Genomic DNA, 52,300 nt, shown 5'->3' on the forward strand with positions numbered 1-52,300 from the left:
GGCGCTGATCGAGCATCATGACGCACTCCGCATGGTTTACCGTGAGGAAAACGGGGACATCATTCAGGCGTATAAACCGATCGGTGAGAGCAAGGTCAGCTTCGAAATCGTGGATCTGTACGGCTCCGATGAAGACATGCTGAAAAGCCAGATCAGGATTCTCGCGAACAGGCTGCAGAGCAGTCTCGATCTGCAAAACGGGCCGCTTCTGAAGGCGGAGCAATACCGTACGGAAGCTGGGGATCACCTGCTCATCGCAGTACACCATCTCGTGGTCGACGGTGTATCTTGGCGGATTTTGCTTGAAGATTTTGCTTCAGGCTACATGCAGGCTGAGAAAGAAGAGAACGTGGTCTTCCCGCAAAAAACAAACTCCTTTAAGGACTGGGCGGAAGAACTTGAGAAATTCAGCCAATCAGCACATCTATTACAGCAGGCTGAATACTGGGCGCAAATTGATGCCGAACAGGTTTCTCCTGTGCCGAAGGATTATGAAACAGTGCAGCGGATGGTCAAACATACATCATCTGTCCTCTATGAATTAACGGAAGAAGACACCAAACATCTCTTAACGGATGTCCATCAGCCATACGGAACTGAAATGAACGATATTCTTCTCTGCGCACTCGGTTTGACAATGAAGGAATGGACAGACGGTGCCAAAATCGGCATAAACCTTGAGGGACACGGACGGGAGGACATCATCCCGAATGTCAATATCTCCAGAACGGTCGGCTGGTTTACAGCGCAATATCCTGTTGTGCTTGACATGTCTGAAGCAGATGCCTCAGCCGTGATCAAGTCAGTCAAAGAAAACCTGCGCCGCATTCCGGACAAAGGTGTTGGCTACGGCATTCTCCGTTATTTCACAGAAAAAACGGAAACAAAGGGCTTCACGCCAGAGATCAGCTTCAACTATTTGGGCCAATTCGACAGTGAGGTAAAAACCGATTTCTTTGAGCCATCCGCTTTCGATATGGGGCGCCAAGTAAGCGAGGAATCAGAAGCACTGTACGCTTTAAGCTTTAGCGGCATGATCAGAAACGGCCGATTTGTGCTTTCCTGCTCCTACAATGAGAAGGAGTTTGAAAGAGCTACGATCGAGGAGCAAATGGAACGGTTTAAAGAAAACCTCCTGATGCTGATCCGCCATTGCACGGAAAAAGAGGACAAGGAGTTTACCCCAAGCGACTTTAGTGCCGAAGACCTTGGAATGGACGAGATGGGCGATATCTTTGACATGCTTGAGGAGAATTTAAAATAAAACGCAAGGGAATTACAGAAGGCGGGAGCGAAACATATGAGTCAATTTAGCAAGGACCAGGTTCAAGATATGTATTACCTATCGCCGATGCAGGAAGGGATGCTGTTTCATACCATCCTGAATCCCGGCCAGAGCTTTTACCTTGAACAAATCACGATGAAAGTAAAAGGCAGCTTGAATATCAAATGCCTTGAAGAGAGCATGAATGTGATTATGGACCGGTACGATGTATTTCGTACCGTGTTCATTCACGAAAAAGTAAAAAGACCTGTCCAAGTCGTATTGAAAAAACGGCAGTTTCATATAGAAGAAATTGATCTGACACATGTAACGGGCAGCGAGCAAACAGCCAAAATCAATGAATATAAAGAACAGGATAAGATCAAGGGCTTTGACTTGACGCGGGATATTCCCATGCGGGCAGCCATTTTCAAAAAAGCCGAAGAAAGCTTTGAATGGGTGTGGAGCTACCATCACATTATTTTGGACGGATGGTGCTTCGGCATCGTCGTGCAGGATCTGTTTACGGTATACAACGCCCTGCGTGAACAAAAGCCGTACAGCCTGCCGCCTGTCAAACCGTATAAAGACTACATCAAGTGGCTTGAAAAGCAGGATAAACAAGCATCACTGCGTTACTGGCGCGAGTACCTGGAGGATGTTGAAGCACAGACGACGTTTGCAGAGCAAAGAAAGAAACAGAAGGACGGCTACGAGCCGAAAGAGCTGCTATTCTCACTGCCTGAGGCGGAAACAAAGGCCTTTACCGAGCTCGCAAAATCGCAGCATACCACTTTAAGTACGGCGCTGCAGGCAGCCTGGAGCGTATTGATCAGCCGCTATCAGCAGTCTGACGATTTGACCTTCGGAACAGTCGTTTCCGGTCGCCCCGCGGAAATCAAAGGCGTTGAACATATGGTTGGGCTGTTTATCAACGTTGTTCCGCGACGTGTGAAACTGTCTGAGGATATGACATTTAACGGTTTGCTTAAGCAGCTTCAAGAGCAATCGCTTCAGTCTGAGCCGCATCAATATGTGCCGCTTTATGACATCCAAAGCCAGGCCGATCAGCCAAAACTGATTGACCACATCATTGTCTTTGAGAATTATCCGCTTCAGGATGCGAAAAATGAAGAAAACAGTGAAAATGGCTTTGATATGGAGGACGTACATGTTTTTGAGAAGTCAAATTATGATCTCAACCTGATGGCTTCCCCGGGGGATGAGCTGCTGATTAAGCTTGCCTATAATGAGAATGTGTTTGATGAGGCGTTTATTCTGCGTTTGAAATCTCAGCTTCTCACAGCAATTCAGCAGCTCATTGAGACGCCGGATCAGCCTGTAAACACAATCAACCTCATTGACGACAAGGAGAGAGCGTTTCTGCTTGCCGGCTTAAACCCGCCGGCTCAAACTCATGAGGCAAAGCCTCTGACGCATTGGTTCAAGGAAGCGTTGGACGTTAATCCTGATGCGCCGGCGCTTACGTATTCCGGCCAGACGCTTTCCTATCGCGAATTAGATGAGGAAGCGAACCGTCTTGCACGCCGTTTGCAAAAGCAAGGTGCGGGCAAAGGCTCCGTAGTAGCGTTGTACACGAAGCGCTCGCTTGAACTGGTGATCGGCATTATCGGTGTGTTAAAAGCGGGAGCGGCCTATCTGCCGGTTGATCCGAAGCTGCCGGAGGACCGAATCTCGTACATGCTGAGTGACAGCGGGGCGGTTTGTCTGCTGACACATCAGGAGATGAAAGAAAAAGCGGCTCAGCTGCCGTATACAGGCACAACGCTCTTCATCGATGACCAAATAAGGTTTGAAGAACAGGCAAGCGATCCTGTGACAGCAATTGATCCCGATGACCCGGCATATATCATGTATACGTCCGGCACAACTGGTAAGCCGAAGGGCAATATTACCACTCATGCCAATATTCAAGGATTGGTCAAGCATGTAGATTACATGGCATTTTCTGAAAAAGATACGTTCTTATCTGTTTCGAATTACGCCTTTGACGCATTTACCTTTGATCTCTACGCTTCCATGCTGAATGCGGCACGGCTCATTATCGCGGATGAACATACGCTGCTTGATACAGAGCGGCTCACAGATCTGATCCGGCAAGAGAACGTCAATGTCATGTTTGCGACAACTGCACTATTTAATCTTCTGACTGATGCGGGAGAGGATTGGATGAAGGGGCTTCGCTGCGTGTTATTCGGCGGAGAGCGCGCGTCAGTGCCTCACGTCAGAAAAGCGCTGCGTGTCATGGGACCGGGCAAGCTGATTAACTGCTACGGACCGACTGAGGGAACGGTGTTTGCGACAGCTCACGTCGTACATGATATTCCGGATTCCATCTCCTCATTGCCGATTGGAAAGCCGATCAGCAACGCCAGCGTTTATATTCTCAACGAGCAAAACCAGCTTCAGCCATTTGGAGCGATCGGTGAACTGTGCATCAGCGGAATGGGCGTGTCAAAAGGATATGTAAACCGCCACGACCTGACGAAGAAAAAGTTTATCACCAACCCGTTCAAACCGGGAGAAACGCTTTACCGCACAGGGGATTTGGCACGCTGGCTGCCGGACGGAACGCTTGAATACGCTGGCCGTATTGACGACCAGGTCAAAATACGCGGGCACCGGATTGAGCTTGAAGAAATCGAAAAGCAGCTGCAGGAATACCCGGGCGTGAATGATGCGGTCGTTGTGGCAGACCGCCATGAGTCTGGCGATGCATCAATCAATGCCTACCTCGTGAACCGGACGCAGCTATCAGTTAAAGACGTGAAGGCGCACCTGAAAAAACAGCTTCCTGCTTATATGGTGCCGCAAACCTTTACGTTCTTGGAGGAGCTTCCTTTAACGACAAATGGAAAAGTCAATAAACGGCTGCTGCCAAAACCTGATCAGGATCAGCTGGCGGAGGAATGGATCGGGCCACGCGACGAGACGGAAGAAACGATCGCAAAAATCTGGTCTGAGATTCTCGGCAGACAGCAGGTCGGCATTCATGACGATTTCTTTGCGCTTGGCGGGCACTCCTTAAAGGCAATGACCGCCGCTTCTCGCATCAAGAAAGAGCTTGCGATTGATCTCCCGGTAAAACTTTTGTTTGAAGCACCGACGATCGCCGGCATTTCAGCGTATCTGAAAAACGGGGGCTCATATGGATTGCAGGATGTAACGATAATGAATCCCGATCAGGAGCAGATCATTTTTGCATTCCCGCCAGTCTTAGGCTATGGCATCATGTACCAAAACCTGGCCAGCCGCCTATCGTCATACAAGCTGTGCGCCTTTGATTTCATTGAGGAGGAAAGCCGGCTTGACCGCTATGCGGATTTGATCCAGGAGCTTCAGCCGGAAGGGCCTTTGACACTGTTCGGGTATTCGGCGGGTTGCAGTCTGGCGTTTGAAGCAGCCAAAAAGCTTGAGGAACAAGGACGTACTGTTCAGCGGATCATCATGGTGGATTCCTATAAAAAACAAGGTGTCAGTGATCTCGACGGACGCACGGTTGAGAATGATGTCGAAGCGTTGATGAATGTCAATCGGGACAATGAAGCGCTCAACAGCGAAGCCGTCAAACAAGGCCTCAAGCAAAAAACACACGCCTTTTACTCTTACTATGTCAACCTGATCAGCACAGGACAGGTGAAAGCTGATATTGATCTGCTGACATCTGGCGCTGATTTTGACATGCCGGAATGGCTTGCGACGTGGGAAGAGGCAACAACAGGTGCTTACCGTGTGAAAAGAGGCTTCGGAACACACGCTGAAATGCTGCAGGGCGAAACACTAGATAGGAATGCAGGGATTTTACTCGAATTTCTTAATACACAAACCGAAACGGTTTCTTAAATGAAGTGTGAAAGGAGGAGACAGCCAATGAGCCAACTCTTCAAATCCTTTGATGCGTCGGAAAAAACGCAGCTCATCTGTTTTCCATTTGCCGGCGGCTACTCAGCATCGTTTCGCCCTCTCCATGCTTTTTTGCAGGGAGAGTGTGAGATGCTCGCTGCCGAGCCTCCAGGACACGGCACGAACCAAACGTCAGCCATTGAGGATCTCGAAGAGCTGACCGATTTGTACAAACAAGATTTGAACCTTCGTCCTGATCGGCCGTTTGTGCTGTTCGGACACAGTATGGGCGGCATGATCACCTTCAGGCTGGCGCAAAAGCTGGAGCGTGAAGGCATATTTCCGCAGGCGGTTATCATTTCTGCGATACAGCCGCCGCATATTCAGCGGAAGAAAGTATCCCATCTGCCTGATGATCAGTTTCTTGATCATATTATTCAATTAGGCGGGATGCCCGCTGAGCTCGTTGAAAATAAGGAGGTCATGTCCTTTTTCCTGCCTTCCTTCCGATCAGATTACCGGGCTCTTGAACAATTTGAGCTTCACGATATGGCCTCGATCCAATCGCCTGTTCATGTCTTTAACGGGCTTGATGATGAGAAATGTATACGGGATGCGGAAGGCTGGAAGAAGTGGGCGCAAGACATTACATTCCATGAATTTGCTGGTGGGCACATGTTTCTGCTGTCACATACGGAAGAAGTGGCAGAACGGATTTTTGCGATATTGAACCAGCATCCAATCATTCAGTCGTGATCAAAAGCGGACAGCGCCTGCTGTTCCGCTTTTTTTGTGGAGTGGCAATTTTCACATGATATAATAGTCGAAATACTCAAAAAAGGAAGGTCGAAACATGCGCACGTCCTCTAAGATGAAATGGTTTGTATTGCTGTTTACGTTTGTTTTCGCCATCGGAATGAACTCATTCAGAAATTCCTTTCAATTTTTTATGCTGCCAATGGCGGATACCTTTCATGCCGACAGGTCATTGATCTCTGTTTCTGTCAGCGTTTTTATGGTCACAACTGGCATTGTTCAGTTTTTTGTCGGGTTTTTTATCGACCGGTTCAGCGTGAGAAAGATTATGGCGCTTGGCGCTGTTTGTATCAGCGCAAGCTTTTTGGTGCTTCCGTATTCGCCGAGCGTTCATGTGTTTTCCGCCATTTACGGTGTGCTCGGCGGAATCGGCTATTCCTGCGCGGTCGGCGTGACGACCCAGTATTTCATCAGCCGCTGGTTTGACACCCACAAAGGTCTGGCGCTCGCTATTTTGACCAATGCCAACTCTGCGGGCCTGCTGCTGCTTTCGCCCATTTGGGCCGCGGCTCCGTATCATGCCGGCTGGCAAAACACCTATACGATATTAGGCATCGTCATGGCGGCTGTTCTGCTGCCGCTTCTCGCCTTCGGGATGAAGCACCCTCCGCATGCACAAGCGCACCCTGTGAAAAAATCTTATGACTGGCGGGGATTTTGGAACGTGATGAAGCAGTCCCGGCTTATTCATATCCTGTACTTCGGCGTGTTTACATGCGGATTTTCAATGGGGATCATTGATGCTCATCTCGTTCCGATGCTCAATGATGCGCATGTCTCTCACGTCAATGGAATGATGGCCGCGTTCGGGGCGTTTATCATCATGGGCGGATTATTGGCGGGCTGGCTGTCAGATTTCTTCGGCAGCAGAAGCGTGATGCTATCCATCTTATTTTTCATTCGGCTGCTTAGCCTGATTTGCCTGCTCATTCCCATTCTCGGAATCCATCATAACGAACTTTGGTACTTCGGTTTTATCCTCCTGTTCGGGCTCAGTTATACAGGCGTGATCCCGCTGACCGCCGCGTCTATTTCAGAAAGCTATCAAACAGGATTGATCGGTTCGCTTCTAGGCATCAATTTTTTTATCCATCAAATTGCCGGTGCGCTCAGTGTGTACGCGGGCGGTTTGTTTTTTGACATGACTCATGGTTATTTGCTGATTATTGTTGTGTGCATCGTGTTTGTGGGTTTATCGGCTGTAATAGAGCTGGTGCCGTTTTTAGATAAACAGAAGGCAAAAGAAACCCACCATTCCATATAAAAGGATCAGCACTGTCAATGCTGATCCTTTTTAAATTTGAGTTTTTTTGTTCCGATATTTCTAAGGATAATCTCCTTGAATCTGTTCATTTCCTCTTTGGAATGAAAAAAACGTTTTGGGATCGCAATATATTGGCCACTTGATGTATTGACCCTGAAGATATTTTTATATTCGAAAACAGCTGTGATTTCATTCCAATTGAAAATGAGGTCATATTTTTTAGAACATATACGAATTCCTTCTTGGTTCAGAGTATATGTTCTTTTAGATTTCATCCGTTCGTTCTTCTTGTATGCTCTGGAAAACTTCACATATAGAAGAAGGAGGAGCAGCAGTGTAAACAGAACTGACATCACGATAATCAAAATACTGTTCATAAACAAGTTAAGCGCGTCACTGCCATAAACGATACGGGGCCATCCGTTAATGAAGTTAACTGCAGCAAATATGGCGCAAAACAACAGAAAGTAAAAGCATGATATTTTTGCGATTTGATAAAAAAAGATTTCTCTTACATCCTTAAAAGCGATTTCTCCTGGAAGATTGATACTTTCACTAGCATATTGAACCATACAGTACATTCACACCTCAAACCAAGTATTTCCTATCAGTCTAGCACGGTTTCTCATTTTTTTACAGAGGTGCGATGGCGGCTTGTTTTTTTCTCCAGGTTGATATTGCTCCCCAGCACGCCAATAATTATACAAACGGCGCCGGCGAGATGATACCACGCTAGGCTTTCGTTGAGAATCATGACTCCCGCAATCATCGTCACGATGGTGGACACATGATTAAAAGCGCTCATTTTAAACGCCTCAATCCGTGACAGCGTATAGTTAGACAAAAACGAAGTGACGAGTGAAGATAGCACACCCAAATACACAATCGCGAGAACAAAGCCGGGCTCCCGGAATGTCTGAAAATAAGTGCCGACAGTCCCAGCCGCTCCGTGGCGCACAAGGGCGATCGCGTTAAAAACGACAAAACCGATCGCTGACATAATGTAGGTGAGCTCGGTCAGCTTGAAGCGCTGCGTCATTTTTCTGGCAGCGGTATTGTACATCGCGGAGGACAAAGCGGACAGCAGGATCAGCAAAGAGCCTTTTAAGCTGGCTGATTCCACGTCAACGCCTTTCATCACAAAAATAAACATGACGCCGGCAACGGATAAAACGGTGAACCCCTTCTGCGCCCACGTCGAGCGTTCCTTTAAAACATAAGCGGCAAAGATCATCGTGAAAATCGGAATGGCTGCCTGAATAATTCCCGCTTCAGAAGAGGTCGAGTACACAAGGCCAAATGCCTGAAAGCTGAAAAACAACGCCGGATACAGCAGGGCGAGCGGCAAAATGGCAATGACGTCCTTTACACGGATTGATAGTTTTACCCAGCCGAATAAGACCGGTACAGTGGCCGCAGCAAACGCAATGGTGAACCGATGCGCCAGAATATCAAACGGTTCGGCTGTTTGCAGTGCGATTTTTACGAATAGAAAGGATAAACCGATAATGAATGAATATAAGATAGCCGCCATATAAGCGGAGGCTAGCTGATGTTTAACCATAATGGGAGGTGCTCCTTTACCTGAATTGCAGCGCCGGTCGCTCTATTATATTGTATGGCTGTGACCAGAACGGTACAATGAGAAAAACGATGAACTGTACCGGTACAAAACAGGGGGTGTACGCATGGAGAAGTATATGAGTCTTTTGACGAGAATAGAGGAGATGATCCAAAGCAGCGCCTATCAAGAAGGAGACAGGCTTCCGTCCATCCGCCAGATGTCCGCCCGCTATCACGTCAGCAAAAGCACAGTCATCCGCGCATTGCATGAGCTGGAAAAGCGCCACCTCATCTACTCCGTTCCGAAAAGCGGCTATTATATAGTGAAAAAAACGGGGAAATCAAAAAGCGGGCAGCCTGGCCCCATCGACTTTGCCACATCTGCGCCGGACCCCGATGTATTTCCGTATCTAGATTTTCAGCACTGCCTCAACAAAGCGATTGATACATACAAAAACGATTTATTTATATATGGAACGCCAAAGGGGCTTCCATCGCTGATCCGCGTACTCCGAAAGCTGCTGGCCAATCAGCAGGTATTTGCGGATGAAGGGCATATTTTTATTACATCGGGTGTCCAGCAGGCGTTATCCCTGCTTTGTGCCATGCCATTCCCAAATGGGAAAGAAAAGATCGCCATTGAACAGCCGGGCTATCATTTGATGGTTGAACAGCTTGAGACGCTGGGGATACCCGCCGTCGGAGTGAGACGAACGGAAGAGGGGCTCGATTTGGCCGCGGTTGAGCGGCTGTTTCGGACAGAACCGATCAAATTTTTCTATACGATGCCGCGTTTCCATAACCCGCTTGGCTGCTCCTTGTCAGAGCGTGATAAACAAGAGCTTGTGAGACTGGCACAAACGTATGATGTCTATCTCGTTGAGGATGATTATCTCGGTGATCTGGAGGAAAATAAAAAGGCAGATCCGATGTACGCATATGATCTGTCCTCGCATGTCATCTATCTGAAAAGCTTTTCAAAAATGATGTTTCCCGGCCTTCGCGTGGGGGCCGCTGTTTTGCCGGATGCGCTGACTGACACGTTTCACTCGTACAAAAAGCTGAACGACATCGACTGCTCGATGATTTCTCAAGCTGCGTTAGAAATTTATCTGAAAAGCGGTATGTATAGCAGGCATAAGGAGAAAATCCGCGCCTCCTATAAGGAACGGTCACTGAAGCTTCATCAAGCCATCCACACACATAGTCAGCTGGGAAGGGGGCGCTTCACGTTTTCCAGTGAACAAGCACCCTGCATGCACACCCACCTGATGCTTCATCGGGATCTGCCAGCCTCAAGGGTGATTCAAAGGCTGAAAAAACAAGGGGTACTCCTTGAGGCGATAGACCGTCATTATTTATCAGATTATCCGAAAGATAATCTATTAAAAATCAATATTTCCAATGTGAAGACGGAAGATATTGAGCGCGGCGTCAAGCTGCTGATGAGCCATTTATAAAAGCGCTTCGCACGAAACCATTATGATATCCTCGGGGAAATCAGGGTGCGCGGCGCATACAGCCATTTTGTAGCTGGGATCCACGTCATAGGTTTTGATATAGCAAGGTGTATGGCTGTCCGGAAGCTCAATGGATACTTGTCCGTCCTGATGCAGACGCACCGAAAAAGAATCAAGCGGAAGCGATAAGCCTTTGCCTTCCTGTTTGATAAAGCTTTCTTTCATTGACCATAGATGATAAAAATAGTCTGTCTGTTCGTCCTTGTCCTTTGCTATAAGGTCGCTGTACTCTGTTTTTGAAAAGAAACGTTTGGCGATCTCAAGGCTGATCGGTTTCGTTTTTTCGATATCTATGCCGATCGGCTGTGAATCAAACGCGCAAATGACCCAGCGGCCAGAGTGAGAAATATTGAAATGGGCGTCGGGAAGATCGGGGATGCAGGGCTTTCCGTATTCCTGTGCGCTGAAGCGGATATCAGCTTTGTCCAGCTGATACTGCTTGCTGATGACTGAGCGAACGAGCACATCTCCCAGCAGGGTGCGGTGAGCATCTTCTTTATGATAAAACCTCCGGCATTTCTCCCGTTTTTCAGGCGATATGAAAGACATGAACCGTTCAGTCTCTTCCTGCGTAAGCGGGCGGTCCATATAAATTCCGTAAATCTTCATTCTAGATCCTCCGTCTGCAAAAGTTTGTCAAAACCATCCTATCATACTTCAATTAGACTCATATAGAGGAGAAAATAAAAAAACAAAGCCAGGGGCTTTGTTTTTAATGTAAGGGCGGAGTTGCTTTCACAGCGGCGGTCCGCCTTGCTACAGCATAGTTCAGCAGCTGGATTGACTGCGGCAATGAAAAACGCAAAATGAGTCCGGTAAAGATGGCGGTCAAAATGGTGCCAAAACCAATCGGGCCGCCCATGCCCCATGCCGCAAACAAAATGGTTATTTCCATGCCGTTCCGCACCCATTGCACATTCCAGCCTGTTTTTTCTGTAATCAGCATCATCAGTGAATCACGCGGCCCCGCGCCAAGGCCTGCTGATACATAAACACCGACGCCGTAACCGATCAGCACTACGCCGAGAGAGAAGACGATGACGGAGCCCGTATAGGTCGAGGGGGCGGGCAGAATGAAATTGAAAAAATCTATAAATACACCTATGAGCACCATATTCAGTATGGCGCCAATTTTCGGCCAAGCCCTCGTGAACAATGACGTTAATCCGACGATGAGCGCTCCAATAATGATGGACCACTGGCCGACGGTGAGCCCGAAGTGCTGAAACAGGCTGTAATGAAATGCATCCCACGGACTAATGCCGAGTGCTTTTGCTTCTATCGTCAGGGATACACCAAAAGCCAAAATGATCAAACCGGCAAAATAAAATGTCCAGCGCAGAACAAGTTCTTGCTTCACGTGAGGTCCCTTCTTTCGTAAAAATCAGTCGATTGTCATTGTAGCATATCTGACAGAAGGGCGGAATAGGCGAAAGGGGCTCAACAAAAAAACAGGGCGCCTGCGAACGCCCTGTTTTTCTGATTATAGCGGGTTTAAAATCCGGTTCAAGAACCGCTGTGTCCGTTCTTCTTTTGGTGCGGAAAAAATTTGCTCCGGCGGTCCCTGTTCCACGATGACACCGCCGTCTATGAAGACGACTTCGTCCGCCACATCCTGTGCGAATTTGATTTCATGCGTCACGACGACCATGGTCCAGCCTTCATTGGCCAAATCCTTGATTACCTTCAGCACCTCTCCGACAAGCTCGGGATCAAGCGCTGAGGTCGGTTCGTCAAACAGCATGAGCTCTGGCTGAATCGCCAGGGCGCGGGCAATGCCGACGCGCTGCTGCTGGCCGCCGGAAAGCTGGAACGGATATAAATCCATTTTGTCCTTCAATCCGACTTTATCAAGAAGCTGGATCGCTTCTTTTCTGACTTCCTCTTTGTTCCGTTTTTGCACCTGAACAGGGCCCTCCATCACGTTTTCGAGGGCTGTGCGGTGCGGAAACAGGTGATACGCCTGAAATACCATTCCGGATTTTCGGCGAAGCTTTAGGATATCCGCCTGTTTCACCTTTTTGGAAAAATCGATGGAGAAATCATCAAATGCAAGCTCTCCGCGATTCGGGATCTCCAGTGCATTCAGGCAGCGGAGCAGCGTCGTTTTCCCTGAACCTGAAGGCCCAAGTATGGCGATGACTTTTCCTTTTTCAATCTTCATATCTATCTTTTTTAAAATTTCATTTTCACCGAATGATTTGTTTAATCCTTTAACGGTAAGCATACCCGGAACCTCCTTATTTGGCCACGTAGCGGTCAAGACGCCGTTCGATGACATGCTGGACGAGTGAAAGCAGGAAGCAGATTATCCAATAAATAAAGGCTGCTTCAATATAGATCACTAAAATCTGATCAAGATTCCGCGCGCCGATTTCCTGGGCTTTTCTGAATAGCTCAGCGACCAGAATTTGAGAGGCGAGGGATGTATCTTTTATCAGGCTGATAAAGGTATTGGATAATGGCGGGATCGACACACGAAACGCCTGCGGCAAAATCACGCGGAACAGCGTTTTCTGATGTGTCATGCCGATTGTGTAGCCGGCTTCCCATTGCCCTTTCGGCACGGATAAAATAGATGCCCGTATGATTTCAGATGCATAGGCGCCGACGTTTAATGAAAAGGCGATAACTGCGCTTGGAAATGGATCTAATGTAACATTAAAGGTCGGGAACAGATAGAAAATGATGAACAATTGAACGAGAAGAGGAGTGCCGCGTATCGCGGATACATATACGCTGAACACCCATCTCAAAGGTCTCACTTTCGACATTCTGGCAAGCGCCGTAATCAGCGCCAGGATCATTCCAAATATAAAGGAAAGAATGGTAAGGGGAATCGTATAGTAGATTCCCCCTGAAAGTATCGGCCAGAATGACTGCTGCACCAGATCCCACGGGATCGCCGTGCCAAGCGTCAATGCCGGCAGATTATTTAGAAACATCTTCGCCGAACCATTTTTTAGAAATTTTAGAAAGAGTCCCGTCCTCTTTCATTTCTTTTAATGCTTTGTTGACTTGGTCAACGACCTCGCCGCTTCCTTTGCGGAACGTGAAATATGTTGATTGCGGATCGCCTGTTTCAAACGCGATTTTTACATTTTTGTTGCCTGATGTTTTTAAGTAGTTCAACACGGCAAGCTTATCGTTGTACGTCATATCGACGCGGCCCTGCTGGATCAATTGAAGGGATTGTGCCAAGCCTTCAACGCCTTCCACTTTCGCACCCGCATCTGTAGCTAATTTGTTGTAATTGCTTGTCAGTGATTGAGCTGACGTTTTTCCTTTTACATCTGCTTCAGACTTAATATCGTTGTTGTCTTTTTTCGTCACGACAACCGCTCTTGATGTTGTGTATTTATCTGAGAAATCGTATTTGTCTTCGCGATCTGTTTTTCCGACTTGGTTGGCAATGACGTCAAACCGTTTAGAATTCAGGCCGGCAAACATACTGTCCCATTGCGTTTCCTTAAAATCGACTTTCAGCCCAAGGCGTTTTGCGACTTCTGTGATGACTTCCACATCATAGCCAGTCAGCTTATCAGTGTCTTTGTCGTGGTAAGTGAACGGTTCGTATGTACCTTCCGTACCGACTGTCAGGACACCTTTTTTCTTAATTGAAGCCCAAAGATCGCCGTCTTTTGCGTTATCTTTTGACTGATTGCCATTTCCTGCTCCGCAAGCTGCAAGAGCTGCAATGCTTACGACCATGAATAAAGCCAATAATGCTTTTTTCATCTTATTCCCCACTTTTCTGGTTGATTTTATTGAAATAAAAAAATAGCTTACAAATCTAAAGGATAACTTTTTTTTAGTATGAGTCAAGTAATTGGTTTTCATAAGGCCATTCTTTTAAAATAAATTCAAAAATTGCTGTACCGGTTTTGGCAAATAACTGTCCGTTCTCCACATGACAGCCGGTGTCATGATGAAGGGATTGTTTTCAATATGGACGGTGTGAACGTGGTTTCTCATATGAATGGGAATCATCGTGACGGGCAGAATGGACGCGCCGAATCCGGATGAGACGAGACTGAGCAAAGTTGCGGAATCGTGGCATTCGCAAACAATGCGCGGCTCAAGATTCAAACGATGAAATTCATTCATCACCTGATTATAGACGCCCTTTCCGTTGACAGGCCGCAGCAGAATCAGCGGAAATGAAGGAATGTCCTCCATTTTAATGGTGTCTCCGCACGGATATCCGGATTCTTCTGAAAGCACGAGCACACATGGAATATCATCAAGCTGTTTGAATTGGACGGTGTCGCTTTTGATTAGCGTTGTCGTGACCGCGGCATCGATTTGACGGCTTTCCAGCAGCTCTAACAGCGTCGCGGGCTCATTTTCCCAAATATTAAAGGTGAGGTGCGGGTATCTCTCTTTGATTTGTGTTACTTTTTCGAGCATCAAAGCGGCGCAATAAATCGTTGAACCTACGGCCAGCGTGCCGGCTACCTCCTCCTTCAGCTCTTGTACCTCAATGACGGCATCCTCAAACCTGTGCAGAATCTCCTTGGCTCTTTTCAAAAAAACAGTTCCTTCATATGTAAGGGTCATTTGCTTTTTTTTATTTCGGTCAAACAAAACGACACCAAGCTCGTCCTCCAGCTGTTTGAGCTGCCTGCTTAAAGGCGGCTGCGCCATGTGAAGCTTTTTGGCAGCGGACGTGATCTTCTGTTCTTGGGCGATGGTAATGAAATATCGAAGCTGTCGAATATCCAAAAGAAAGGCCTCCTTTATATACCTTTTAGGTATTAAATATAGATTTAACAGATATTTTTCATATGGATATATCAGGAGTATGATGGAAATGAAAGCAGAATTCAAGCGTAAAGGAGGGGACAAAGTGAAACTCGTTGTCGGAATGACAGGGGCAACAGGGGCCATTTTTGGGGTCAGGATGCTGGAGTGGCTGAAGGCCGCCGAAGTGGAAACCCATCTCGTTGTGTCTCCTTGGGCGAACGTCACGATCAAACACGAAACAGGCTATACCTTAAAAGAAGTAGAACAACTGGCCACATACACATATTCGCATAAGGACCAGGCGGCAGCCATTTCAAGCGGTTCGTTTGATACCGATGGAATGATTGTGGCGCCGTGCAGCATGAAATCTCTCGCGAGCATTCGCACCGGGATGGCGGATAATCTGCTGACACGTGCGGCGGATGTCATGCTCAAGGAAAGAAAAAAACTCGTCCTCTTAACGAGAGAGACGCCTTTGAACCAGATTCATCTCGAAAATATGCTAGCGCTTACGAAGATGGGCACCATCATTCTTCCACCGATGCCGGCATTTTATAATCAGCCGCGCAGCTTAGAGGAAATGGTTGACCATATTGTATTCAGAACGTTGGACCAATTCGGCATTCGCCTTCCTGAAGCGAAACGCTGGAATGGGATTGAGAAATAAAAAGGAGGAGCTTGATTATGGCTTATCAAGATTTCAGAGAATTTCTCGCTGCCCTTGAAAAAGAAGGACAGCTGCTAACAGTGAATGAAGAGGTAAAGCCCGAGCCGGATTTAGGAGCCGCAGCGCGCGCAGCCAGCAATCTTGGCGATAAAAGCCCCGCGCTCTTATTTAACAACATTTACGGCTATACCAACGCACAAATTGCGTTGAATGTGATCGGCTCTTGGCCGAACCATGCGATGATGCTGGGCATGCCAAAAGACACGCCGGTTAAAGAACAGTTCTTTGAATTTGCGAAGCGTTATGACCAGTTTCCAATGCCAGTGAAACGTGAGGAAACAGCACCGTTTCATGAAAATGAAATCACAGAAGACATCAACTTGTTCGATATACTACCTCTTTTCAGAATTAACCAAGGAGATGGCGGCTACTATTTAGACAAAGCGTGCGTCATTTCACGTGATCTTGAAGATCCTGACAACTTCGGCAAACAAAACGTCGGCATTTACAGAATGCAGGTGAAAGGAAAAGACCGCCTCGGCATTCAGCCTGTGCCGCAACACGATATTGCGATCCATCTGCGTCAAGCTGAAGAACGCGGCATCAATCTTCCGGTCACGATTGCGCTTGGCTGTGAGCCGGTCATTACAACGGCGGCATCGACTCCGCTTCTATACGATCAATCAGAATACGAAATGGCAGGCGCCATTCAAGGCGAACCATATCGCATCGTCAAATCAAAGCTGTCCGATCTTGATGTTCCGTGGGGCGCTGAGGTGGTGCTTGAAGGTGAGATCATCGCCGGAGAGCGTGAATATGAAGGACCGTTTGGTGAATTCACAGGCCATTATTCCGGCGGACGCAGCATGCCGATCATCAAAATTAAACGCGTGTATCACAGAAACAATCCGATTTTTGAACATCTATACTTAGGCATGCCTTGGACAGAATGTGATTACATGATCGGCATTAACACTTGTGTGCCGCTTTATCAGCAGTTAAAAGAAGCGTATCCGAATGAAATTGTCGCTGTGAACGCCATGTATACTCACGGGTTAATCGCAATTGTATCAACAAAAAACCGCTACGGCGGATTTGCGAAAGCAGTCGGCATGCGCGCGCTCACAACACCGCACGGACTCGGCTACTGCAAAATGGTCATTGTCGTTGACGAGGATGTCGATCCGTTCAACCTTCCGCAGGTCATGTGGGCGCTTTCGACCAAAATGCATCCGAAGCACGATGCAGTCATCATTCCGGACTTATCGGTCCTGCCGCTTGACCCTGGATCTAATCCATCAGGTATTACTCACAAAATGATTCTTGACGCTACGACACCAGTTGCGCCGGAAACAAGAGGCCATTATTCACAGCCGCTTGATTCTCCACTAACAACGAAAGAATGGGAACAAAAACTAATGGATTTAATGAATAAATAAGGAAAGGATGATTCGATATGCATACATGTCCTCGATGCGACTCAAAAAAGGGAGAAGTCATGAGCAAATCGCCTGTAGAAGGCGCATGGGAAGTTTATCAGTGCCAAACATGTTTTTTCACATGGAGATCCTGTGAGCCGGAAAGCATTACAAATCCGGCGAAATACAATCCTGCGTTTAAAATTGATCCCAAGGAAACAGAAACAGCAATTGAAGTTCCGGCTGTGCCGGAGCGAAAGGCTTGATCAGCGTGAACTGTATGTCAGACCGCCTCTTTGAGCTGCTTGACGGGAATCGCTTGAATGAGAAGCAGCATGAGGCTTTCGTTCTGCAAACGGTAGCGGAGGACGGCTGGCCGCACGCCGCTATGATCAGTGCGGGAGAAATCATTGCTCTGAGCCGAACTGAAATCCGAATCGCTCTGTGGAAAAACACAATGACTGCGGCCAACATCCTTCGCACAGGAAAAGCACAGTTCACGGCATGGTGGAAGGGAGCGGCTCATTACGTAAAGCTTGAATGCGCCCCTTTGCCGCCTTTAGAAGATGCCGAATATGAAAGAGAACGTTTTTCCTGCCGGATCGTTTCAGCGAAGGAGGACGTTGCGAAATACGCTGATTTAACTTCCGGTGTCCATATCCAGCTTCACAGCCCTGAAGAGGTGCTGAGCAGATGGGAAAAGACGCTGGAGGAATTAAAAAGGTAATAACGATAGCCTGACGCCATGCGTCAGGCTTTTTTTATATAATGAAAACAAAGGGGGCGTGAGAAATGGAACGTACAGGGATCTGTCACTCGGACGGTTTTGATTTAGCTTATCGAATCGAGGGAGAGGGCGCACCCATCCTTGTGATCGGGAGTGCGGTTTACTATCCGCGACTTTTTTCTTCAGACATCAAACAGAATTATCAATGGGTGTTTGCAGACCACAGGGGATTTGCCAAGCCAAACCGGGAATTGCGGGCAGAGGATGCGAGGCTTGATGCCGTTTTGGAGGATATAGAAAGGGTTAGAATGTCTCTTCAGCTTGAGGATGTCGTCATCTTGGGCCATTCCGGGCACGCTTTTATGGCTTTAGAATATGCCAGAGCATATCCTGAACATGTTCGGAAGGTTGCGCTTTTCAATACTGCACCTGATAACAGTGAAGAAAGACAGCGAAAAAGCGAAGCGTTTTTCATGGAAACAGCCAGCCTTGAGAGAAAGAAACGGTTTGAAAAAGACATCGCGAAGCTGCCGCAGGACATCGAACAAGATCCCGAAAGACGGTTCGTGCATATGTGTATCCGCGCTGAAGCAAAAAGCTTTTATCAAGAGCGGCCGCACGCTGCGGCTTTATGGGACGGCGTATTCACGAATATGCCGATCATTGATGAATTATGGGGCAATACATTTGCCCAGCTTGATCTTGTTGAGCGGTTAGCCGATGTTCAAGTGCCGGTGTGTATCGGCTTAGGCAGATACGATTATCTGGTTGCGCCTGTTACGCTGTGGGATGGTGTTGAGGGGGTATATCCCCATGTAGAGAAGATTATTTTTGAGAAGAGCGGCCATCAGCCGATGCTGGAAGAACCGCAAGCCTTTGATCAAAGCTTCAGCAAATGGATGGACAAATAAAAAACAGCCCGCAGATCAAAATCCGCGGGCTGTTTATTATTATAAGACCCCTTTCATCGCGCGTTTGATAATCGGCGAGAGCAGCAGGAGAATGCCGCCAAGTACGATAGAAATCAAACCGATGGTGCCGAAGTAAGTTGTTTCAGGAATTTTATCAAACAATCCGGCTACTTGGGCATTGATCGCTTGGGCTGCTGCGTTAGTCAGAAACCACATACTCATTGTCTGTGCAGAGAATGCAGCTGGCGCCAGTTTCGTTGTCACGGATAAACCGACTGGAGACAGGCACAGCTCTCCAAGCACGACAAGCAGGAAGCTGAGAACGAGCCACATCGGGCTTACGAGTGCTTCTTTCCCTTGCATAGCCGGGAATACCATAATGATAAATGACAATCCGGCTAAAATAATTCCAATTGAGAATTTAACTGGTGTAGACGGCTGGCGTTTGCCAAGCTTCATCCAGAGCCATGCGAATATTGGCGCAAAAATGACGACAAACAATGGATTTAATGATTGGAACCAAGATGATTGAAGTTCTAATCCGCCCAATGAAAGTCTTATGCGTTCATCAGCGTATACCGCAAGAATGGTCGCTCCCTGTTCCTGAATGGCCCAGAACATGACAGCACCGATAAACAAAGGAATGTAAGCGGCAAGACGAGATTTTTCTGTTTTGTCCGCTTTTTTGCTTGTAAACATGATGATGAAATAAATAACAGGAATCAAAATACCGAGAATACTTACAAGGTCGATGAAACGATTGATCGTCAGCACGCCTGTTTGTACAGAGATAATCACTGCGATCGCCACAATGATAACACCAATTCCGGTGCCAATTGCAGATTTTTTAGACAGCGGATTCGGCACATTGGAACCTGCAAGCCCGAGGTTTTTCTTTCTTGTCAAAGCAAATACGATAAGTCCAAGAAGCATTCCAACCGCGGCGGTTCCGAAGCCGAGATGATAGTTGTACTTCTGTCCGAGTGTTCCGACAATTAACGGCGCGAGTAAACCACCGAGGTTAATCCCCATGTAGAAAATACTGAAACCTGAGTCGCGGCGCGGGTCTTCTTTCGTGTAAAGATCTCCAACGACGCTCGAAACGTTTGGTTTTAATAAGCCTGTTCCGATAATAATAAGCACCATGCTGATATAGAATGCTATCGCGCTGCCCGGATAGGCGAGTGCAATGTGGCCGAACATAATGAATATGCCGCCGTAAAACACGGTGTTTGCGGTACCGAATACCCGATCAGCGAGCCATCCGCCAATAATAGTGGACATGTATACAAGTGATCCGTAAATCGACATAATGGCAACCGCAGTGCCTTTGTCAAAGCCAAGCCCTCCGTTTACCGTCTCTGTATACAAATAGTAAAGCAAGATTGCTCTCATTCCATAGTAAGAGAAACGCTCCCAAAATTCGGTGAAAAATAGTGTAAATAGTCCTCGCGGGTGACCAAAGAACCCTTTTTGCGGGACGCTTTTAATGATACTTTCGTTATCAATCGAAGCCATGTCAGCCAAACCCTTTCTTAAAAAAGTGTATTATAAAAATCATATTCTTATATAATACTTGTGTCAATATAATTTATACTCATTTCAAGAAGTTCCAGAATAGAAAAAATATAAACGTATAAAAATAGTGAATATATACTGGTTCTTAGGTCTTTTTTCGTAAGGTTTTCTTACAAAACTATTCCTTTATATTTTTTTAATAAAATTTTAGAGAAATGTACAAGCAGATCGGGCCTTTGTGAGTATCATGATAGTAATCATGGAGAAGGAGGCTGGCAATTGGCTGAATTCATATTAAATGCGGCGGATTTCGGTATTTCAGGAGATGGTAAAACGGATTCAACAGAATTGATTAATCAATGCCTCAGTACGGCTGTTTCGAAAGGATATCACACTGTCTGGTTCCCAAAAGGGACATATCTAATAGACGGAACGCTCGGAGGACATCCCAATCAAAAATTTCGCAACGCTGGCATCATTGTTCCCGGAAACCTTGAGATTATAATGGACCCAGAGTGTATCATCAAAGTAATTCCGAACAGTTCGTGGGGGTATTCCGCATTTTATGTAGGCAAGCAAGAGAATATAACCATTACCGGAGGACAAATTATCGGCGAGCGCGATGAGCATACGTATGTGTCCGCAGGGATAAGATCAACCCATGAATGGGGCTTCGGCATTTGCATTGAAGGATGTTCGAATGTTGTCATTGATGATGTCAAAGTTTCTGATTTCACCGGGGACGGGATCATTGTCAGTCCGTTGGGGTTAAAGACAGCTAATAATTATCGAACGTCAGAGCATATAACCATTCGCCGCTGTGAGGTTCGGCGGTCGAGGAGAAATAACATTTCCATAACCGGTTGTGACATGGTCACGGTGGAGGAGTGCGTAATTGAAGATGCCGGAACGGGAAATGGGACAGCGCCGAGATTCGGAATTGACATAGAAGGCTATGGCGAAGGTGATATTGACTACGAAGAACCAATCAATGTATCCATTCGCAATAACCATTTTATCGGAAATGTTTCAAGTTCTGTGACCAATTTTAACGGATACGGCGTTTTAATAGAAGGAAACCACTCAGACAATACGATCAGCTATGGGTATGGAACCCAAACGGTGATTAAAGGGAATATTCTCAGACCGGCAAAAAACGTAGCTACTGTGACTAGAGTCGGGATTACCGGACTTGGTGTGTCACAAGGAAAAGAGAGCAGTGATGCGGTGATTGCCGGCAATCTTATCACCGGGTTTTCAACCGGGATTGATGTCAGAGGAAAGAGCGTTCTAGTCACGAACAACAAAATCAGTAACTTTGAAAACACAGGGATATTGGTTTATCAGTCTTCCGATGTAAAGGTAGACGGCAACCAGATTCAAAACGGACTGTCTGACACAAGGAGGAGTACCGGACTGCGTGCAGTGCTGTCAGATGATATCGCTTTTCTGAATAACTGCCTCATTGAAGTCATCGACGGTGTGAACAGTTCCGGCGGCGATATGATTATCAAAGATAATGTGCTGAGAAAATTCAGCCGGGGAATTTGGATCGCTCAAGGAAATGCGGTGATTGAAGGAAATACAATGATCCCCGATGCGTTTGAGGGAGCCTTGGAATCGTATACTGTTTCCGTCACGAACAATGCTGGCGCCGTCATCAAAAACAATACATTTAAAGAATTTAAAAATTATCCGATTTACTGCTCCACAAGTGCGAAAACCTCTATTATCAGCAACCACTTTGAGAGATCCCCGCTTTTGGTCACCATCTACATCAGCACCGGTGTACATGAGATTTTTGATAACACCATTTCAGTCAACAGAACAGCCGGAAATCCGATTGTCATTTATGTCAACGGTTCTGCAGGCTCTATCATCTCTGGAAACACCATCAATAACCTCTCAGCTGGCACGGCGACAGCCATTCAAACAAACACCTCAACCAATTCCAAAATCATCGGCAATCGCATCTTCAAAGGAACAATCAGCAAACATACAAGCGATACAGCAGACGGCAATATTATCGCCTGAAAAAAGCACCCCGCTCTAGGGGTTCTTTTTTTTCGATTGATAGATCATGTACATTTCTCTGACCAGTACCAAAACAAAAAATAAAAGGATGACCCATTCTGCAAACGTCGTCATTTTGAAGCTGGACATATTGTTATAAGCGGCTTTTGTCAAACTGAAACCTTGCAGCATGTCCATGAGAACAGAAATGGTTAATAAACAAATTAATATGATCCCTGTCACGCCTAATATTTTCATGCTTCATCACCCTCCTCCTATAGTGTCTATCTTTATCAGCGAAGTTATACCGCAGTCATGCATGCATAATCTCACCTTCAGAAGGAAGAATATGAGAAAACGACAAGGAAAGGTATTTTGTGTATGCCTTTATTTTCTAAGCGAAAGAACCATTCAATAGACAAACAAAAAACAGAAGAAGAGAATCACGAACAGCAGCATGAAAAAGATAGTCCGGTTCTTGTATCCCCAAGTTTGGCAAAAAACATAGCGGAAACGAAGAAGAAGGTCGGAAGCAGCTCCGACGTCATCATTCGCGAGATCAAAATTGGGGAACAGGACCGCGTTCATTTGGCGATTATATATATCGCAGGTTTGGTTGATAACACGACAATTTACGAATCATTAATCGATCCTTTGGTTCAGGATCAGTCCATCCAAAATTCTCATGCCATCCAGCAGATTCTTGAAAAAACGCTCCCTCTGGGCGGAGTGAAAGCTGAAAAGAGCTGGGTTAAGCTGTTTACTGAATTGATGCTTGGAAATGCGCTGGTTTTTGCCGACGGTTCCGATGAGGCGCTTATCTGCAGCACACAGGGCGGGGAGCAGCGTTCCATCCAAGAGCCGAGTACCCAGGTGTCCTTCCGCGGCCCGCGCCAAGGATTTACAGAGTCTCTGCAAACGAATACTTCAATGATCCGGCGCTACATTAAAAATCCGAATCTGTGGGTTGAAAAAATGAAAATCGGCTCTGTCACAAATACCGATATCGCTCTTATGTACATTAAAGGAGTATGTGATGAAAAGGTGCTGAAGGAAGTGAAACAGCGCCTGAAAAAAATAGACATTGACAGTATTTTAGAATCCGGATATATCGAGCAGCTGATTGAAGATGAAACCTTTACGACATTTCCGACCATGTATCACACAGAACGCCCTGATGTTGTAGCAGGAAACCTGTTAGAAGGAAGATTCGCGATTGTTGTGGACGGAACGCCGTTTGTGCTCATTGCACCGGCCTTATTTATTCAATTCTTTCAGTCAGTCGAAGACTATTATTCACGTTTTGATATTGCGACGAGCATTCGGATTCTGCGGATTTTAATTTTTTTTATTTCACTTATCGCACCAGCTGTTTATGTGGCAGCCACAACGTTTCACCAGGAAATGATTCCGACACAGCTGTTAGTCGTGATTGCAGCCCAGCGGGAAATCGTGCCGTTTCCCGCTGTTGTTGAGGCGCTTACGATGGAGGTTGCTTTTGAGATCCTCAGGGAAGCCGGCGTCAGGCTGCCGCGGGTTGTCGGCTCGGCGGTGTCAATCGTAGGTGCGCTTGTGATCGGGCAAGCTGCTGTCCAAGCTGGCATCGTCTCTCCGGCCATGGTCATTATCGTTGCCATCACCGCGATTGCCAGTTTTGCGACACCGGCTTTCGCCATGGCGATTTCAGCCCGTCTCATTCGATTTATCTTTATCATTGCGTCCTCTATTATGGGGTTTTACGGGCTGGTTTTAGGCATTATTATGATGTTTGTCCATTTATGCAGCCTGCGCTCTTTCGGTGTTCCTTACATGTCGCCGCTTGCACCTTTTTCCTCACAAGGGGTAAAAGACACACTGTTCAGGGTTCCGTGGTGGGCTGATGAAAAAAGGCCGGAGTCGATCAGCAAGGAAGATAAGGTGCGGCAGGGGAAAGATCAGCGCCCAGAACCTGACGCTTCACGCGGAATGGTAAACAAGGACTTGGAAGAAGGGGATCAGAATGGTACGTAAACGTGTATTAGCCGTTCTCATGCTTTTGAGCGTCATTGTGATGCCCGGCTGCTGGGATAAACGGGAACTGACAGACCTTGCGATTATCTCGGCGATTGGCATCGATCGGACGAACGAAGGCAATTACGTGCTGCATTTTCAAATTATCAATCCCGGAAATGTTGCCGGCGGGCTTCAGGGGGGCGGTGCTGGAGACAGGCCGCCTATATCGGTCTATTCCGTTGAAGGCGACAATATGACGGAAGCACTCAGAAAAGCCTCCATGAAGGTATCACGGCGGCTTTACTTTGCCCATACCAATCTGGTTGTGATCAGTGAAAAGCTCGCGAAAGAGGAAGGCTTGGATTTTGTGTTGGATAACCTTGACCGCGATACAGAATTCAGGTCAACGGCGACAATGGTCATCGCCCATAAAACAAAAGCTGAAAATATCGTAAAAATCCTGACGCCGATTGATAAAATCCCGTCAAATAAAGTGAATAAAACACTCGACTTTACGGAGGCACAATATGGCCGGGTGGTCAAAACCAATATTCAGGACGTCGTGAAAACACTTGCCATCACTACAAAAGCGCCGGTTATTCCGGGATATATGATGATTGGTGACGATAAAAAAGGAATCAGCATGGAAAACACGCAGGCGACCGATCCGAAAGCCATTCTTCAGGCAGACGGCTTGGCGGTTTTTAATAAGTCAGGCCATTTAAAGTACTGGATTGAGGATAAGGAAAGCGTTGGAGCGGTTTGGCTAATGAATAAGGTTCAGCATACGTTTATTAATGCTGATTGGGGCAAGACAAAGGATGCGGTCAGCTTGCAGGTCACCCATCAAACCACAAATCTCGTACCAGAGATTAAGAACGGACGTCCGCGTATCCACGTGCATGTGGCAGTTGAAGGAATTATAGATGCTGTCAAATACCCTTTCCAATTGTCTGATCCAAAGGTGCTTGCTGCCATTGAAAAAGCTCTCAACAAAGAGCTGGAGAAAGAAATCACCAACACTGTGAAAATGATCAAGAAGAATAAAATTGACTTTGTCGGTTTTGGAGACAGGATATACAGAAAGTATCCGAAGCAGTGGAAAAAAATGAAAGACACTTGGGATAAAGAATATTTGCCGGACCTGCCAGTCGATGTGAAGGCGGAGACGTATATCAGAAGAACGGGCTTGCGAAACAATCCGATCAAACACCAGCTTGAAGATGAATAGGTCTGGAGAAAGGGGGCATGCCAGGTGGAAAAAGCCAAAATCAGCATACGGCAGCTGTTTGTCATGCTTATCATTTTTGAGCTGGGCAGCTCTTTATTGATTACACCGGGTTCAATGGCGGGCAGAGATGCTTGGATTGCAGTTCTATTAGGCTGTGCTGTCGGTTTGTTTCTTTACTATTTGTATCAAGGCATTTATCAATGTTACCCCGAATCTTCACCGAAAGAATATATGGATGATATGCTGGGAACCAAGCTGAGCTGGCTGTTTTCATTTCTGTATATCCTGTACTTTGCCTATATTGCCGCACGGGTGCTGCGGGACTTCGGGGAAATGCTGCTGACGTTTGCTTATCATGATACGCCGATTCTGATTGTGAATGCTTTATTAATGATTGTCAGCATATATGCCGTCAGAAAAGGAATTGAAGTGCTTGCGCGGTCGGCTGAACTTCTTTTCGGAGCCATGTATATACTGGGCGCCCTCGGTCTCGTGCTGATTATTGTCTCGGGTTCTATGGAGCCGCAGAATTTAAAGCCAATTTTAGCAGACGGCATTTTTCCTGTCATTCACTCAGTTTTCACGCAGACCATGTATGTTCCGTTTGGTGAAGTTGTTTTATTTGTCATGATCTTCCCTAATCTTAATGATCGAAAAGATGTGAAGAAAATAGGAATGGCCGCCATAGCCATCAGCGGATTGGTTGTTGCGCTTACCGTGGCGATGAATATTAGCGTGCTTGATGTTGATCTTACATTTAGATCCCAGTTTCCGCTTTTAAGTACGATCCAGACGATCAAGGTGGAAGAATTTCTAGACCGGCTCGATGTCTTTTTTATGCTGGCGCTGATCATCGGCGGCTTTTTTAAGGTCAGCCTTTACTTATACGCAGTGGTGGTGGGCACGTCCACGCTCTTTAAGGAAAAAAATCCTTCACAATTGGCTTATCCAATGGGATTGGGCATCTTAATCCTATCTATTACGATTGCGACTAACTTTTCAGAGCATTTGAACGAAGGCCTGAAAGTGGTGCCGCTATATATTCATTTGCCTTTTCAGGTCTTGTTTCCGCTCTTTCTGTTTATTCTAGCCGTTTGGAAAAAGAAGCGAAGGGAGAAATCAAAGGGAGCGGGAAGAAAAAAACAATAAAAAGAGCGGGGGGATGCAGCCGCCGCTCTTTTTATGTTCACTTCTATATAAAAGGGGGGATATAGGTTGCGCCCCTGTCTGCACTAACAGAGGCGCGCTTTTTTATACAGCTGCGACGTTTTCCTTTACAGCAAAGCTTCCTCTTGAAAGTCTGATGTTGATGTCCGAAACTTTTGCAATTTGCTCATCGTGCGTCACCATGATGACGCATTTATTCTCCTTGTGCGCCAGATCTTGAAAGAGCCGCACGATTTCTTTTGATGTATCCTCATCAAGGTTTCCGGTCGGTTCATCGGCTGCGATTAAATCCGTGTCACAGCAAAATGCTCTTGTAATGGAAACACGCTGCTGCTGTCCGCCGCTCAGTGTCAGCACTTTTTGCCGGGCTTGTTTTTCGCTGATTCCGATCTTCTGCAGCATTTCCAGCGCATACGCTTCTTTGTTCTTTTCTTTAGAACCAGTGATTTCCATGGCGGTTGTCACGTTCTGCAGAGCCGTCATATACGGAAGCAAGTTGTACGCCTGAAAAACAATTGATACATATTGATTTCTGAAATTTGTTAAGCCGATTTTGGAAACAGCTTTTCCATCATAAAGAATCGTTCCTTCTTTTGGTGCGTCAAGTCCGCCTGCCAGAGACAGGAAAGTGGTTTTCCCTGTCCCCGATGTGCCGACGATTGTATAGAACTTTCCTTTTTGAAAGCTGATGTTGATATCCTGAAACAATGGCTGGCTTTTGTCTTTATACCAGTACCCGACTTGTTGAAATTCTAATAAGCTCATAAATTTTCGCCTCTTTCTATTCCTGTTTTGTCAATATCGTTTTTGGATGGAGCCGCAGTACTGAAATAGACGGCAGCAATGTTGCGATGATTGCGATGATGATGCCGATTCCCCCAAGAACAAGCATGTCGTTCATAGAAACCGCGACGTTCAGCGAATCAATGACATCCACGTTTGCTGAGTTGTGGCCGAACATTCCGCCGCCCATGCCGCCACCGCCGCCAGGCATTTGTCCGCTTTGCCCGCTTGCGGTTTGCGTTGAATCAGATGACGAACTGATCTGCTGGGACAACAGCTGATTTCCGAGCTGGTTCGCGACTAGATTTCCTGTCAATGAAGCGATGCCAATTGCAATAATGGCCACGATCAGAATTTCAGTTAAGAACTGTCCGATCAATTTCCAGCGTTTTTCGCCGATCGCCATTAATACGCCCATCTCATATTTGCGTTCTCTGATTGACATCATGACAATCAGACCGAGAATGACAGCGCCTGCCACTGACACAAGATACACGACGTTTTTAGAAAAAGAAGCTACATTTTCAATCGGGCCGACCATTTGCTGATAAAGCTGATCGTTTGTATTCAATGTGAATGTATCAAAATCAATCGATGTTTTCTTGGCTGCTTTTACGAAAGCATCAATATTTTTGGCATCATCCATATAGTAAACAGCTGAGTCAATCGTATTTTTGTAGTCGTCACTTTTCAGTGCTGCTGTCGCTGTGTAAGGTGTGTAAAGTTTATTGTAAGGATTTAAGAAAGAGAAATTCTGGGCTTGGTCATCGCCTGACGACGTAGTTTTATAAATACCGACAACCTTCAGCTTCAGCGTTTTATCTTCATCCGTTGCTGATTCAATCGTGATCGAATCGCCGACGCCTACATCATTTTCTTCCGCTAATGTTTCATTCATCACTGTTACGTTTTTGCCGACATCTGATTTTGTAATCGCGCGTCCGTCAGTGATTTTTGAATCCCCGTCAGAGAATTCATCAACTAACGCTGTGCTGGTGACACCTTCAATAGAAAGATCGGCCTGAATCCTTTGCGGTCCGCCTTGTCCGTTTTTAGTATTTGAGCTTGAACTGGAATCACTGGAACTAGAGCTTTCAATGGCATCAAAGTTTCCTGCGTTAGCTGAAGCTGAAGTAATGTAGTTGTAGCTCTTCACATGATCAAGTGCTGCAAGCTTATTTGCATCAGACACTTTGATCGGTGTTGATTCAAAGCTGCGTTTTTCTCCGCTGTCTTGCTGTTTTTCCATTTGCTTCTGGCGGTCAACCTGGAGCGTCACGCTTCCGCCAAGCTCCTGTCTGGCCAGTTCGCTTGATTTTTGTGCTGCCGACTGGATGGTAAGGCCCGACAGAACAAAGACACATATGACAGTAAACACAAATAATTGCAATAATGTTTTTCCCTTTTTAGCCTTCATATTCCAAAAGGCCCGTTTGATAAAGTTCATTTATGTTCCTCCGTGTGGGTATTTTTATTGTGAAGACCGCCTGTGGGGCGGGCCCGCTTGTTGATAAATTAATAGTAGTCCAAAGGTATGAAAAAAATATGAACAATCTATTTCAAGTTGATGAAATAAAAACTAACAATTGTGAAACACAAATTCTTCTGTATAAAATGGTGCTATTATATAGAAAAGCATCAATACAACCGGAGGAAACAATGAAAATATTAATGATAGAAGATAATGTTAGTGTATGTACGATGACGGAGATGTTCTTTTTTAAGGAAGGTTTTGAAGCAGAATTCGTTCATGACGGGCTTGAGGGATACCAGCGTTTTACGGAAGAAAATTGGGACCTGATCATTTTGGATATTATGCTTCCATCCATGGACGGTGTGACCATCTGCAGAAAAATCAGAGAGACAAGCACAGTGCCGATTATCATGCTGACAGCCAAAGACACGGAATCAGATCAGGTCATCGGTTTTGAGATGGGAGCGGACGATTATGTCACGAAGCCGTTCAGTCCGCTGACATTGGTTGCCCGCATCAAAGCCGTCATCAGAAGATACCAGGCGACAGGCAAGGCAGTTATTGATGAAGATATGATCGAATCGGAATGCTTTACCATTAATAAGAAGACGAGAGAGGTGTTTTTAAACGGTCAGCCTGTAGAAAACCTCACGCCGAAGGAATTTGATCTGCTCTATTACCTTGTCCAAAATCCGCGGCAGGTGTTCTCCAGAGAACAGCTGCTAGAGCAGGTATGGGGCTATCAATTCTACGGAGATGAGCGAACGGTTGACGTTCATATTAAACGGCTGCGGAAAAAGCTTGCAAGTGAAGACAAGCCTTTCCTATATACGGTGTGGGGAGTAGGGTATAAATTTGATGAAGATTAAATATTTATATCAGCTGCTGCTTAGTCATATCAGCATATTGATTTTAGCGTTTGTCATTATCATTTCTCTGTTTTCCCACTTTGTGAAGGAATTTGCCTATCAAAACAAGGTAGAGGAATTGACGTCATATGCGGTGCAGATCGCAAACGAATTCCAAGCGGGCCAGGTTGACATGCGCAGGCTCTACCCTTATCAGGACATTTTAAGCACAAGAAAAACGCAGTTTATCATCTTTAATGAAGAGCAGCAGCCTTATTTCCTTCCTGAAGGCTTTCATCACCAACCGAGGGAACAGCTGAAGAAATCAGAATGGAATAAGCTGAAAAAAGGGCAGACTGTCATGATCAGGGCAGATGGCCGTTTTGATGATGAAGTGTCCCTTGTCGCGCAGCCTATATTTGTTCAGAACGAATTTAAAGGCGCCGTTCTGCTGATTTCTCCGATCAGCGGTGTTGAACAGATGGTCAATCAGGTCAACCTCTATATGTTTTACGCTGTGATCAGCACGCTCGTCATTACCATTCTCGTCAGCTGGCTGCTATCGAAATTCCATGTCAAACGGATCCAAAAGCTGAGAGAAGCGACGGATAAAGTGGCTTCTGGCGATTATGATATCCACTTGGAAAACAGCTACGGAGACGAAATCGGTGTGCTTGCGTCCGATTTTAATATCATGGCGAAAAAATTAAAGCAATCAAGGGATGAAATCGATCGCCTTGAGAAGCGGAGAAGGCAGTTTATCGCTGACGTGTCACACGAATTAAAAACACCGCTGACAACGATCAACGGCTTGGTTGAAGGGCTGAACAGCCATACGATTCCTGAGGATAAGAAGGATAAATGCTTCTCGCTCATTAGTGAGGAAACGAAGCGCATGCTGCGGCTCGTAAAAGAAAATCTGGATTATGAAAAAATCAGATCTCAGCAAATCACCTTGAACAAGCTTGATGTTCCGCTGATCGAGGTGTTTGAAATTTTGAAAGAGCACTTACAGCAGCAGGCGGAAGAAAAACAAAACAAGCTGATCATCCAGGTAGAGGATCACGTCATGGTTCATGCCGATTACGACCGTCTCATTCAAATTCTCGTCAACATTACGAAGAACAGCATCCAATTTACGCAAAACGGCATCATTTGGCTGCGCGGTATAGAGGGCTATAAAGAGACGATTATCGAAATTGAAGACACGGGAATCGGAATTTCAAAAGAGGATATTGAGCATATTTGGGAGCGGTTCTACAAAGCCGATATTTCTAGAACGAACACGGCCTACGGTGAATATGGTCTCGGCCTCTCCATCGTCAAGCAGCTCGTTGAAATGCACAAGGGGACAGTAGAAATCAAGAGTGAAGAAGGAAAAGGCACAACATTCATCATCCGCCTTCCTTTAACAGCAAAACAGCCATAACATATAGGGCGGCGGCATCGTCAAATGCAGCCGCCTTTTTGCACATCGCTTCGGTTTATTGCGTGCTCCCGAAATAAAGATTGCGTGTTTTTCGGGTCGGGACGGACTGCAAACATGATAAAATATGACATAAACAGTTTTTGATGGGAGAGGGTGAAGGAATGAAGAGCGGGGTAATTCCTTCTTCAGCGGTCGGTCAAAAAATTAACGAGTGGTACAAATATATCCGGACCTTCAGTGTGCCGGATGCCGAAGTGCTAAAAGCTGAAATCCAGCAGGAACTGAAACACATGCAGCACGATTCCAACTTGCTGCTTTATTATTCACTAATGGAATTCCGCCACCAGCTAATGCTTGATTATCTCGAGCCGTTAGAGAAATTAAATATCGAGGACCAGCCAAGCCTGTCTGAATTATCAAGAAACATCGACAGCAACCAGGCAGATCTCAAAGGGCTGCTCGACTATTATGTGAATTTTTTCCGCGGGATGTATGAGTTTGATAAGCGGGAATTTATTTCTGCCATTACATATTATAAACAGGCGGAGAAAAAACTTTCCTTTGTCGCAGACCATATTGAACGGGCTGAATTCTATTTTAAAATCGCGGAAGCCTATTATTATATGAAGCAAACGTACTTTTCGCTGATCAATATAAAAAACGCCTATGAAATATACGTGGAGCAGGAAACCTATAATGTGAGAATCATTCAATGCCATTTCGTGTTCGGGGTCAATCTGATGGATGAAAGGAATTTCGAACAAGCCGCCCGCCATTTCAAATTGGCGCTCGAAATGGCCGAAGCAGAACAAAAAGCCCAGCTTGTCGGAAGAGCGTATTACAATCTCGGATTATGTTATTACAATCAAGAACTTCTCGACCCTGCCATTGACTACTTCGAAAAAGCGGTTTCCACGTTTGAAAGCAGCAGGATCATCAATTCGCTGCCGCAGGCCTATTTTTTAATCACCCTGATTTATTATAAGCGGGGAAAACATGAGAAAGCTTCGGAATATCACAAGCGGGGCTATGAATATGCTAAAGAAACAGACGATGCAGACTACGCCGTAAAATTCGAGTTTTTGAAATTCCTATATCAGGATCAGCCCAATGTCGAAGGAATCGAACGATGTTTCCAATACTTAAAAAATAAAAATATGTACGCTGATATAGAGGATTTAGCCCTAGAAGTAGCAAAATACTACTATGAACAAAAATGGTTTAAGCTGTCTGCTTCCTACTTTCTACAAGTTGAAGAGGCAAGAAAACAAATACAAAGGAGTGAAGGTTTGTATGAAATTGAAATCTAAGTTGTTTGTTATTTGTTTGGCCGCAGCTGCGATTTTTACAGCAGCTGGCGTTTCTGCTAACGCGGAAGCACTCGACTTTCATGTGACGGAAAGAGGAATGACGTAAGAACCAGCCCCTTCTCATTGAGAAGGGGTTTTCCTTTTCAAAAAACACCGCAAGACATAGTCTTGCGGTGCCCGCAGAGACAGTCAGCAGCTTAGTAGCTTCCAAAAAACGCAGCCCCTACGATAATTAAAAGAATAAACAATACAACGATTAAAGCGAAAGAATTGATGCCGTAACCGCCGCCGTTAGAGTATCCTGACATAAGGTTTCACCTCCCTATGAAGGATACTATAAGATATGCAGAAGGCATCAGCTTGTCAGGGATAATAGTGGACAAGAAAAAAAATGAACAATTCGGCTATAAAAAATAGCGGGCACTGCCGCCCGCTATTTTATGTATGACTAAGAGATCAGCACGGCCGCGAAAAATTCTTGGTACAACGCTTGAACGGCTTTTCTTTCTTCGGCTTCCTTCACCCCGAACATCATGCTCACTTCAGAAGACCCTTGGTTAATCATTTCGATATTCACCTTCGCCTCTGATAAAGCTTTGGCTGCTCTTGCCGTTGTGCCGACATTGTGGCGCATCGCTTCTCCAACAACCATGATCAGTGCAAGGTGGTGCTCGACAATCACCTCGTCGGCGTGCAGATCCTCTTTGATCCGTTTGATGACGCTGCGCTCAGTGGCTGCATCCATTTGCCCCTGCCGCAAGATGATGGTCATGTCATCGATCCCCGATGGAACATGCTCATATGTCAAACCGTGCTCCTCCAGAATTTGAAGGGCTCTGCGGCCAAATCCGATTTCTCTGTTCATTAAATACTTGCTGATATAAATGCTGCAAAAGCCGGTATCACTGGCAATGCCGACGACAGGCCCGTTTGTGTTATCCCGTTTGCTGACGACGCGAGTGCCTTGTGCTGACGGGTTGTTCGTATTTTTGATTTGGACGGGAATCCCCGCTCTGAATGCCGGGATGAGCGCTTCATCATGAAACACTGAAAAGCCCGCGTAGGACAGCTCCCGCATCTCTCTGTATGTCAGCTCGCTGATTTCCTTTGGATGCTCAACGAAGGATGGATTGACAGAGTACACAGCATCCACGTCTGTAAAGTTTTCGTACAAATCAGCATGAAGTCCGTTAGCAAGAATGGATCCGGTAATATCAGAGCCGCTCCGTGAGAATGTGATCACATCGCCTTCCTTGCTGAATCCGAAAAAGCCGGGAAAAATGATGAGGCCGTCGCGTTCCCGAAGGCGATAAAGGTTTTGATAGGATTCAGGGAGAACTTGCGCGTTGCCGGGTTCATCTGTCACAAAAAGGCCGGCATCCTTCGGGTTCACATATTCCGCTCTGACGCCTTTATGGCGGAAATAAGCGGCGATCAGTTTGGCGTTGTTATCCTCACCGCTGGCTTTGACTGCGTCAAGATACTGCTCGGGATTGCTTTTCTCTCCTTCTAAAAGCGTAAACAGATCATCCCGGATTTTGTCGATAATGCCATACTCCAGCTGAAGCTCATTTGCGATGAGGGCATACCGTTCCACTACAGCTTCCGCCAGTTCAGGGGCACTCCCTGCTGCCAAATATTGTTCTGCACATGCGATTAAGAGATCAGTCACTTTCGTATCCTCAGCGTAGCGTTTTCCGGGAGCCGAAACGACTACAGCTTTCCGTGCCGGGTCTGAGGTTACGATGTGAAACACTTTTTCAAGCTGGGCGCCTGAAGCGAGTGAGCTGCCTCCGAATTTAACGACCTTCATGTTTACATCTCCTAATGTTTAAAATTTTCACACAAATTTAGTATTTATTATCTCTCTTTCAGTTCTGTAAATCAAGGGGGAATTTCTTTCTGGAACGAACATTTGTATTTTCCACGAGGAATATTGTCAGGTATGCTAACCGTATAAATGCGCCATAATGATAAATATGGTAAGCAATCTACGATTTGGGATGGAAAATGGTTAGAATTATTAGTAAAATTGATAAATGACTAGGTTAATATTTTTAAAGAATATTGACTAACTCTAGAAAAATGGTAATATGTAAATGATAATGATAATCAATTACTATATGGCCATATTGTTTTGAGTCCTTGCGGAGTAGGAGATACGTTCTTTTTGCTGTAAGGATGTAAGGAGGCAGCATGAAGCTACGTTACTTATTCATTCTACTTATCATATTAGCAGTCACATCTGTATTTATCGGCGTAGAAGATCTGACGCCGCTTGATCTCTATGATTTGAGCAAACAAGAGGCATCAACGCTGTTTGCAAGCCGTTTGCCGCGATTGATCAGCATTATCATCGCGGGCTTAAGCATGAGCATCTGCGGTTTGATTATGCAGCAGATCAGCAGAAACAAATTTGTGTCACCGACAACGGCGGGCACGATGGATTGGGCCCGGCTCGGCATTTTAATTTCCTTGCTGCTGTTTACATCCGCCAGCCCTTTAATCAAAATGCTGGTTGCGTTTGTCTTTGCTCTGGCAGGAAATTTTCTGTTTATGAAAATCCTTGAAAGAATCAAGTTTAACGACACCATCTTTATTCCGCTCGTCGGTTTAATGCTCGGGAATATCGTCAGTTCAATCGCGACATTTATCGCATATAAATATGACTTGATCCAGAATGTGTCATCATGGCTTCAGGGAGACTTCTCTTTAGTCGTGCAAGGAAGATACGAGCTTCTTTATCTGAGTATTCCGCTCGTCATCATTGCCTATATATATGCGGATAAATTCACATTGGCCGGTATGGGAGAAAGCTTTTCTGTCAACCTCGGCCTGAAGTACAAGCGGGTAGTGAACATCGGGCTCATTATCGTGTCCCTGATCACGTCTCTTGTCATTTTGACTGTCGGTATGCTGCCGTTTCTCGGTTTAATCATCCCGAATATTGTATCGATTTACAGAGGAGACAATCTGAAGAGCAGCCTTCCGCATACTGCGCTGTTGGGAGCGGTTTTTGTGCTGTTTTGCGATATTTTGGGCAGAGTCATTATCTTCCCTTATGAAATCTCGATTGGCCTGATGGTCGGAATCATCGGCAGCGGCATTTTCCTGTTTATGCTGTTAAGGAGAAAAGCGTATGCGTAACCAGATGAAAATTGCGTTGCTCGTTGGTTTAGCCTTGATATGCATTGGCTTGTTTCTGTTTTACGACTTAGGCAATTGGGATTACACCCTGCCGAGACGAATCAAAAAGGTCGCTGCCATTGTGCTGACAGGGGGAGCGATTGCGTTTTCGACCATGATCTTTCAAACGATTACGAACAACCGCATCCTGACGCCGAGCATCTTGGGCCTTGATTCTCTCTACATGCTGATTCAGACCGGCATTATCTTTTTGTTCGGGTCTGCAAATATTGTCATCATGAATAAAAACATCAACTTTATCATCTCTGTTCTGCTGATGATTCTGTTTTCCCTTGTTCTGTATCAGATCATGTTCAAGGGAGAGGGGAGAAATATCTTTTTCCTTCTGCTCGTCGGAATCGTGTTTGGCACGCTGTTCAGCAGCCTGTCTTCCTTTATGCAGATGCTGATTGATCCGAATGAGTTCCAAGTGGTGCAGGACAAGATGTTTGCCAGCTTTAACAACGTCAATACGGATTTGTTATGGCTCGCGTTCATCATTTTCCTGCTGACAGGCATTTATGTCTGGCGTTTTACAAAGTTTTTTGACGTGCTGTCGCTCGGGCGAGAGCACGCCGTGAATTTGGGCATTGACTACGACAAAGTGGTGAAGCAGATGCTGGTCGTGGTTGCGATCCTTGTTTCTGTTTCAACCGCGCTAGTCGGGCCGATTATGTTCTTAGGCCTTCTAGTCGTCAACCTGGCGAGAGAATTCCTGAAGACATATAAGCATTCATACTTAATCGCAGGCTCCGTCTTCATCAGTATCATTGCGCTTGTCGGAGGGCAGTTTGTGGTTGAGAGAGTGTTTACCTTCTCAACGACGCTGAGCGTCATTATTAATTTTGCCGGCGGGATTTATTTTATCTACTTGCTGTTAAAGGAGAATAAATCATGGTAGAGGTCAAAAATGTAAGCAAACAATACGGCGGGAAAGTTGTCCTTGAAGAGACGTCAGTCACCATACAAAAAGGCAAGATTACCTCGTTTATCGGTCCTAACGGCGCCGGCAAAAGCACGCTGCTGTCTATTATGAGCCGCCTGATCAAAAAGGATTCCGGCGAGATTTTTATAGACGGGCAAGAGATTGGCTCCTGCGACAGCAAAGAGCTTGCCAAAAAAATGAGCATTTTGAAGCAGGCGAATCAAATCAATATCAGGCTCACCATCAAAGACCTCGTCAGTTTCGGCAGATTTCCGTACTCACAGGGCCGGCTGACAGAGGAAGACTGGGTTCATATCAACCAGGCGATCGGCTATATGAAGCTGGAAGACATTCAGGACAAATATCTGGATCAGCTGAGTGGCGGACAGTGCCAGAGGGCATTTATCGCCATGGTCATTGCCCAGGACACCGATTATATCTTTCTGGATGAGCCGCTGAACAACCTGGATATGAAACATTCAGTTGAAATTATGAAACTGCTGAAACGGCTGGTAGAGGAGCTTGGAAAAACAATCGTGATCGTCATTCATGATATCAATTTCGCATCCGTCTACTCCGATCATATCGTGGCTTTGAAAAACGGCCGAATCGTAAAAGAGGGCCCGCCTGAGGAGATTATAGAAACCTCTGTGCTTGAGGAAATCTATGATATGACAATCCCGATTCAGACGATTGATAATCAAAGAATAGGTGTTTATTTTTCTTAAAATATAGAAGAGGTGAAAAGCATGAAAAAGTTTGCATTATTATTCATCGCTTTGGTGACGGCTGTTGTCATTTCTGCATGCGGAAACCAAAGTACAAGCAGCAGCAAAGGTTCTGATTCTAAAGATGAACAAATCACAGTGAAACACCAATTAGATAAAAACGGCACAAAAGTGCCAAAGAATCCCAAAAAAGTCGTTGTATTTGATTTTGGCAGCTTAGATACGTTAGATAAACTTGGTCTTGATGATAAAGTAGCGGGCCTGCCGAAACAAGCCCTTCCTAAATATCTGTCCAAATTCAAAGATGACAAATATGCTGATGTCGGAAGCTTAAAAGAGCCAGACTTTGAAAAAGTAGCGGAGTTAGACCCTGACTTGATCATTATCTCAGGCAGACAATCTGAGTCTTACAAAGAATTCTCTGGAATTGCGCCGACGATTTACCTTGGCGTAGACACAGCGAAATACATGGAATCATTTAAATCAGATGCACAAACAATCGGAAAAATCTTTGATAAAGAAGATGAAGTAAAAGACGAACTTGCAACAATTGATAACTCAATTGAAGATCTTAAGAAAAAAGCTGAAAAGCTGAACAAAAACGGTCTTGTGATTATGGCGAACGACGGCAAAATCAGCGCCTTTGGTTCTAAATCAAGATACGGCCTGATCCACGACGTATTCGGCGTGACTCCGGCTGATAAAAACATCAAAGCATCTACTCACGGACAAAGTGTTTCTTATGAGTACATCTCAAAAACAAACCCTGATTACTTGTTTGTTATTGACCGCGGTACAGCAATCGGAGAAACATCATCTACAAAACAAGTTGTTGAAAATGATTATGTCAAAAACGTAAACGCAGTGAAAAATGATCATGTCGTTTACCTTGATTCTGCTACTTGGTACTTATCAGGAGGCGGACTTGAGTCGATGACGCAAATGATTAAAGAAGTAAAAGACGGTTTAGAGAAGTAAAACCAAAAAGAGCCTCCGCTTAATAGCGGGGCTCTTTTTTATGGATCAGCGTGCCGGCTGCTGTTCGGCAGGCCGCTGAGGTTTCTTTAATGTGAATGAGAGAAGGAAGCCGGCAAGTGCAATGCAGGCTGCCACGATAAAAGCGGCGTTCATGCCGTGCAGGGCGGCGTGCTTCACATTTGTCGTGCCTGCGTGAGCCGCCTGGTTGCTCATCACGGATACCAATAGTGCGGTTCCGATCGAGCCGCCGACTTGGCGAATCGTGTTGTTCATCGCTGTTCCGTGCGGAATCAGATGGCGCGGCAGCGCATTGATTCCGGCTGTCGTCACCGGCATCATGATCATGGCGGTGCCTAAGAGACGAACGGTATACAACACTACAATCCAAGCAAGTGATGTATGTTCGGTCAGCTGCATAAATGGCAGCGATGTCAGGAAGATGATGCAGAAACCGGCAATCGCCAGCCCTCTTCCGCCGACACGGTCAAAGATTCTGCCGATAATCGGTGACATGAAGCCCATCACGACGGCTCCCGGAAGAAGCATAAGCCCTGTATCAAAAGCTGTGACGTCTCTGACGTTTTGTGTATAAAGCGGCAGGATGGTTTCCGTACCGATTAATAATGCAAAGACAAGCGTTCCAAGCAGTGTTGTTAAGCTGAACACGCCAAACGTAAAGACACGGAATTCGAGCATCGGTTTTTCAAGCTTCATTTGTCTTGTAATAAACAAGAGCAGTGCGATGATACCCACCAGCAATGATATCAAGACGGTTGAACTGGTCCAGCCGTAAGAGCCGACGCTTGAGAAGCCGTACAGAAGGCCGCCGAATCCAAAAGTTGAAAGGATGACTGATAGAATATCAATCTTTGTTTTTCTTAAAGTCGTCACGTTCTTCATCAGAATGCTGGCAAGAATTAAATCAATCACAGCAAACGGAAGAATGATATAAAACAGTGATCTCCAAGAGAAAGCTTCGACTGCCCATCCGGAAAGAGTCGGTCCGATCGCAGGCGCGAACGAGATGACCAATCCGACCATACCCATGGCCTGGCCGCGCTTTTCAATCGGAAAGATCGTCAGGAATACGGTTTGCATGAGCGGCATCATAATCCCGGCTCCGGCCGCTTGAATAATGCGGGCTGCCAGCAGAACCGGGAAGTTCGGCGCGAACGCTCCGACGACTGTTCCGGCAGTGAAAATACTCATCGCTGTAATGAGCAGCGCCCGGCTCGTGAATTTCTCAATTAAAAAGGCGGTAATCGGAATTAAAATCCCATTGGTTAACATAAACGAAGTGGTCAGCCATTGCGCTTGGTTGGCATCGACATTGAAATCCCTCATGATATGGGGAAGTGCGGTAATTAACAGCGTCTGATTCAAAATCGCGACAAACGCCCCTGCTAACAAAATGCCGACAATGACAGAACGGTTAAAAGGTTTTTGTTCAATACTTGTGTCCAATACATATCCCTTCTTTTCTCTAAGTAATTAACAGTGTTTTTAACATCGAAACGGGCTGTGTTAAAACACCGGTTTGTTCCAGATAGCCAATCAGTGATTTGAGTAAAAAAGTGCGGGGTTCTTCCTTCTTCGCTTCTTCCTCCAGCATGGCGGCTGCGGATGCCAGTTCATCTACGTCATAGTCCGCGGCTGGCAGGGAAGAAATGCTTTTATGTAATTCCTTCAGGCTTTCCGACAATAGGGCTGATTTATCCTTTGGCTTGCAGGAGGATGCTGAATGAATATAAAGCTCGATGGCTTCATGCGGAAGAAGAGACTGCCGGGTTTCCTTGTTTTTGACAATCTGATTGAGGGTGCTGATGATAAACTCCGCGATCGGGTCAAGCTCAAGCGGTTTTTCCTCTATTTTGATCAGCATTAAAAACTCACGCATCATGCCGTGAAGAATGATCACCAAATCCCACACAAACGGGAGAATGGCTTCTCCATACGCCTGGATCAGCGAATCGCGGTGCCAGCAGATAATCGTTGATCTGGTCTGATAAATATGCTGTTTGACCCGGTCATTATGCAGCTTGGGATTTCCGTAGGTCAGCATATTGAAAAACTGCTGATTCCGCCTGAAGCCTTCCAGCTCCATTTTGACCTTTTGCGTCAAACGCTCCTCCGGTGTCAGTGAAGTATTTTCCTGCAGTCTTGAGGCCGCGGCCACCATTTGTTTCTGGTTAAATGACAGCAGCTCCAAAAGCAGATCTTCCTTAGATTGAAACAGCTTATATATCGAAGCTTTTGACATCTTGCATTCTTCTGCGATCGCCTGCATGGAAACAGACGTAAAATCCTTTTCCGAAAAAAGCTTTCGCGCAGCTAGCAAGATATCTGTTTTTTTATCAAGCATCTCATGGCTTCCTTCTTTCTTGAACATTAGAAAACCCATTGGTTCACAGAAAACCAATGAGTAACAATGAAAAAATTTTACCAAATAAACTAAATAGAAGTCAATGGATTTTAACCGGACAATTGAAAGGCCTGCCGGAAAATCCGACAGGCCGGGTGATACTTATTTTTCAACTTTAAATCCTTGTTTCTCAAGCATTTCACGGATATGCGGATAGTACAGGCGCTCATAGTAGGAAGCGATGCTCTGTGACCAGTTTCTCGTTTCTTTTCCGTTTGTCCGTTTATTCATGTATTCAGACATCTGCTCATCATATGCCTGAATGTGAGACGTCAGCTCATCTTGATTCAAATATGTTTCCTGATGATTGACTGCTTCCTGCGGAAGGCGCGGTTTTTTCGCTGAACGGTCGGCAGGATGGCCAATAACAAGGCCGGATAAAGGAAACACGTATTTCGGAAGCTCAAGAAGTTCGATCAGCTCTTGAGGGTTTCCGCGAACCGCGCCGATCGGAACTGTGCCAAGTCCGAGTGACTCAGCCGCTGCAGTGGCTGTGCCGAGGGCGATGCCAGCGTCTACTGCGCCGACAAGGACAGATTCTAAGCCATTTGTGATTTCCATTTTGAAATCATTCAGATCCTCAAGCGCGATTTTGGCCCGGTTGAAGTCTGCGCAGAACAGCAGGAAAACAGGAGCCTGGTCAATCCAAGGCTGCCCGCCTGCAAGCTCGGAGATTTTCTTTTTGCGCTCTTTATCCTGCACTGTGATCACAGTCACTTGCTGCCCGTTGATAGAAGATGGCGCTGATTGCACTGCTTGAATGATTTGGTCCAATTGTTCCTGGGCTACAGGCTCGTCTGTATAGCTGCGAATCGAGCGGTGGTCTGTTAATGATTTGATGACTTCATTCATATGGGACACCCTTTCCTTATTCGCTAAGCTCTGTGCGGACAACATCAAGAGGAGCGCTCAGCAGTTCTTTTCCTTTTGCGACAAATCCTTGGAAATGCGCAGTTTCATTGTGGAATTTCATCGCTGCTTCATCTTTCCATTGTTCAAGCATCACAAATGTATTTTCTTCTCCTACTTTTTCAAACAGGTCGTATTGCGCGTTGCCTTCCTCAGCTCTTGAATGCTGAACAAGCGATTGCGCCTCGTTCAAAAATTCCTCGCGTTTTTCTGGTTTTACTTTGATATAAGCCTGTAATACGATCATCTCAATCTCCTCCATCGTTATGCTGAATTTATTGTTCGAATTTAATCGAACTAACTGTAACATGTAATCAAAATGAGGTAAAGAAAAAACCCTTAAATAGTAAAATTGTCATTCTAATAGTTGTGTGATACATTTGTGTCATGAACATTCCAAACCATCCAGAAACAGAAACGTTGCAGCTGACAAAGGTCCTTCACGCACTGAGTGATCCGCTTCGTTTAGAGCTCGTCAAGCAATTGGCTGAAGCGAAAGAAAAAACGTGCAGCACATGTGCGGATGTACAGGTTGCCAAATCGACCTTGTCGCATCATTTTAAAGTGTTAAGAGAATCAGGCATCGCTCAAGTTCGCATAGAAGGAAAGCGCCGATATTATTCGCTTCGGGCTGAAGACCTTGAAAAGGCATTTCCGGGCCTGCTTGAAGCTGTGCTGAATGTGGACCAGGACCGCTGGTGAATCAATCCCCTTTACCGGGGATTTTTTTATGGCCGTAAACCGCTTTGAAAAGCCTCTGGACACCCTCCTGAATGTCTTCTTCCTTCAGCCGTGCAAAGCCGATGATGAGAGCGGGCCTGCCCGAATGCCGCTTGTTTTCCTCCAAGTCAAATCGGCTCATTCCAAAGATTTCAAGCTGCTGGCCGGCAGCGTCTGCCAGGATGTCTTGTTCGGTACGGCTGGTTGCAAATTCGGTTACAAAATGCAGTCCCGCATTTGCCCCTTTTACGGTAACCTCTCCGCTGAACTTTGTTTCTAAAGCGGTGATCAGGCGTTCTCTCTTTTCTTTATAATGCTGCTTCATTTTTTTTATATGCTTCTGGTATTCTCCGGACTCGATAAATTCCTGCAGGGTGAGCTGTGTAAGAGACGAGCATGTCTGCAAATCATAGCCCCGCTGTTTGTATGTACGCAGTAGCTCAGGCGGCAGCACCATATAGCTGATCCGCAAGCCGGGGAGAAGGGACTTTGAAAAGGTTCCCATATAGATGACATTTTGAAAACGGTCGAGGCTTTGAAGCGCCGGAATGCTGTCTACATCATATGTGAATTCACTGTCATAATCGTCTTCAATAATATAGCGGCACGGCTCCTCGGCCGCCCAGTTCAGCAGCTGAATTCTTCTGGATACAGGCATAATTGTTCCGGTCGGAAATTGATGCGACGGGGTCGTCACCAGCACATCAAGCTGCTGCTTGCTGATTTCAGCAATTGACATGCCTTTTTCATCCAGCATGATCGTCTTCACCTCTTTTCCGGCGTGTTTTAATAGCTGGTACATACGCCTGTAACCGGGCTCCTCCATCGCATACACTGCTTCTTTAGGCAAAAGCTCAGCCAATAGCTGCATGAGCACCTGTGTGCCTGCCCCTATGACGATTTGTTCCGGCCGGCATTTTACGCCCCGCGTCAGGGAAATGAGCCTGCTGATGGCCGCTCTCACTTCATATATCCCTTGCGGATGCGACATATCACCGAGCGTACGGTATGAGCGAGAGGCCGCTTTTTGCTCGCAGCGAAACCAGCTTTTGATCGGAAAATGGTCTGTATCGGCACTCATGTGTGAAAACGAAATCCAATCGCTCTGATCCATGTGGGCCTCTTTCAGGTCATCCGGCAGTGTAAACGGGGGGTGCTCCTCGGCAGAAAACATGTCCAGCTTCTCCACGAAAAACCCCTTTCGCTCAATGGCGTACAAATATCCCTCGGCCAATAGCTGCTGATAGGCTGAATTCACTGAGTTTACACTGACCTTCAGCTTTTCAGCCAGCTCCCGCTTGGAAGGAACCTTCGAGTGGGGCAGCAAATTGCGGCTGAGAATTTCTTTTTTCAGCTTTTGATAAATTTGCTGATAGATGTAATCGGCTTGTTCTGAGCGGTCGAGTGTGATTGTGATGTCCATATGCAGCTTCTCCTTCTGATACCATCAAAAAGTTATAATTGGTACTTTTCATCATACCAAAAAGAAATCAGAATGATAAGAAAATAACGACAGGGGGACATTTACATGAGTCAAACAACAGCAAGCGTCACAACTGCCCAGTGGCAGCAAAAACGGGATCAATTTGTGTCAAAAGGTGTGAGCAACGGCAACCGCAGTCTGGCGGTTAAAGGAGAAGGGGCTGAGCTGTACGATCTGGACGGCCGGAGATTTATTGATTTTGCAGGCGCCATTGGAACGTTAAACGTCGGACACTCGCATCCGAAGGTGGTAGAAGCAGTGAAGCGGCAGGCAGAGGAGTTGATTCACCCGGGCTTCAATGTCATGATGTACCCGTCTTATATTGAATTAGCCGAAAAACTGTGCGGCATTGCTCCAGGCAGCCACGAGAAAAAAGCGATCTTCCTGAACTCAGGGGCGGAAGCGGTCGAAAACGCTGTGAAAATCGCCAGAAAGTATACGAAGCGCCAAGGGGTTGTCTCGTTTACGCGCGGATTTCACGGGCGCACGAATATGACGATGAGCATGACGAGCAAGGTAAAACCTTATAAATTCGGCTTCGGGCCTTTTGCGTCAGAGGTTTATCAAGCGCCGTTCCCTTATTATTATCAAAAGCCGGCGGGCATGAGTGATGAAAGCTATGACGACATGGTCATCCAAGCGTTCAATGATTTCTTTATCGCTACAGTCGCGCCTGAAACGGTAGCGTGTGTTGTGATGGAGCCAGTGCAGGGAGAAGGCGGGTTTATCATTCCTTCGAAGCGGTTTGTACAGCATGTCGCCAGATTCTGCAAAGAACATGGCATTGTGTTTGTCGCAGATGAAATTCAAACAGGCTTTGCCAGAACAGGCACTTATTTCGCGATTGAGCACTTTGATGTAGTGCCTGATCTGATTACGGTTTCTAAATCGCTTGCGGCAGGCCTGCCATTAAGCGGTGTGATCGGCCGCGCGGAAATGCTTGATGCAGCGGCGCCCGGAGAGCTGGGCGGCACGTATGCGGGAAGTCCGCTTGGGTGCGCGGCGGCGTTGGCTGTTTTGGGCATTATTGAAGAAGAAGGCCTGAATAAACGTTCTGAGGAAATCGGCAAGATTATTGAAGAAAAAGCGTTTGAATGGAAAACAGAATACCCGTTCATCGGTGACATCCGCAGACTCGGGGCAATGGCGGCAATCGAAATCGTCAAGGATCCAGACACGCGTGAGCCTGATAAAGCGAGAGCGGCAGCCATCGCAGCGTACGCGAATCAAAACGGATTACTGCTGCTGACAGCCGGGATCAACGGCAATATCATCCGCTTTCTGACACCGCTGGTTATTTCAGATGAGCTTTTGAATGAAGGGCTCAGCATCTTAGAGGCGGGCCTGCAAGCTTAATTATTGGAAAGAAAACGGCTGGGTCTGCTATCATTTTAAGTAATCACGACAAGAAAGGAATGTTCAATATGCCAGATCAATTAACGGTCTACAACCCGGCTACGGGCGAGGAGATCAAAACGATTCCTCAGCAATCAGCCAAAGAAGTAGAAGAAGCCATTGAACGTTCACATCAAGCGTTTAAAACGTGGTCTAAAACATCAGCGAACGAAAGAGCGTCTCTTTTGAAAAAATGGTATGAGCTGATTGTAGAACATAAAGAAGAACTTGCAGATTTAATTACAAAGGAAAACGGAAAACCGTACCAGGAAGCAGTCGGCGAAGTGCTTTACGGCGCAGGCTATATCGAATGGTTCGCAGAGGAAGCGAAGCGCGTGTACGGAAGAACGGTGCCTGCTCCGACAACCGGTAAACGAATTGTTGTCACACGCCAGCCGGTCGGCCCTGTTGCTGCCATCACGCCTTGGAATTTCCCGAATGCGATGATAACGCGGAAAGCGGCGCCTGCTCTTGCTGCCGGCTGTACATTTATCATCAAGCCGGCACCGGACACACCGCTGTCTGCCTATGAGCTTGCGCGCCTCGCATATGAAGCGGGCATTCCGAAGGATGTTCTTCAGGTTGTCATCGGTGATGGAGAAGAAATCGGAAATGTGTTCACAAGCAGTCCGAAAATCCGCAAAATCACGTTTACAGGATCAACACCAGTAGGAAAAATCCTCATGAAAAACAGCGCGGACACCGTGAAACACATCTCCATGGAGCTCGGCGGACATGCACCGCTGATCGTGGATGAGGATGCAAATATTGATCTTGCCGTTGAACAAGCGATGGTGTCCAAATACCGCAACGCGGGTCAAACCTGCGTATGTGCCAACCGCCTGATCGTTCATGAATCCATCAAAGATGAATTTGCTGCGAAACTGAGCGAGCAAGTGTCTAAGCTGAAAGTCGGAAATGGACTTGAAGAAGGCGTCAATGTCGGCCCGATCATCAACAAAAGAGGCTTCGAAAAAATCGTCAGCCAAATTGATGATGCGGTTGAAAAAGGCGCGAAAGTGATTGCTGGGGGCACATATGACCGAAACGATGACAAAGGGTGCTACTTTGTGAATCCGACAGTGCTCACCGATGTTGATACGTCCATGAATATCATGCACGAGGAAACATTCGGCCCGGTTGCGCCGATCGTCACGTTTTCTGATATTGATGAAGCGATTCAGCTTGCCAACGATACACCGTACGGTTTGGCTGCTTACTTCTTCACAGAAAACTACCGCCGCGGCATCTATATTTCCGAGAATCTTGAGTATGGCATTATCGGCTGGAATGACGGCGGACCGTCAGCGGTTCAAGCGCCATTTGGCGGAATGAAAGAAAGCGGCATCGGCCGTGAAGGCGGTTCAGAAGGCATTGAGCCGTACCTTGAAACAAAATATATGTCCATTGGTTTGTAAAAGAATGCAAGCTCCTGAGAGCTGCCGGATCTTCCGGCAGCTCTTTTTGTGTTCCGGCGAATAATCACAACAATTCCAGCCAAAATAACAGCAAATACATTTTGAAAGAAGGTTCCCCAACAATGGATTTATTATTGGCTCTTCTCCCGGCTTTGTTTTGGGGGAGCATTGTTCTCTTCAATGTGAAATTAGGCGGCGGGCCGTACAGCCAGACCCTGGGAACGACGATCGGGGCGCTCATTGTTTCGATCGTGATTTACTTTTTTGTTCAGCCCGTTCTGTCACTGCGCATTTTTATTGTTGGAATCGTATCCGGCTTATTTTGGTCACTTGGGCAAGCCAACCAGCTGAAAAGCATTGAATTGATGGGTGTATCTAAAACAATGCCGATTTCCACAGGAATGCAGCTCGTTTCCACCTCGCTGTTCGGTGTGATCGTGTTCCGCGAATGGTCAACACCGATTGCGATTACGCTTGGCATTCTCGCTCTGATCTTTATCATTGTGGGAATTATTCTCACATCTTTGGAAGATAAGAAGGATAAAAAAGAAGGCGAGCCAAGCAACTTGAAAAAGGGCATTTTGATTCTCCTTGTCTCGACTCTTGGTTATTTGGTTTATGTCGTCGTGGCTAGGTTGTTCAATGTGTCCGGCTGGTCGGCACTGCTGCCGCAGGCGATTGGCATGGTGGTTGGAGGGTTGGTTTTAACCTATAGACACAAACCCTTTAACAAGTATGCGATCCGAAATATTCTCCCAGGTTTAATCTGGGCAGGCGGAAATATGTTTTTGTTTATTTCTCAGCCGCGAGTTGGCGTTGCAACAAGCTTTTCCCTATCTCAAATGGGAATTGTCATTTCTACGCTCGGCGGCATATTCATCCTGCGTGAAAAGAAAACGAAACGCCAGCTGATTGCTATCGCGATCGGGATCATCTTAATTATTGCTGCCGCTGTATTTTTAGGGATTGCCAAAACAAATTCATAACAATTGAGGAGGATGTATATGTATCCGGATTTAAAAGGAAAAGTCGTCGCTATTACAGGAGCTGCATCAGGTCTCGGGAAAGCCATGGCCATTCGCTTCGGCAAGGAGCAGGCAAAAGTGGTCATCAACTATTATAGTAATAAACAGGACCCGAACGAGGTAAAAGAAGAGGTCATTAAGGCGGGCGGTGAAGCCGTTGTCGTCCAAGGTGATGTCACGAAAGAGGAAGATGTACAAAATATCGTGCAAACTGCCATTAAAGAATTCGGCACACTCGATATCATGATTAATAATGCCGGACTTGAGAATCCTGTGCCATCTCACGAAATGCCGCTCAAGGATTGGGATAAAGTCATCAGCACGAACTTAACGGGTGCCTTTTTAGGAAGCCGTGAAGCGATTAAATATTTCGTAGAAAATGATATCAAGGGAAATGTCATCAACATGTCCAGCGTGCATGAAAGAATTCCATGGCCGCTATTTGTCCACTACGCGGCAAGTAAAGGCGGAATTAAGCTGATGTCAGAAACATTGGCTTTGGAATACGCGCCGAAGGGCATTCGCGTGAACAATATCGGGCCAGGTGCGATCAATACGCCAATCAATGCTGAAAAATTTGCTGACCCTAAACAGAAAGCAGATGTAGAAAGCATGATTCCGATGGGCTATATCGGTGAACCGGAGGAAATTGCCGCAGTGGCAGCATGGCTTGCTTCGAAGGAATCCAGCTACGTTACAGGCATCACATTGTTTGCGGACGGCGGAATGACGAAATATCCTTCTTTCCAGGCAGGACGCGGTTAAATAAAAAAGCGACCCAGACATGACATCTGGATCGCTTTTTTTATTATGCACGCTTTTTCTTTACAAGAGCCGCTACAGATAAAATTATGGCAGCCGCAGACAGCACAATCGCTGTGATGTCTAGAGCAGAAGAGCCTGAGTTGTCGGAATCGTCTTCCGTTTTCGTTGCGCCGTGCTCATCTGTCACTTGCTTTGCAGCGGTAATGTTTGTAATGGAATGAGGTGTATCCGCATCCTCGTCACCTGTCCACTCAACTATGCTGCCGTCTTTGTAGTATTGGTAGGCGTCCCAGGCGGCTTCCTCGGCTTTTCCAGGGTTTTTGGCAACAAAGGTAAACTGCTGGAACTGTCCTTCCTGAATGCCGCCGCCAGTTGCTTCCCACGTCACGGATACTGATTTGTCATCATGTTTCTGAGTGGATACCTTCCAGCCCGGGATTGGCTCGTATTGCTGGAATTCAACATCCTTTGGCATCTTGAGGACAACCTTTGTTGTCGGCAGATTTTTCTCAGAAGGAACCTTCATTATATAAGTCTCCCAAGAGCCTGCAGCGGATTCAGCAGGCTTTACAGTAACGTGCGCGCTGGCTGGGGCCGTAAAGAATAAGAGGGAGCCAACAATAGCGGGACATAGTGTGAATGCGATTTTTTTCAACAACTTAAACACTCCTTTAATTGGTCTTTGTAAAGATGATATTGATTTCGTTAAAGTCTCCGGTCAGCCCGTGGACTTTGACCTTCCAGTTGCCCTTTTCATTAATGGACAGGTTTTCATCCTGGAAAACGCCTTCTGATGTCTCTTTTAATTGAAACGTGCTTTTGTTTTCACTTCCTGACAGGCCTGTTTTATAAACGGTTAGCGTAATTTGCTGGATGTTTTTCACCGGGTTGCCGTTATGGTCGGTGATTCGCAGCTCAAATACGTTTTTGCCTGGCTGGTTCGGGCTGATGCTGAGAGACACGCTTTGCCCGTTTTCAATGGCTTTTGTTTGGTAGAACGGTGTTGGCGCAGGCTCAGGCGGGCTTGGCAGACTTGTAAACACGGCCGCTGTGATCAATACGGCGATGCCGATTGCCCATTCCGCTTTCAGCGTTCGGCTGATTCCTGTGCGGCGCTGCTTTCTGGTCAGCAGAAAATGAACCGCGCCTAAGACCAGCATCAAAACAAACAATCCGCTTTTCACTAAAAGAGCTTGCCCGTACGCAGTATGAAACAGTGAATCCATCGAACGAATGATAAAAAAGCCATTAAGCAAGCCTGAAAACAAAATGACGCCGACGGCAGTAAGCGCCCACGGGGAGAACCGTCTGACCGTTTCCCATGCGAACGTTTTATCAGGCTGCTTCCATTCTTTTGCGAGCAGCAACACGAGTGCCGCTACCCCGCCGACCCAAATGGTAGCGGAAGATAAATGAAGGAAATCCATCAAAATGCCGACCGCTTTTTCTTCAACGACAGCTGCATGCCCGGTAAATGCTTTGGCAAGCAGGAGAGCGAAATAGAAAATGAGCGGCGCTGTCCAATAGCTGAAGGACGAAAAGCGGTTTTTTCGTATCGCAGGGATTACAGACAGTGCAAGCAGCACATACAGCACGGTCTGTATGATCCAGATGGTGCCGCCGGCAGTCTCAAACAGTGTTTCTCTGATGTAGCCCGGCTGGAAGGCGCTGCCCCAGCCGCCGCCCGCGTTTGCTTTTGTCTGAATCGGAAGCTGAAGCAAAAGCGCCAGACCCAGTGCGGTGATGGAGACTATCAGGATGCGCCTTGTCCGTTTGGTGAGCTGTTCTGAGTTCCCTTTATACCAGAAGAGATGGAAGAAAACCGTCCCGATAAACAGAGATAAGGCTGTATACAGAATGGCACGGTCCGTGGCTGTTCCCAGATTCAGCGCGGAACCGGCTGCTTTTTGGCCGCTGAATCCGCCATCCGCTTTTCCGATGCTGAATGGAATGACGCCGGAAACAGGATGCCCGTCTGCGGACACGGCGTTCCATTCGGCCCTGTACACATCATGCGGCAGATTCTTTTTCAGCTTCACCGTCATGATGTGATTGTTATCTTTTTTAATTTCAGTCTTGTCCAAATCCACCCGATCGCCGTTTGAATTATAAACTTTAATGTAATGAAACCCTTCTTCAACCGGTTCATTAAATTCGATTTCCACCTGTGCTGGGGCGCTTTTTAATTCGCTGTTTTCCCCAGGTGAAGATTTGACAATATAGGCGTGAGCAAAGCTTGTTTTCGGCAGGAAAACAAGAAAAAGCAGAAGGATGATCCACCATCTGTTTTGCTTCATCACTCAAACACCACCTTCCGCTGTATATGTTGTGTTATGTCTTGGTGCAGGTGCAGCGCTTTTTTCTGTCTTGAAGCATGTCCTCCAGCGCCTGGTCGAAGGTGCGGACGGCTCCGCCGAATCCTTTTTGAAACCGTTCGGCATGGTCGAGTGTCGCAAACGGAATCGCCTGCGGCTGGCAGCAGTGCAGGTTTAATTCAGCGTTGACGACGAAATAAGCCGAACCGGCACTGACCGTTGTGTGTAACAGAAAATCTCTGCAAATCAAGTGTGAAACCTCTTCCGTTTTATCTGCGTAACGCAAGAACGCGCAATGTGCGCAGCATAGCTGTTCAATGTCTTGGTTTACCGTAATCAGCTGAACCGAATGGGCCTGATTGACCGGCTTCAGACAGTAGCTGCACATATGATCTGCTTGAGGTGTCCGGGCTGGGAGCGTGATGCCGCCGGCCGTTTTAATGACCTGATTTGACTGAACCAGCTGATTGACATCTCTGTATACCGTCATTTCCGAAACGCCAAACCGTGCGCTGATATCAGAAATTCTGAGCGCGCCTTCTTCTTTCAGCCACTTCAGTATGTGTTGCTGTCTATTAATCGGAAGCATTCATACATCCCCTCCATTAAGATCTATTTAAGCGTAGAGGATTTTGGAGACAGAGACAAGTAAGCTGATGATAAAAAATGTGAAAATGTGTTGAACAGCAACAAAACGAAACAGAAGGGACTCTGGTATAATAGACATATGGAATGGAAAGTGAGGAATACCCTATGAAAGAAACCCTATGCCCGAACTGCGGCAAACCTTTGACAGGCGACATGGTCAGATCGTCAAATGTACCTTGTCAATTTCGCTGCGGACACTGCCGGGAACGGCTTTATGAATATAAAGTATCAGCACCGATTATGCTGGTGTCATTAGCAGTCATCGTGCTGCTCATTTATCTGCTGCTGCTCCTTCGCAATGCGGCAGGCTCAATGCTGCCGGCCGTACAGCACGTGCCGATGGCCGTGTTTGCGCTCGTATGCGCCTATCCCGTTTTTATTGTGAGTGAGCGTATGATCGCAAAGTACGTGATTCAAAACGGCAATATTATTTATAGAAGAAAGAGAAAAGGCTCCTGATACCGGTCTTATCCCTGTCAAGTAGACAGCCACAAAAAGCCTAAGCAACCAGTGTGTTACGGTATTCTACCGGAGCACACTGGTTTAATTTTTTCTGGAATCGTTCGTGATTATAGAATTGAATGTAATCCTCAATGCTTTTGTGAAGCTCTTCTTCGGTTTGACACGTCGAAAAATATGCATTCTCTGTTTTGAGATGCGAGAAAAACGATTCGATACAGGCATTATCTAGGCAGTTTCCCTTACGGGAATGGCTGCCTTTCAAACCAACGGTTTCAAGTCGCTTTTGATATGCTTTTGTTGTATATTGGAAGCCTTGGTCAGAATGGAGGATAGCTCCCTGGACGTCCCGTTGGGCTGTCATACTTTCCACTGTATAAGATCATTTCGTTTTGACAG

51 protein-coding genes are annotated in these 52,300 nt (G+C 46.3%); 28 read left to right on the plus strand and 23 right to left on the minus strand.

The window, feature by feature from the left end; genetic code table 11:
• From MOB98_RS18135 to MOB98_RS18150, 4 genes are all read left to right on the plus strand, one after another.
• On the plus strand, positions 1 to 1,264 hold a 1,264-nt coding region (locus MOB98_RS18135), incomplete at its 5' end, for a condensation domain-containing protein (RefSeq protein ID WP_268367173.1).
• A gap of 36 nt (positions 1,265 to 1,300) precedes the next feature.
• Positions 1,301 to 5,128, plus strand: coding sequence for a surfactin non-ribosomal peptide synthetase SrfAC (gene srfAC / locus MOB98_RS18140; protein ID WP_268360273.1), 3,828 nt, complete (start codon positions 1,301 to 1,303; stop codon positions 5,126 to 5,128).
• Positions 5,129 to 5,155: 27 nt separating this feature from the next.
• Positions 5,156 to 5,884 carry a surfactin biosynthesis thioesterase SrfAD gene (gene srfAD, locus MOB98_RS18145; protein WP_268360274.1) on the plus strand — a complete coding sequence of 243 codons (729 nt, stop codon included), beginning with the start codon at positions 5,156 to 5,158 and terminating at the stop codon, positions 5,882 to 5,884.
• 97 nt (positions 5,885 to 5,981) lie between these two features.
• The gene (locus MOB98_RS18150; protein ID WP_268360275.1) at positions 5,982 to 7,208 is read left to right on the plus strand and encodes an MFS transporter; all 1,227 of its coding nucleotides are present in this window, start codon (positions 5,982 to 5,984) and stop codon (positions 7,206 to 7,208) included.
• A 14-nt stretch (positions 7,209 to 7,222) separates the two neighbouring features.
• Here the strand turns inward: MOB98_RS18150 and MOB98_RS18155 are convergent, their stop codons facing one another.
• The gene (locus tag MOB98_RS18155; protein WP_268360276.1) at positions 7,223 to 7,780 is read right to left on the minus strand and encodes a YcxB family protein; all 558 of its coding nucleotides are present in this window, start codon (positions 7,778 to 7,780) and stop codon (positions 7,223 to 7,225) included.
• Between the two features lie 53 nt (positions 7,781 to 7,833).
• Positions 7,834 to 8,772 carry a DMT family transporter gene (locus MOB98_RS18160; RefSeq protein ID WP_268360277.1) on the minus strand — a complete coding sequence of 313 codons (939 nt, stop codon included), beginning with the start codon at positions 8,770 to 8,772 and terminating at the stop codon, positions 7,834 to 7,836.
• A gap of 124 nt (positions 8,773 to 8,896) precedes the next feature.
• Between MOB98_RS18160 and MOB98_RS18165 the strand changes: the two genes are divergently transcribed.
• Positions 8,897 to 10,231, plus strand: a complete 1,335-nt coding sequence (locus MOB98_RS18165; protein WP_268360278.1) for a PLP-dependent aminotransferase family protein — start codon at positions 8,897 to 8,899, stop codon at positions 10,229 to 10,231.
• Here the strand turns inward: MOB98_RS18165 and MOB98_RS18170 are convergent.
• The 6 genes from MOB98_RS18170 to bsdA all read right to left on the minus strand — a co-directional run bounded on the left by MOB98_RS18170 (position 10,226) and on the right by bsdA (position 15,016).
• Positions 10,226 to 10,900, minus strand: coding sequence for a 4'-phosphopantetheinyl transferase (locus MOB98_RS18170; protein ID WP_268360279.1), 675 nt, complete (start codon positions 10,898 to 10,900; stop codon positions 10,226 to 10,228). The genes MOB98_RS18165 and MOB98_RS18170 overlap by 6 nt on opposite strands.
• A 103-nt stretch (positions 10,901 to 11,003) precedes the next feature.
• Positions 11,004 to 11,651, minus strand: coding sequence for a YczE/YyaS/YitT family protein (locus MOB98_RS18175; RefSeq protein ID WP_268360280.1), 648 nt, complete (start codon positions 11,649 to 11,651; stop codon positions 11,004 to 11,006).
• Positions 11,652 to 11,774: 123 nt separating this feature from the next.
• Complete coding sequence (tcyC, locus tag MOB98_RS18180) at positions 11,775 to 12,518, minus strand: cystine ABC transporter ATP-binding protein TcyC (protein ID WP_064814560.1); 744 nt, start codon at positions 12,516 to 12,518, stop codon at positions 11,775 to 11,777.
• A 13-nt stretch (positions 12,519 to 12,531) separates the two neighbouring features.
• The gene (gene tcyB, locus MOB98_RS18185; RefSeq protein WP_268360281.1) at positions 12,532 to 13,236 is read right to left on the minus strand and encodes a cystine ABC transporter permease TcyB; all 705 of its coding nucleotides are present in this window, start codon (positions 13,234 to 13,236) and stop codon (positions 12,532 to 12,534) included.
• On the minus strand, positions 13,223 to 14,029 hold the full coding sequence (gene tcyA / locus MOB98_RS18190) for a cystine ABC transporter substrate-binding lipoprotein TcyA (protein ID WP_268360282.1): 807 nt from the start codon (positions 14,027 to 14,029) through the stop codon (positions 13,223 to 13,225). The genes tcyB and tcyA overlap by 14 nt, the downstream gene beginning before the upstream one ends.
• A 114-nt stretch (positions 14,030 to 14,143) precedes the next feature.
• Positions 14,144 to 15,016, minus strand: a complete 873-nt coding sequence (gene bsdA / locus MOB98_RS18195; protein WP_268360842.1) for a transcriptional regulator BsdA — start codon at positions 15,014 to 15,016, stop codon at positions 14,144 to 14,146.
• Between the two features lie 88 nt (positions 15,017 to 15,104).
• Here bsdA and MOB98_RS18200 point away from each other — a divergent pair, with 88 nt between their 5' ends.
• The 5 genes from MOB98_RS18200 (at position 15,105) to MOB98_RS18220 (ending at position 18,760) form a co-directional block, all read left to right on the plus strand.
• Complete coding sequence (locus tag MOB98_RS18200; RefSeq protein ID WP_268360844.1) at positions 15,105 to 15,704, plus strand: non-oxidative hydroxyarylic acid decarboxylases subunit B; 600 nt, start codon at positions 15,105 to 15,107, stop codon at positions 15,702 to 15,704.
• Positions 15,705 to 15,721: 17 nt separating this feature from the next.
• The gene (gene bsdC, locus MOB98_RS18205; protein WP_268360846.1) at positions 15,722 to 17,143 is read left to right on the plus strand and encodes a phenolic acid decarboxylase BsdC; all 1,422 of its coding nucleotides are present in this window, start codon (positions 15,722 to 15,724) and stop codon (positions 17,141 to 17,143) included.
• A 17-nt stretch (positions 17,144 to 17,160) separates the two neighbouring features.
• Entirely contained in the window at positions 17,161 to 17,388 is a 228-nt protein-coding gene (gene bsdD / locus MOB98_RS18210) for a phenolic acid decarboxylase subunit BsdD (RefSeq protein WP_019257455.1), read from the plus strand.
• Positions 17,385 to 17,849, plus strand: coding sequence for a pyridoxamine 5'-phosphate oxidase family protein (locus MOB98_RS18215; RefSeq protein WP_268360848.1), 465 nt, complete (start codon positions 17,385 to 17,387; stop codon positions 17,847 to 17,849). Before bsdD ends, MOB98_RS18215 begins: the two co-directional genes overlap by 4 nt.
• 65 nt (positions 17,850 to 17,914) lie before the next feature.
• Positions 17,915 to 18,760 carry an alpha/beta fold hydrolase gene (locus tag MOB98_RS18220; RefSeq protein ID WP_268360849.1) on the plus strand — a complete coding sequence of 282 codons (846 nt, stop codon included), beginning with the start codon at positions 17,915 to 17,917 and terminating at the stop codon, positions 18,758 to 18,760.
• 39 nt (positions 18,761 to 18,799) lie between these two features.
• Here the strand turns inward: MOB98_RS18220 and MOB98_RS18225 are convergent, their stop codons facing one another.
• Positions 18,800 to 20,278, minus strand: coding sequence for a peptide MFS transporter (locus MOB98_RS18225; RefSeq protein WP_268360851.1), 1,479 nt, complete (start codon positions 20,276 to 20,278; stop codon positions 18,800 to 18,802).
• Positions 20,279 to 20,557: 279 nt separating this feature from the next.
• Here MOB98_RS18225 and MOB98_RS18230 point away from each other — a divergent pair, with 279 nt between their 5' ends.
• Positions 20,558 to 22,312 (plus strand): right-handed parallel beta-helix repeat-containing protein, encoded by a 1,755-nt coding sequence (locus tag MOB98_RS18230; protein WP_268360852.1) that lies wholly within the window; start codon positions 20,558 to 20,560, stop codon positions 22,310 to 22,312.
• A 15-nt stretch (positions 22,313 to 22,327) separates the two neighbouring features.
• On the opposite strand, the gene MOB98_RS18235 is transcribed toward MOB98_RS18230, so the two are convergent.
• Positions 22,328 to 22,549 carry a hypothetical protein gene (locus MOB98_RS18235; RefSeq protein ID WP_268360853.1) on the minus strand — a complete coding sequence of 74 codons (222 nt, stop codon included), beginning with the start codon at positions 22,547 to 22,549 and terminating at the stop codon, positions 22,328 to 22,330.
• A gap of 123 nt (positions 22,550 to 22,672) precedes the next feature.
• Here MOB98_RS18235 and gerKA point away from each other — a divergent pair, with 123 nt between their 5' ends.
• From gerKA to MOB98_RS18250, 3 genes are read left to right on the plus strand one after another with little or no spacing between them, the layout of a single operon-like run.
• Positions 22,673 to 24,301, plus strand: a complete 1,629-nt coding sequence (gene gerKA, locus MOB98_RS18240) for a spore germination protein GerKA (protein WP_268360854.1) — start codon at positions 22,673 to 22,675, stop codon at positions 24,299 to 24,301.
• Positions 24,291 to 25,514, plus strand: coding sequence for a Ger(x)C family spore germination protein (locus MOB98_RS18245; RefSeq protein ID WP_268360855.1), 1,224 nt, complete (start codon positions 24,291 to 24,293; stop codon positions 25,512 to 25,514). The genes gerKA and MOB98_RS18245 overlap by 11 nt, the downstream gene beginning before the upstream one ends.
• 24 nt (positions 25,515 to 25,538) lie before the next feature.
• Positions 25,539 to 26,663, plus strand: a complete 1,125-nt coding sequence (locus tag MOB98_RS18250) for a GerAB/ArcD/ProY family transporter (RefSeq protein ID WP_268360856.1) — start codon at positions 25,539 to 25,541, stop codon at positions 26,661 to 26,663.
• A 102-nt stretch (positions 26,664 to 26,765) separates the two neighbouring features.
• Here MOB98_RS18250 and MOB98_RS18255 read toward each other — a convergent pair whose 3' ends face one another.
• Positions 26,766 to 27,446 carry an ABC transporter ATP-binding protein gene (locus MOB98_RS18255; protein ID WP_268360857.1) on the minus strand — a complete coding sequence of 227 codons (681 nt, stop codon included), beginning with the start codon at positions 27,444 to 27,446 and terminating at the stop codon, positions 26,766 to 26,768.
• A 16-nt stretch (positions 27,447 to 27,462) separates the two neighbouring features.
• Positions 27,463 to 28,911: an ABC transporter permease gene (locus tag MOB98_RS18260; RefSeq protein ID WP_268360859.1), complete on the minus strand. Its 1,449-nt coding sequence runs from the start codon at positions 28,909 to 28,911 to the stop codon at positions 27,463 to 27,465.
• Positions 28,912 to 29,123: 212 nt separating this feature from the next.
• On the opposite strand from MOB98_RS18260, the gene yclJ reads away from it, so the two are divergent.
• The 4 genes from yclJ (at position 29,124) to phrC (ending at position 32,631) form a co-directional block, all read left to right on the plus strand.
• A complete protein-coding gene (gene yclJ, locus MOB98_RS18265) occupies positions 29,124 to 29,807 on the plus strand; it encodes a two-component system response regulator YclJ (protein ID WP_268360860.1) in 684 nt (227 codons plus the stop codon).
• The gene (gene yclK, locus MOB98_RS18270) at positions 29,794 to 31,215 is read left to right on the plus strand and encodes a two-component system sensor histidine kinase YclK (protein ID WP_268360861.1); all 1,422 of its coding nucleotides are present in this window, start codon (positions 29,794 to 29,796) and stop codon (positions 31,213 to 31,215) included. The genes yclJ and yclK overlap by 14 nt, the downstream gene beginning before the upstream one ends.
• Positions 31,216 to 31,376: 161 nt before the next feature.
• On the plus strand, positions 31,377 to 32,525 hold the full coding sequence (gene rapC, locus MOB98_RS18275; RefSeq protein ID WP_268360862.1) for a response regulator aspartate phosphatase RapC: 1,149 nt from the start codon (positions 31,377 to 31,379) through the stop codon (positions 32,523 to 32,525).
• Positions 32,509 to 32,631: a phosphatase RapC inhibitor PhrC gene (phrC, locus tag MOB98_RS18280; protein WP_003224994.1), complete on the plus strand. Its 123-nt coding sequence runs from the start codon at positions 32,509 to 32,511 to the stop codon at positions 32,629 to 32,631. The genes rapC and phrC overlap by 17 nt, the downstream gene beginning before the upstream one ends.
• A gap of 91 nt (positions 32,632 to 32,722) precedes the next feature.
• On the opposite strand, the gene MOB98_RS18285 is transcribed toward phrC, so the two are convergent.
• Together MOB98_RS18285 and MOB98_RS18290 are read right to left on the minus strand one after the other, a co-directional pair.
• A complete protein-coding gene (locus tag MOB98_RS18285) occupies positions 32,723 to 32,833 on the minus strand; it encodes a YjcZ family sporulation protein (RefSeq protein WP_268360864.1) in 111 nt (36 codons plus the stop codon).
• A 140-nt stretch (positions 32,834 to 32,973) separates the two neighbouring features.
• Positions 32,974 to 34,338 carry an aspartate kinase gene (locus MOB98_RS18290; RefSeq protein ID WP_268360865.1) on the minus strand — a complete coding sequence of 455 codons (1,365 nt, stop codon included), beginning with the start codon at positions 34,336 to 34,338 and terminating at the stop codon, positions 32,974 to 32,976.
• A gap of 383 nt (positions 34,339 to 34,721) precedes the next feature.
• Here MOB98_RS18290 and yclN point away from each other — a divergent pair, with 383 nt between their 5' ends.
• Genes yclN through MOB98_RS18310 form a run of 4 tightly spaced genes read left to right on the plus strand, consistent with a single transcriptional unit; the run spans position 34,722 to position 38,342 of the window.
• Positions 34,722 to 35,672, plus strand: coding sequence for a petrobactin ABC transporter permease YclN (gene yclN, locus MOB98_RS18295; RefSeq protein ID WP_268360866.1), 951 nt, complete (start codon positions 34,722 to 34,724; stop codon positions 35,670 to 35,672).
• Entirely contained in the window at positions 35,665 to 36,612 is a 948-nt protein-coding gene (gene yclO / locus MOB98_RS18300) for a petrobactin ABC transporter permease YclO (protein ID WP_268360867.1), read from the plus strand. The genes yclN and yclO overlap by 8 nt, the downstream gene beginning before the upstream one ends.
• Complete coding sequence (yclP, locus tag MOB98_RS18305) at positions 36,606 to 37,364, plus strand: petrobactin ABC transporter ATP-binding protein YclP (protein ID WP_268360869.1); 759 nt, start codon at positions 36,606 to 36,608, stop codon at positions 37,362 to 37,364. Before yclO ends, yclP begins: the two co-directional genes overlap by 7 nt.
• A 21-nt stretch (positions 37,365 to 37,385) precedes the next feature.
• Positions 37,386 to 38,342 (plus strand): siderophore ABC transporter substrate-binding protein, encoded by a 957-nt coding sequence (locus tag MOB98_RS18310; protein ID WP_268360870.1) that lies wholly within the window; start codon positions 37,386 to 37,388, stop codon positions 38,340 to 38,342.
• 45 nt (positions 38,343 to 38,387) lie between these two features.
• Here the strand turns inward: MOB98_RS18310 and MOB98_RS18315 are convergent, their stop codons facing one another.
• The 4 genes from MOB98_RS18315 to MOB98_RS18330 form a co-directional block, all read right to left on the minus strand.
• Entirely contained in the window at positions 38,388 to 39,806 is a 1,419-nt protein-coding gene (locus MOB98_RS18315; RefSeq protein ID WP_268360872.1) for an MDR family MFS transporter, read from the minus strand.
• A gap of 19 nt (positions 39,807 to 39,825) precedes the next feature.
• Positions 39,826 to 40,704, minus strand: coding sequence for a TetR/AcrR family transcriptional regulator (locus MOB98_RS18320; RefSeq protein ID WP_268360873.1), 879 nt, complete (start codon positions 40,702 to 40,704; stop codon positions 39,826 to 39,828).
• Between the two features lie 162 nt (positions 40,705 to 40,866).
• Positions 40,867 to 41,616 (minus strand): oxygen-insensitive NADPH nitroreductase, encoded by a 750-nt coding sequence (gene nfsA / locus MOB98_RS18325; protein ID WP_268360874.1) that lies wholly within the window; start codon positions 41,614 to 41,616, stop codon positions 40,867 to 40,869.
• A gap of 16 nt (positions 41,617 to 41,632) precedes the next feature.
• Complete coding sequence (locus MOB98_RS18330; protein WP_019713321.1) at positions 41,633 to 41,920, minus strand: putative quinol monooxygenase; 288 nt, start codon at positions 41,918 to 41,920, stop codon at positions 41,633 to 41,635.
• Between the two features lie 140 nt (positions 41,921 to 42,060).
• Between MOB98_RS18330 and MOB98_RS18335 the strand changes: the two genes are divergently transcribed.
• Positions 42,061 to 42,375 carry an ArsR/SmtB family transcription factor gene (locus MOB98_RS18335; RefSeq protein ID WP_003234476.1) on the plus strand — a complete coding sequence of 105 codons (315 nt, stop codon included), beginning with the start codon at positions 42,061 to 42,063 and terminating at the stop codon, positions 42,373 to 42,375.
• A gap of 1 nt (position 42,376) precedes the next feature.
• Here MOB98_RS18335 and MOB98_RS18340 read toward each other — a convergent pair whose 3' ends face one another.
• The gene (locus tag MOB98_RS18340; protein ID WP_268360876.1) at positions 42,377 to 43,816 is read right to left on the minus strand and encodes a PLP-dependent aminotransferase family protein; all 1,440 of its coding nucleotides are present in this window, start codon (positions 43,814 to 43,816) and stop codon (positions 42,377 to 42,379) included.
• 105 nt (positions 43,817 to 43,921) lie between these two features.
• On the opposite strand from MOB98_RS18340, the gene gabT reads away from it, so the two are divergent.
• From gabT to gdh, 4 genes are all read left to right on the plus strand, one after another.
• Positions 43,922 to 45,232, plus strand: coding sequence for a 4-aminobutyrate--2-oxoglutarate transaminase (gene gabT / locus MOB98_RS18345; RefSeq protein ID WP_268360877.1), 1,311 nt, complete (start codon positions 43,922 to 43,924; stop codon positions 45,230 to 45,232).
• Positions 45,233 to 45,300: 68 nt separating this feature from the next.
• Positions 45,301 to 46,689 carry a succinate-semialdehyde dehydrogenase gene (gene gabD / locus MOB98_RS18350; RefSeq protein ID WP_268360878.1) on the plus strand — a complete coding sequence of 463 codons (1,389 nt, stop codon included), beginning with the start codon at positions 45,301 to 45,303 and terminating at the stop codon, positions 46,687 to 46,689.
• Between the two features lie 122 nt (positions 46,690 to 46,811).
• Positions 46,812 to 47,675, plus strand: coding sequence for a glucose uptake protein GlcU (gene glcU / locus MOB98_RS18355; protein ID WP_268360879.1), 864 nt, complete (start codon positions 46,812 to 46,814; stop codon positions 47,673 to 47,675).
• 18 nt (positions 47,676 to 47,693) lie between these two features.
• A complete protein-coding gene (gene gdh / locus MOB98_RS18360) occupies positions 47,694 to 48,479 on the plus strand; it encodes a glucose 1-dehydrogenase (protein ID WP_268360881.1) in 786 nt (261 codons plus the stop codon).
• A gap of 43 nt (positions 48,480 to 48,522) precedes the next feature.
• Here gdh and MOB98_RS18365 read toward each other — a convergent pair whose 3' ends face one another.
• From MOB98_RS18365 to ycnK, 3 genes are read right to left on the minus strand one after another with little or no spacing between them, the layout of a single operon-like run.
• Positions 48,523 to 49,137 carry a DUF1775 domain-containing protein gene (locus tag MOB98_RS18365; protein ID WP_268360883.1) on the minus strand — a complete coding sequence of 205 codons (615 nt, stop codon included), beginning with the start codon at positions 49,135 to 49,137 and terminating at the stop codon, positions 48,523 to 48,525.
• Positions 49,138 to 49,150: 13 nt separating this feature from the next.
• The gene (locus tag MOB98_RS18370; RefSeq protein WP_268360884.1) at positions 49,151 to 50,776 is read right to left on the minus strand and encodes a copper resistance CopC/CopD family protein; all 1,626 of its coding nucleotides are present in this window, start codon (positions 50,774 to 50,776) and stop codon (positions 49,151 to 49,153) included.
• Between the two features lie 34 nt (positions 50,777 to 50,810).
• The gene (gene ycnK, locus MOB98_RS18375; RefSeq protein ID WP_088111542.1) at positions 50,811 to 51,383 is read right to left on the minus strand and encodes a copper uptake transcriptional regulator YcnK; all 573 of its coding nucleotides are present in this window, start codon (positions 51,381 to 51,383) and stop codon (positions 50,811 to 50,813) included.
• A gap of 164 nt (positions 51,384 to 51,547) precedes the next feature.
• Here ycnK and MOB98_RS18380 point away from each other — a divergent pair, with 164 nt between their 5' ends.
• Positions 51,548 to 51,901 (plus strand): hypothetical protein, encoded by a 354-nt coding sequence (locus MOB98_RS18380; protein WP_268360885.1) that lies wholly within the window; start codon positions 51,548 to 51,550, stop codon positions 51,899 to 51,901.
• A 40-nt stretch (positions 51,902 to 51,941) separates the two neighbouring features.
• Here MOB98_RS18380 and MOB98_RS18385 read toward each other — a convergent pair whose 3' ends face one another.
• Complete coding sequence (locus MOB98_RS18385) at positions 51,942 to 52,265, minus strand: transposase (protein WP_419901043.1); 324 nt, start codon at positions 52,263 to 52,265, stop codon at positions 51,942 to 51,944.
• Positions 52,266 to 52,300 lie beyond the last annotated feature (35 nt).

Origin of the sequence: Bacillus sp. N13C7, from assembly GCF_026790065.1 — a bacterium.
GTDB lineage: Bacteria > Bacillota > Bacilli > Bacillales > Bacillaceae > Bacillus.

Excerpts from the sequence above, each read along its gene's own strand:
- MOB98_RS18335 (WP_003234476.1), top strand. The coding sequence starts at position 42,061 with ATGAACATTCCAAACCATCCAGAAACAGAAACGTTGCAGCTGACAAAG.
- MOB98_RS18320 (WP_268360873.1), bottom strand. The coding sequence starts at position 40,704 with ATGCTTGATAAAAAAACAGATATCTTGCTAGCTGCGCGAAAGCTTTTT.
- MOB98_RS18260 (WP_268360859.1), bottom strand. The coding sequence starts at position 28,911 with ATGAACTTTATCAAACGGGCCTTTTGGAATATGAAGGCTAAAAAGGGA.
- MOB98_RS18200 (WP_268360844.1), top strand. The coding sequence starts at position 15,105 with ATGAAAGCAGAATTCAAGCGTAAAGGAGGGGACAAAGTGAAACTCGTT.
- MOB98_RS18340 (WP_268360876.1), bottom strand. The coding sequence starts at position 43,816 with ATGGACATCACAATCACACTCGACCGCTCAGAACAAGCCGATTACATC.
- gdh (WP_268360881.1), top strand. The coding sequence starts at position 47,694 with ATGTATCCGGATTTAAAAGGAAAAGTCGTCGCTATTACAGGAGCTGCA.
- yclP (WP_268360869.1), top strand. The coding sequence starts at position 36,606 with ATGGTAGAGGTCAAAAATGTAAGCAAACAATACGGCGGGAAAGTTGTC.
- MOB98_RS18370 (WP_268360884.1), bottom strand. The coding sequence starts at position 50,776 with ATGAAGCAAAACAGATGGTGGATCATCCTTCTGCTTTTTCTTGTTTTC.
- srfAD (WP_268360274.1), top strand. The coding sequence starts at position 5,156 with ATGAGCCAACTCTTCAAATCCTTTGATGCGTCGGAAAAAACGCAGCTC.
- yclJ (WP_268360860.1), top strand. The coding sequence starts at position 29,124 with ATGAAAATATTAATGATAGAAGATAATGTTAGTGTATGTACGATGACG.
- ycnK (WP_088111542.1), bottom strand. The coding sequence starts at position 51,383 with ATGCTTCCGATTAATAGACAGCAACACATACTGAAGTGGCTGAAAGAA.
- MOB98_RS18220 (WP_268360849.1), top strand. The coding sequence starts at position 17,915 with ATGGAACGTACAGGGATCTGTCACTCGGACGGTTTTGATTTAGCTTAT.
- MOB98_RS18380 (WP_268360885.1), top strand. The coding sequence starts at position 51,548 with ATGAAAGAAACCCTATGCCCGAACTGCGGCAAACCTTTGACAGGCGAC.
- MOB98_RS18245 (WP_268360855.1), top strand. The coding sequence starts at position 24,291 with ATGGTACGTAAACGTGTATTAGCCGTTCTCATGCTTTTGAGCGTCATT.
- MOB98_RS18170 (WP_268360279.1), bottom strand. The coding sequence starts at position 10,900 with ATGAAGATTTACGGAATTTATATGGACCGCCCGCTTACGCAGGAAGAG.
- srfAC (WP_268360273.1), top strand. The coding sequence starts at position 1,301 with ATGAGTCAATTTAGCAAGGACCAGGTTCAAGATATGTATTACCTATCG.
- phrC (WP_003224994.1), top strand. The coding sequence starts at position 32,509 with ATGAAATTGAAATCTAAGTTGTTTGTTATTTGTTTGGCCGCAGCTGCG.
- MOB98_RS18330 (WP_019713321.1), bottom strand. The coding sequence starts at position 41,920 with ATGATCGTATTACAGGCTTATATCAAAGTAAAACCAGAAAAACGCGAG.
- bsdD (WP_019257455.1), top strand. The coding sequence starts at position 17,161 with ATGCATACATGTCCTCGATGCGACTCAAAAAAGGGAGAAGTCATGAGC.
- MOB98_RS18160 (WP_268360277.1), bottom strand. The coding sequence starts at position 8,772 with ATGGTTAAACATCAGCTAGCCTCCGCTTATATGGCGGCTATCTTATAT.
- tcyA (WP_268360282.1), bottom strand. The coding sequence starts at position 14,029 with ATGAAAAAAGCATTATTGGCTTTATTCATGGTCGTAAGCATTGCAGCT.
- MOB98_RS18235 (WP_268360853.1), bottom strand. The coding sequence starts at position 22,549 with ATGAAAATATTAGGCGTGACAGGGATCATATTAATTTGTTTATTAACC.
- MOB98_RS18255 (WP_268360857.1), bottom strand. The coding sequence starts at position 27,446 with ATGAGCTTATTAGAATTTCAACAAGTCGGGTACTGGTATAAAGACAAA.
- MOB98_RS18165 (WP_268360278.1), top strand. The coding sequence starts at position 8,897 with ATGGAGAAGTATATGAGTCTTTTGACGAGAATAGAGGAGATGATCCAA.
- yclO (WP_268360867.1), top strand. The coding sequence starts at position 35,665 with ATGCGTAACCAGATGAAAATTGCGTTGCTCGTTGGTTTAGCCTTGATA.
- MOB98_RS18310 (WP_268360870.1), top strand. The coding sequence starts at position 37,386 with ATGAAAAAGTTTGCATTATTATTCATCGCTTTGGTGACGGCTGTTGTC.
- tcyC (WP_064814560.1), bottom strand. The coding sequence starts at position 12,518 with ATGCTTACCGTTAAAGGATTAAACAAATCATTCGGTGAAAATGAAATT.
- MOB98_RS18150 (WP_268360275.1), top strand. The coding sequence starts at position 5,982 with ATGCGCACGTCCTCTAAGATGAAATGGTTTGTATTGCTGTTTACGTTT.
- MOB98_RS18290 (WP_268360865.1), bottom strand. The coding sequence starts at position 34,338 with ATGAAGGTCGTTAAATTCGGAGGCAGCTCACTCGCTTCAGGCGCCCAG.
- MOB98_RS18285 (WP_268360864.1), bottom strand. The coding sequence starts at position 32,833 with ATGTCAGGATACTCTAACGGCGGCGGTTACGGCATCAATTCTTTCGCT.
- MOB98_RS18155 (WP_268360276.1), bottom strand. The coding sequence starts at position 7,780 with ATGGTTCAATATGCTAGTGAAAGTATCAATCTTCCAGGAGAAATCGCT.
- gerKA (WP_268360854.1), top strand. The coding sequence starts at position 22,673 with ATGCCTTTATTTTCTAAGCGAAAGAACCATTCAATAGACAAACAAAAA.
- glcU (WP_268360879.1), top strand. The coding sequence starts at position 46,812 with ATGGATTTATTATTGGCTCTTCTCCCGGCTTTGTTTTGGGGGAGCATT.
- MOB98_RS18385 (WP_419901043.1), bottom strand. The coding sequence starts at position 52,265 with ATGACAGCCCAACGGGACGTCCAGGGAGCTATCCTCCATTCTGACCAA.
- MOB98_RS18225 (WP_268360851.1), bottom strand. The coding sequence starts at position 20,278 with ATGGCTTCGATTGATAACGAAAGTATCATTAAAAGCGTCCCGCAAAAA.
- gabT (WP_268360877.1), top strand. The coding sequence starts at position 43,922 with ATGAGTCAAACAACAGCAAGCGTCACAACTGCCCAGTGGCAGCAAAAA.
- nfsA (WP_268360874.1), bottom strand. The coding sequence starts at position 41,616 with ATGAATGAAGTCATCAAATCATTAACAGACCACCGCTCGATTCGCAGC.
- bsdC (WP_268360846.1), top strand. The coding sequence starts at position 15,722 with ATGGCTTATCAAGATTTCAGAGAATTTCTCGCTGCCCTTGAAAAAGAA.
- gabD (WP_268360878.1), top strand. The coding sequence starts at position 45,301 with ATGCCAGATCAATTAACGGTCTACAACCCGGCTACGGGCGAGGAGATC.
- rapC (WP_268360862.1), top strand. The coding sequence starts at position 31,377 with ATGAAGAGCGGGGTAATTCCTTCTTCAGCGGTCGGTCAAAAAATTAAC.
- tcyB (WP_268360281.1), bottom strand. The coding sequence starts at position 13,236 with ATGTTTCTAAATAATCTGCCGGCATTGACGCTTGGCACGGCGATCCCG.
- yclN (WP_268360866.1), top strand. The coding sequence starts at position 34,722 with ATGAAGCTACGTTACTTATTCATTCTACTTATCATATTAGCAGTCACA.